Origin of the sequence: Sinorhizobium americanum (genome assembly GCF_001651855.1) — a bacterium.
In the GTDB taxonomy this organism is placed as follows: domain Bacteria; phylum Pseudomonadota; class Alphaproteobacteria; order Rhizobiales; family Rhizobiaceae; genus Sinorhizobium; species Sinorhizobium americanum.
In genome coordinates this window covers 1-48,323 of the sequence record NZ_LNQC01000032.1, presented here as the reverse complement: position 1 = coordinate 48,323, position 48,323 = coordinate 1, and the positions used below count along the sequence as shown (strand labels likewise).

Here is a 48,323-nt window from a genome sequence, read left to right as displayed (position 1 = left end):
CCGATCGCTCCGGAGAGGGGCGGGCCATCCCATAATCTGATTTGCTCAGCCTTGGGAATCCCAAGAGTCCACACGACCTAGCCGGCGGCGGTCGGTCGGATCGAGCGCCTGCTCGAGGAATGTGCCGAAGATCGCCGGCTCGACGTCCCGCCAGTCGTAGCTCGCGGCGGCGGCCAGCTCGCCGATCTCTTGCCTTTCGAGCTTCAGCGCCCGGCGGTTCTTGAAGAACTCGCCGTTGAACTTCTTCACCTTCTCGCGGATCGTCGCGGTGAACCCGCCCTCGTCCATCGCCCGCCAGAGATCTTCCATCATGCCCGGGAAGATTTCCGGCTTCTCGGCGCAGTCCTTCAGCAGCTCCTTGAAGCTCGCCTTCGGCAGCAGTTCGACATCCTCGGCGAACATGGTAAAGAGCACGCGCATCAGGAACATGGCGACCTCTTCGGTCGCGTAGCCGGATTTCTCCAGCGCCTGCGAGACCTTGGCGATGCGCGTTGCGATCTCGCGCGTCACCTTAGCGGCGTGGCGCGACGGATCGAGCGAGAATGGATCGCTCCAGATCGCCTTCAGGCGCGCCCGCACCTCGGGCTGGCGCAGTTCCTCCAGATAGATGCGGTAGGAGCGCCTGTCCGGGAACTGGTCGTAAGCCTTTCCGTCGCGGCGGAAATTGGCGTAGACCTCGATGCAGTGGCCGACGTCGCAGACGAGAACGAAGGGCGGCGGCTCGTGCGAGGCCGGCAGCAGGCGCACGTAGTTCTCCGCCTGCTGGCGGGCATTCATCATCAAGACGTCCCAGGCGCGGCTGGCCCCGCGGCGACCGCGCGGCGCAGCGGCAATGCCGGGCAGGCTCGGCGCATCGGCGGGCTCCGCCAGCTTCTTCTCGCCCGCAAGCCGGCTCTGCTTCGCCTCCAGGATGAAGCAATCGCGCTTGTAGAGATCAATGCGCTTGCTGGAGGCAAGGCCCTCCCGGCCCGCTTCCTTGACCACTCGCTCGAAGACGTAATCGTTGGATTCGCTCGTGGCACCGGCCGGTTCGGCATGCGGCAGGTCGAGGACGTCGCAGAGCTCCGTCAGGAACAGCGCGTAGTTGGCGCGTTCCTGGCCGCCCTCGAGGTCCTGCCAGCGCGCAATGAAAGCCTCAACCGAAAGTTTCAAAGGTGACGATTCCCTCTCTTTTCCTCCTTTTTAGCGAGCCCCGGTCGGCTTGCAATAGGCCTTTGTTGCCAAGCTGAGGGGTTTCCGATCATCCCGCCACACTGGTATCCTCTACTGCATGATTCCTTGGATCGGAATCGATTTACGGAAAAATCATGCAGCAATTCAAAGTGCTACAGCGACCTTTGCGCGTCTGATAAAACGCGCGGCGCTGTAGCCGAGCAGGACGAATCAGGGAGGTGTCGTCATGGCGCTTGCGGCTCAGGCCACGGAAGATGAACTCTACCGGCCCGTTCTCGGCGCCAATCCGGTCCATCCGAGCGGTTGGCAGGTGCGGGTGATCGTGAGCTCGCAGACCGAAGCGCGGCACAACCGTCAGCACTGGGCGCCGACGCATCTCGTCTCGATCCGGGCGCCCGCGACCCGCCTGCTTTCGATGATCGACCTGCCGCCGGAGCGGCATCTTGAGCTCTATTTCGGCGACACGACCGACCCGGATGCGCCGGATGCGGCGCGCGCCGAGGCGGTGGAGTCGACCTTCGCCTTCATCGACAGGCTGCCAAAGGACGCGCATCTGCTGATCCACTGTCTGAGAGGCATCGGCCGCTCGACGGCGCTGACGCTCGGCATCCTGACGCGCTATATGGAACCGGAAAAGGCGGCGGCCGCCCTGCACGCGCTGCGCCCCGAGGCCAGGCCGAACAGGCATGTGGTCGGCCTCTGCGACGCGACGCTCGGGCTCAAGGGCAAGCTTGCCAAGCAGGCACTGCGGTTTCCGACAAAGATCTGGAAAGGCTGAGCAATCACAGTGAGGATGAGACGCATTGTGCGACGCACAAAAATTTGACATGATCCCCTAAAAACAAATGGAGAAGCGGCGCGTTCTTCGCCGCAAGAGCCTTCGCTGCGGGGCACCGATCGGAAAGCGCCGCAGACGAAGGTAGACGGGAGAGTTCGATGTCTCATGCCGCCTATGTCTTCGATGCCTATGGCACGCTTTTCGATGTCCATGCGGCCGTGCGCCGGCATGCCGAGGCGATCGGCCCGGACGGCCAGGCCTTTTCCGAAGTCTGGCGCGCCAAGCAGCTCGAATATTCCTGGGTGCGCTCGCTGATGGGGGCCTATGTCGATTTCTGGCAATTGACCGAGCAATCGCTGGACTACGCCTTCGCCCGCTTTCCCTCCGCCGACCCGAAGCTCAGGAAGCAGCTGCTCGATGCCTATTGGGCGCTCGATTGCTATCCCGAGGTTCCGGCCGTGCTCAAAGGGCTGAAGGAGCGCGGCGCCCGCATCGCCATTCTCTCGAACGGCTCGCCGGCGATGCTTGCATCGGCCGTGAAGAATGCAGCCCTCGACATCATCATCGACGACGTCTTCTCGGTCGATGCGGTCAAGGCCTTCAAGACGGCACCGGCCGTCTACGACCTGGTGACGACGCAATACCGGCTCTATCCGCATGCGGTTTCGTTCCAGTCGTCCAACCGCTTCGACATTGCCGGCGCCACGAAGTTCGGCTTCCGCACGGTGTGGATCAACCGCGCCGACATGCCGGACGAATACCGGGACTATGGCCCGGCACTCATTCTGCCTTCACTGGAAAGCCTGCAAGTCGGCATATGAAGGAGCGGCCCGATGGCCTGGTCGGCAGCGCAATACGTGAAGTTCGAGGATGAGCGGACGCGGCCGGCGCGCGACCTCCTGGCGCAGGTCCCCGATCTGCCGGCCGGCCCGGCCTTCGACCTCGGCTGCGGTCCCGGCAATTCGACGCAACTCATCCTCGAACGCTTCCCCAACAATCCGCTCGTCGGCATCGACAGCGACGAGGACATGCTGGAGGCCGCTCGCAAACGGCTGCTCGGCCTGCGCTTCGAGAGGGTCGATCTTGCCGGCTGGACGCCGCCGCCAGGGGCCGCGCTTTTCTTCGCCAATGCCGTCTTTCAATGGCTGCCGAAACATGTCGATATTCTCGAGCGGCTCGTCGACGCGCTGCTGCCGGGGGGCACGCTTGCGGTGCAGATGCCCGACAACCTCGATGAGCCGTCGCATCTCCTAATGCAGGAGACGGCCGAGGAACGGACTTTCGCAGCGGCTTTTGCCGGCCGGACGATCCGGCGAATGCCGCTTCCCTCCCCGAGGACCTATGTCGAAAGGCTGGCCCCGAAGGCGGCGCGGGTCGAGGTCTGGCATACGGTCTACTATCACCCGCTGGCCAACGCGAATGCCATCGTCGAATGGGTGAAGGGCACCGGCCTGCGCCCCTATCTCGACGTGCTGCCTGCCAACCGGCGCAAGGACTATCTCGCCGCCTATGCCGAGAAGATCCGCAGGGAATATCCGGCCATGGCCGACGGGCGGGTGCTGTTGCGTTTTCCCCGCCTGTTCATCGTCGCTGTCAAGGCGTCCTGATCGACGAAGGACGTGCTGGCCGGCTTGAAGCCGCGACCGGCCGCGACAAGTATAGGGCACATCCATCATTTCTCCGCCCGCGACCAAGGAGCCACCCATGCATGCAGTCAATTCCAACGGCGCCAACATTCCCGCCCTCGGCTTCGGCACTTTCCGCATGCCGGGCGCCGAGGTGCTTCGGATCTTGCCGGAAGCCCTGAAGATCGGCTTCCGCCACGTGGACACCGCGCAGGCCTATGGCAACGAGGCGGAGGTCGGGGAGGCGATCCACCGTTCAGGCATTCCGCGCGCCGACATCTTCCTGACGACCAAGGTCTGGGTCGATCGGTATCGCCATGACGACTTCCTCGCCTCAGTCGACGAGAGCCTCAGAAAGCTGAAGACGGACCATGTCGATCTGCTGCTATTGCACTGGCCCGGCGGCAGCGACGTGCCGATGGCCGAGCGCATCGGGTCGCTGAACGAGGTTCGAGCGGCGGGCAAGGTGCGCCATATCGGCGTCAGCAACTTCAACACGGCGCAAATGGCGGAGGCGGTCCGCCTCAGCGACGCGCCGATTGCGACCAACCAGGTCGAATACCATCCCTATCTCGACCAGACGAAGGTGCTGCAGGCGGCGCGGCAACACGGCATGTCGCTCACCGCCTATTATGCTATGGCCAACGGCAAGGTGCCTTCCGACCAACTGCTGAACGACATCGGCAACCGCCACGGCAAGACAGCCGCGCAAGTGGTGCTCAGATGGCTGGTGCAGCAGCAGGATGTGATTGCCCTGTCGAAAACCGCCACCGAGGCGCGGCTCGAGGAAAATTTCGCGATCTTCGATTTCGCGCTGACGCGGGAAGAAATGGCGGCGATCCGCGGCCTTGCCCGCCCGGACGGGCGGATCGTCAACCCGGCAGGGCTGGCGCCGCTGTGGGACGCTTGAGTTGAGAGCTGCGGCTATCCCCTCTGGCCTGCAGGCCAGAGGGGATTAATCGTGGAATCAGACGAACTGGCTGAGACCCGGAACGGAGGCGACCACCTCGTCCACGACCTCGTCGCCGGCCTTTTCCTTGGCATAGGCGATGGTCTCCCTGGCGAGCCCGGTGATTTCGCCCATGCCGAGTCCCTGGCTCATCAGTTGCTGGCCGAGCGCCATGACGCCGCCGCCGCCGACCGCCGACAGGAGCCCGCCGAGCAGGCCGCCGCCATTGCCGCCCTCGCCGCTGTACTGAGCGACCAGTTCCGGCGCGCCGGGAATAGCTTCGATCATCCGGGCGACCGGGCCTTCGGCCGCTTCGCGCTGGAGGAAGCCGAGGATCATGCCCACCGCCTTCTCGGCCTTCGCGGGCTCGAGACCGACATTTTCCGCTACCCGCGTAACCAGTTCACTCATGGGAATCTCCTCGTACAATTTTGACGTTGACGTCAAGGTAAAATATCGCTTCCGGAATGACAATAGCACCCGAGCACATATCCGTCCTGCATCAACATATCCGGCGTGGCAGGCTGGCGGGAGCCCCGCCTCGCCTACAACCCGTGTTGCCGGGCCGCGGTGCACGGCCTATAACAGAACCGAGCAATATTTCGATGACGGACTTTGCACAATATCCGGCAAATGCCCGGTTCCATTGACAAAATCGATTCGGAGAGGAATGCCATGCTGCAGGAAGGCAAGCTCTATATCGGGACCAGCCGCAAGCCGGACGATGCGATCAACAAGCCCGAATATCTCGAACTGAAGTTCGGCAACCGCCATGGGCTGATCACCGGCGCCACCGGTACCGGCAAGACCGTGACGCTGCAGATCCTCGCAGAAGGATTTTCGAATGCCGGCGTGCCGGTGTTCTGCGCCGACGTCAAGGGCGACCTTTCCGGCATCGGCGCCATCGGCGAGGCCAAGGACTTTCTCCTCAAGCGCGCCGAGCAGATCGGCCTTTCGCCCTATGATTTCCAGGAATTTCCGGTGATCTTCTGGGACCTCTACGGAGAGAAAGGCCACCGCGTCCGCACGACGTTGTCGGAGATGGGGCCGCTTCTCCTGTCGCGGCTGATGAATGCCAGCGATGCCCAGGAGGGCGTGCTGAACATCGCCTTCAAGATCGCCGACGAAGGCGGCCTGCCGCTCCTCGATCTCAAGGACCTGCAGTCGCTGCTGAACTACATGGGCGAGAATGCGAGCGAGCTCTCGAACCAGTTCGGCTTCATCTCGAAGTCGTCGGTCGGCTCGATCCAGCGCGAGCTTCTGATCCTTGAACAGCAGGGTGCCGAACACTTCTTCGGCGAGCCGGCGCTGAAGATCACCGATATCATGCGCACGACGAATGACGGGCGCGGCGCAATCTCGGTGCTTGCCGCCGACAAGCTGATGATGAACCCGCGGCTTTATGCGACCTTCCTGCTGTGGCTGCTGTCGGAGCTTTTCGAGGAACTGCCGGAAGTCGGCGACCCGGACAAGCCGAAACTGGTGTTCTTCTTCGACGAGGCGCATCTGCTCTTCAACGACGCGCCGAAGGTGCTCGTCGAGCGCGTCGAACAGGTGGTGCGGCTGATCCGCTCCAAGGGCGTCGGTGTCTATTTCGTCACCCAGAACCCGCTCGACGTGCCGGAAACCGTGCTCGCCCAGCTCGGCAATCGCGTCCAGCATGCGCTGCGCGCCTATTCGCCGCGCGAGCAGAAGGCGGTGAAGACCGCGGCCGACACGTTCCGCCCCAATCCGGATTTCAATTGCGCCGAGGTGATCACCAATCTCGGCACCGGCGAGGCGCTGGTCTCGACGCTCGAGGGCAAGGGGTCGCCGTCGATGGTCGAGCGGACCTTGATCCGGCCGCCGGCCTCGCGGCTCGGTCCGCTGACGGAGGCCGAGCGGCAGAATGTCATCAATGTCAGCCCGGTGCGTGGGCTCTACGACGAGGACTTCGACCGGGAATCGGCCTATGAGCTCCTCGCCAAACGGGCTGAAAAGGCGGCAGACGCCGCCGAACAGGCCGAAGCGCAGACGACCGAAGAACAGATCGGCCGCAGCCGCTGGACCCTGCCCGGCTTTGGGGATGACGAGAAGGAGACAGCTACCGGCCGGCAGGCCCGGCCGCGCTCCTCCGGCTATCAGCGCGAAACGATCATGGAGGCGGCAATGAAGTCTGTCGCCCGCACGGTCGCAACCCAGGTGGGACGGGCGCTCGTCCGCGGCATTCTCGGCAGCCTGAAGCGATAGTCAGACACACGAAGATCGCTGTGGCACCTTGAATGCTGCGTGATTATGTCGGTCGATTCCGGTTTGAGGAATCATGCGGCGAAAGGGCCACCCATGGACGTCAAGGATTCGAACGGTACGATCCTCAAGGATGGCGACAACGTCACCCTGATCAAGGACCTGAAGGTGAAGGGCACCTCGACCACCCTGAAGCGGGGTACGCTGGTGAAGGGCATTCGGCTGACGGACAATCCGGACGAGGTCGAGTGCCGCGTCGAAAAGGTCAAGGGGCTGGTGCTGCGAACCGAATTTCTCAGGAAGGCCTGAGAAAGCAAGATGAAGCCCACCCTTGCGGGCTTCATCGGATATTCAGGATACCGTCAGGCCACCGACAGTTTCACGTCGACATTGCCCCGGGTTGCATGGCTGTAGGGGCAAACGATATGCGCCTTCTGGACGAGGTCCTCGAGCACCGCCTTGTCGACGCCGGGTGAAGAGATCTCAAGCGCCGCATCGATGAAGAAGCCGGTGCCGTCGTCACGCGGGCCGATGCCGACCGTGCCTGTCACTTTCGTGTCTTCGGCAAGCTTTACCTTTTCCTTGCCGGCCACGAACTTCAGCGCGCCGAGGAAGCAGGCGGAGTAGCCGGCCGCAAAAAGCTGCTCCGGATTGGTGCCGCGTGCCCCATCGCCGCCCAGTTCCTTCGGCACGGTGAGCGTGACGTCGAGAATGCCGTCGGCGCTCTTGGCCTGGCCGGCGCGGCCCCCGGAGGCAGATGCGGTGGTGCGATAAAGAATGGGCATGGCAGTTCTCCTTGCTTGGCTTCGTTGTCGATGAAAAATCAATAGCGCAAAATTAAATTGGACGCAAATTAATTTTGCAAATTGCATTCTGGGCGTGAATTTGCGACAATCCGGCAATGACAACCAAAGCGGTGAAAACTGAAAACCCATTCCCCGACGAGGCGCTGGCGCTCGGCCAGCAACTTTGCTTTGCCGTCTATTCCGCGACGCACGCCTTCAACCGGGCCTACAAGCCGCTCCTCGACCGCTTCGGGCTAACCTATCCGCAGTATCTCGTGCTCTTGGCGCTGTGGCAACGGGACGGCATGACTGTGAAGCGGATCGGCGAGGAACTGGGTCTCGATTCAGGCACTCTCTCGCCCCTGCTCAAGCGGCTGGAGGCAGCAGGCTATGTCGGGCGCATGCGCGACCCGGCCGACGAAAGGCAGGTCATCGTCAGCCTCACGGAAAACGGTCGGCGCCTGAAAACCGAGGCCTTCAAGATCCTCGCGGAGATCGGCAGGGCTACGGGCTGCAGCCTCGAGGAACTCGGAGAGCTGCGTGAGGCGCTGCATCGGCTGACGCAGCGCCTGGTCGACAGCCAGGACGAGGGAAACGCGGCCGATTGAGGCTCGCCGTCGTCAGATGACGAGAATCGGCGCCTTGCCGCGCACGCGGTCATAGAGATCGATGACGTCCTGATTGATCATGCGGACGCAACCGGACGAGACGGCCTTGCCAATCGACTGCCATTCCGGCGTTCCATGGACGCGGTAAAGCGTGTCCTGGCCGTTCTGGAAGATGTAGAGCGCCCGCGAGCCGAGTGGATTGTCGAGACCCGGCGGCATGCCGCCATTGTCGGCCGAATATTTGGCGAGCACCGGCTGGCGGGCGATCATCGAGTTCGGCGGCGTCCATTTCGGCCATTTCTGCTTCCACTGGATGACGCCGCGCCCTGACCAGGCGAAGCCTTCGCGCCCGAGCCCCACGCCGTAGCGCGTGGCGCTGCCGCCGGATCCGATCAGATAGAGATAGCGGTCCGCCGTATCGACAACGATCGTCCCGGGCGCCTCGCCGAACGGGTCGCTGACCTCCTGGCGATAGAAGCGCGGGTCGATTTGCCGATAGGGCACGGCCGGAACGACAAAACCGCCATCCCCCCTTTCCGCGTAGATATCGGCGTAATAGGCGTCCTGCGGAGGCAGGCCAGTCAGCGGCTCTTGGAGCATAGCCGGATCGACCCAGCGGCTTTCGAGGGCAGGATTGCGATAGACGGGCATCGTTTCCTGGCGAAAACGGTCGGTGTTCATCGACGACGTGCAGCCCGCAAGGCCAGCGGAGGCGATTGCGAGTCCGGAACTACGGAGAAACTGGCGGCGGGACAGGACAGGCAGCGATGACATCGAACTCTGATCGGTTTGAGTGCGGCGAGAAAGGAGAGCGGCGCGACGCGCAACGTGCATCGTCCCGCTCTTGCAGCGAAATCGCGATGGCCTTGTGTCGACGCAAAAGCCATCCGGTGATCGATATCGACAAGTCGGAGGAGGACGCAAGCCAAAAACATTCTTGCCCCCTCACTCCAAGCTTGCATTTACGGCTGGAGCCGAACTTGCGCCAGTAAATATCCGATCACGATTGTGGTACCGCACTTTGCAACCGTTAACAGGCGCTGCCTCGGTGCGACCGGGCCGCAGATCGGGTTCGCATCAAAAGATTTCATGCGACACATCAAGGCGGACGGCTTCAGCAGGCCTCGGCAATTGCGTATGCAATGGCGGCATTGCCAACCGAGGAGGCCGAGATGCTGACGATTTATGGTGTTTACCGCTCGCGCGCATCGCGCAACTACTGGATGGCCGGAGAACTCGGCATTCCCTTCAAATCCGTGCCGGTTATCCAGGCGCGTCGCCTTGCCGACCCGCTGGCCGCGGACGCACCGATCAACACGCGCTCGCCGAGCTTTCTCGCCGTCAATCCCATGGGCCTCATTCCGGCGATCGACGACGACGGGCTGGTGCTGACCGAATCGCTTGCCAATAATCTCTATCTTGCCCGCAAGCATGGCGGGCCGCTGGCGCCGGCCGACCTTTCCGAGGAGGGACAGATCGGCAATTGGACCATGTGGGCGGCGACCGAGGTCGAGCCGCATGCGGTCAAGATCGTCCTCGCCTATGACGCCGGCATGGAGAACACGCCCGACGGGCAGGCCCTGATCGCCACCTGCATGCGGGCGCTCGAGAAATCCTTTGCCAGGCTCGAGGCGCATCTCGACGGCCGCGACAACCTGGTCGGCGGCCGCTTTACGGTCGCCGATGTCAACCTCGCCGAGGTGTTCCGTTATACGATGAGCCAGGCGGCGCTTTTCGAGCAGCACCCGCGCGTCAAGGCATGGCTGGCGCGCTGCCAGTCCCGCCCGGCCTTCAAGGCGATGATGGAAGAACGGCTGAAGGAGACGGAATAGCGGAGAGCTGCCGCATCCCCTCCTCCACTTCCTCGCGCACCCAGCGCTTGAAGGCAAGCACTGCCTTGCTTTCACGCCTCGAGGCCGAGGTGACGAAATAGTGCCCGAAGCCGGTTTTGGCGCGGATGCCGAAGGGCGCCACGAGGCTGCCCTTCATCACGGCATAGCCGGCAAGCGTCTGCCAGGCGATCATCACGCCCTGGCCGGCAATGGCGGCATCGAGCGCCAGCGAGGCATCGTTGAAGCTGTGGCGCACGGTCATCTCGGCGCCGGATAGACCGGCCGCCTTCAGCCACACCTCCCAGGAGAACATGGCGTGCTCGTCGATGACGGCCGGCAGCTTCAGGATGTCCCCCGGCTTGTGCAGGTCCGCGGCGAGTGCCGGCGAGCAGACGGGAAAGACCTCCTGCTCCAATAGCAGCTCGGCGCGCACGCCCGGCCAATGCCCCGCACCGACGCGAATGGCGAGATCGACATCCGACGTATCGACGTTCGCAAGCTTGGTGGTCGCATCGATTCGCAATCGGATCTCGGGGTGGCAGTCGGCAAAACGATTGAGCCGGTAGACGAGCCAGCGCGCCGCGAAAACCGGGGCCACCGATACGGTCAGCACCGATTCGTCGCGGCGCCGGGCTTCGCCCACGGCTTGGGCAATCTCCGTAAAGGCGTTTGACAGTCGCCCCAAAAGCACCCGGCCCGCCTCGGTCGGCACCAGCCCCCTCGGCAAGCGCTCGAAAAGGGCTCGCCCGAGCTGCGCCTCGGTCTTGGCAATCTGCTGGCTGACGGCGCCGGGCGTGACGCCGAGTTCCTCCGCCGCGGCCGCAAGCGAACCAAGCCGCCCGGCCGCCTCGACAGCGCGCAACCCATTCAAGTGGATCGTGTTGATCTCTCGCATATAGTTTTTCTAAACTAATGATACGGCAATCTCAATTGCAAAATCACCTTGAGAGGCAGATGCTGATTGCGATGTCTCCGGACTGGCTGAGGATTTTCAGCGGAAGTTCAATACATTGCCGCCGGCTGCGTGTTGATCTTGGCTCATTTCACAAAGCCGCGGCATTCCGAATGGAGGAACCGCATGTTGAAGCTTTTCTCTATTCTAAAACTGTCCCTGAAGCGTGGCGACGAACGAGCCGACGCCTATGGGGATTGGCTGCGTGATCCGCTGCAGCATCCCGATCTTGCTCGGATGGCCGAACGCGAACTCGCGGACCTGCCATTCCCGGACTGGCCATGGCCCCGCGCGAATACGATCAGCACTTGCGATTGCAGCTGATCATCGCCACAGTTCGGAGCAATCCGGTCCGGGCGAACGACGGTCACCGATGGCAGACGAGATCGAAACAGGCTTCGAACGCGTCCGGCGCCTCGCCGAGGCCGCAGGCCTGCCGGAGACGAGCGTCGGCACGTCCTACGGCACGCCGGCGCTGCTCGTCAAAGGCAAGAGCTTCGTCAGAATGAAGGACGCCGAAACGCTCGTGGTGATGTGTGCGCTCGAGGAGAAGGAGATGTTAATGGAACTCGATCCGTCGCTCTTCTTCGAGACCGACCACTACAAGGGCTGGCCGGCAATGCTCGTGCGGCTCTCGAAGATCGACGACGGGTCGCTGACGCAGAGACTGATTGCCGCCTGGCGCGAAAAGGTGCCGAAGCGGCTCGCCGCCCGCTTCGGCACCGCCGGCCCACGCTAACCAGCCTTATGACCGCACGACGTCCAGAACCTTTGCGACGGCTCGCCGCTCGGCCATGCGGTTGCGGTGGTCGAGGATTTTGGGGAACTGCGCCGGATCGACGCCATCGCCTTCGAGCCAGCTTGCGATGGTGAAGAGATAGGGATCGGCAATCGTATAGGTATCGCCCATGGTGAAGGGCCCGGCAAACATCGTCCCCTCGATCAACGCGAAGCAATCGGCCATGTTCTTCGACACCTTCGCCTTCATCGCCTCATGGGCGGCCGGATCGTCCGCCCAGCGGGCGCCACGCCGGGCGTGCGCGTGCGCAACGTGGACCGTCGAACAGAGATAGCTCAGGAACGACTGCAGCCGGGCGAATTCGAAGGGATCGTCGTTCGGCGCGAGCCGGGCACCCGGGAACGTCTGAGCGATATAGGTCAGGATCGCCGGAGTCTCGGTCAGCGTGCCGCGGTCCGTCACCAGGGCTGGTACGCGGCCCTTCGGGTTGACGGCGAGATATTCGGGCTTCGTCTGCTCCGCCTTCGAGAAGTCGACGCGATGCGCCTCATAGGAAGCACCCGCTTCTTCCAGCGCGATATGCGAGGCGAGCGAGCAGGTCGCGGGCGTATAAAACAGCTTCAACATCATCATGCTCCTGTTTCGGAAAGTCCGGGCAGGCGGGACGCCCTCGCATTTGCCTCACCGCGCTTCAACGGGAAACGGCGCTGGGGCACAAGTCGTGCCGCAGAAGAGATGAAATCGCAGCGATTGACAAGGTGCGGAATTCCCCGTTAACAGACGATTGTTATGTTATAACATATGAGGACTTACTGATGAAGAAACTGATTACCCTCGTTACCACCGCGGGGCTCACACTAGCGACGGCAGGTCCCGCCCTGTCGCACGGCGCCTGGGTCGCCGAGCGCTGGGGCGAGTTCGCCGTCATCTACGGTCACGGCGCAGGAGACGATGGCTATGATCCCGTCAAGGTCACCAAGGCGACCGCAATCGATAAGGACGGCAGCGAGATCGCGGTGAAGAAGGAGCCTGCTGCAAACCATGTCCTCCTCAAGCCGGAAAACGAACCGGCACTGATCGCTCTCGAATTCGACAACGGCTATTGGAGCGAGGACGCCGACGGGAAATGGCTGAACAAGCCGAAGAGCGAAGTGCCCGGTGCCCGCCGGGCCACCCGCACCATCAAGAACAGCATTGCCGTGATCCACGCCCACGACAGGCTGCCGGCCTTCCCGTCTCAGCCGCTGCAGATCCTGCCGCTCGACAATCCGATCGGCCTTGAGCCGGGCGAGAAATATCGCATCCGCGTGCTCTTCGAAGGCAAGCCGCTGGCGGGCAAGGAGGTCATGCTCGACTATGTCGGCCTACCCGAACTCGTCTCGGCAAAGACCGATGCCGAGGGCGAGACGGAAGTGACGTTGCGCAATGCCGGGCTGAACGTTCTGGCGGTCAGCCACGACGTGCCGCTCGAAGACAGCCGTGCTGCCGACGAAACCGGCTATACGGCGACGCTGACCTTCGTCGCAGAGCCGCATGTGGATGAATAGTCCGGTGCCGGCGGGAGGACCGCCGGCGCCCCCTCACTTCGTCATGTCGGCGCAGCCCTGCACGCTACGCATGTCTCCTTAAATCATCCTCGATTTAAGGAGAAAGACATGCAGCAATTCAAAGTGCTACAGCGACCTTTGCGCGTCTGATAGACGCGCGGCGCTGTAGTCGTCCGGTCGCGCACAGCCCCGCTGATCATGCGGGCTTCCTCAGGAGGCAAACGCCTCCGTGACGCGCACGTCGCCGACATGGATGCCGTTCCAGTTGCTCATCGAATGGTTGGCGACTGCCATCAACGCCGCCTGGACTTGCTCTTCGCCCGCGAAGAACCGTGCGAGCGTCGCCGCGACCATCGATTCGGCGGCTCGCGTCGTGCCGTCCTCGCACTTGACCGCAATGCCGACGCCCTTTTCCGGGACGGCGGCGCAGAACACCCCTTCGGCACCGGTCTTGGCGAAGATGCGACCGGGTGCCGCCTTCATCAACCGCGTACAGGTGCGATCCGTGCCGGCGACATAGAAGGGCTCGGCCATGCAGGCCTCGATCAGGCGCTTGGAGGCGCGTGCCCGCACCGCGTCCAAGCCCGCGCCCGTCGCCATGCGGGCGAAGCCATGGGCGAGACCCTTCATCGGCACCGCATAGGTCGGTATCGAGCAGCCGTCGACGCCGCAATTATCCTGGGTGAGAAGCGCGCCCGTCAGGCTTTCCATGATGCCGCGGATTTCCTGCTGGATCGGATGGCCGTAGCCGGCATAGCCCTCGACCTCAGTGCCGGAGTGGCAGCAGGCGCAGATAAAACCGGCGTGCTTGCCGGAGCAATTGTTGTGCAGCGCGCTCGGCCTTTCGAGGGTGCGCGCCTGCGCAATGAGGTTCTTCTGGTAGAAGGACCAATGGGCGCCGCATTCAAGCGCAGCAACATCGCGGCCGGCGGCGGACAGCATTCTGGCGGCCAGCGCCACGTGTTCCGGTTCGCCGGAATGCGATGAACAGGCAAGCGCCAGTCCCTTGTCGTCAAAGCCGTAGGCATCCGCGGCGCCGCTTTCTATGAGCGGCAGCGCCTGCATCGCCTTGCAGGCCGAACGGGGAAATACGGCCGCTTCCGTGTCGCCGAGCGCGAACAGCGTCTTGCCGTCGCCGTCCACTGCGATGACCGTGCCGCGGTGGCGGCTTTCGACCAGATTTCCGCGCGTCACTTCGACCAGGACCGGATTCGACATGTCTTGCCCTCAATTTTCCAAGTTTGGGCTATGCATCTATCAGGAATCCATCCGCAGAAAAGACATCGTCGATGAAAATCCTCCGCCGGCTGTTGCTCGCCTTCGCCATCATCTACCTGCTGCCGGCGCTGGCGTCAGCGGGACTGTGGTACTTCAAGGAGCGGCCGCAGAGCTGGCGCGACGCGGACTGGTCGTCGACAGGCATTCTTCCCGAGGCCTCCGTCAGTCCGGGGGCGGCGATCTATGTCTTCTCGGCAACGACCGGTGGCATGAAGGGCGCCGTGGCGAGCCACGCATGGATCGTCACGAAGGAGGAAGGCGCTTCCACATATAACCGGTATGAAAAGGTCGGCTGGGGCCGGCCGATCCGCAAGAACGCCTACCGGGCCGACGGACGCTGGTATTCGAACGAGCCGCGCATCGTTGTGGCCGTGACCGGCGAGGAAGCGAAGCGGCTGATCCCGAAGGTCGAACAGGCGATCGCCGCCTATCCCTATTCCTCGCCCGGCACCTACCGCCTCTGGCCGGGACCGAATTCCAACACCTTCGTCGCCCATGTGCTGCGCTCGGTGCCCGAACTCGACACCGTGCTGCCGCCCGATGCGGTCGGACGCGACTATCTGCCGGAAGGCAAGCTGTTCCACATCGACGCGGACGGCCGCGACCTGCATGCGACGCTCTATGGCGTCGCCGGCATTTCGGCCGGCTGGCGCAGCGGTCTGGAACTGCATTTTATGGGGCTGGTGGCCGGCATCGATATTGCCCGCCCAGGCATCAAGATACCGGCGATCGGCCGGCTCGGGATCTGAGCTGTAAAAAGGAAAAGGGCCGCGTTAGCGACCCTTCCATGAGTTTTGGCCCGTGTAAGGCTTGAGCTTTAGAGCTCGGAGGAAGGTGGCGGATTAAGCCGAGGGCTGCCTCGACTCCTTCACTTCTCCCATGCCTGTCACGAGGTCCGAAATCTCATTAGACATTGGATCACCTTCCTTTCTGTTGTTGCCGATATAGCCAAGGTAGTTCATGTCCGCGGCAATACAAGGGCAACCATCGTCTAATCCCCGGCAATCGTCATCACGATCTTGCCGATATGGTCGCCCTCTTCCATCAGGCGGTGGGCGTCCGCAATCTCTTCAAAGGGCAAGACCGCGTGTATGACCGGCGCGACATCGCCTGCTTCCAAGAGCGGCCAGACCCGCGCGGCAAGTCCGTCGCGGATCGCTCGTTTCTCCTCCGCCGTGCGCGGTCTCAATGCGGACCCCATCACATGCAGCCGTTTGGTCAGGATCGCGGCGATATTGGCGTCCTCGACGCGCGCCCCGCCGAGAAAGCCGATGATCGACAGGCGTCCATTCCTGGCAAGCGAGGCGAGGTTGCGGCCGAAATAGCGACCGCCGACCATGTCGAGGATCACATCGACGCCGCGGCTGCCGGTCGCCTCGAGGACGACCGTCTTGAAATCCTCCTCGCGGTAGTTGATCGCCCGCTTCGCGCCGAGCGTCTCGCAGGCGGTACACTTCGCCGCGCTGCCGGCGGTCGCGAAAACCTCGGCGCCGAGAGCCTTGGCAAGCTGGATCGCGGTCGTGCCGATGCCGCTCGAGCCGCCGTGAACGAGGATGGTCTCGCCAGCCTTCAGGCCCGCCATGTCGAAGACATTGGCCCAGACCGTGAAGAAGGTCTCCGGCAGGGCCGCGGCCTTGACCGCGTCATAGCCCTTCGGCCAGGCAAGCGCCTGCGTCGCCGGCACCGCGCAAAATTCGGCATAGCCGCCGCCATTGGCGAGCGCGCAGACCCTGTCGCCGACCGAAAAACCTGCTGCCCCCTCGCCAAGCTCGACGATCTCGCCGGCGACCTCGAGGCCGAGAATGGGGCTCGCGCCGGGCGGCGGCGGATAGTCGCCCTTGCGCTGCAGCACGTCCGGCCGGTTGACGCCGAAGGCCTCGACGCGGATCAAGATCTCGCCGGGCCTGAGCTGCGGCAGCGGCCCACGCGCCAGAACCATGTTTTCCGTGCCACCCGGGCTCGGCAAATCGACATAGGTCATTCCGGTCGAGATAGTCATAGTGGCATCCTCGCGAAGCGATTGTAGCGCCTATACCTATAGCCGGCCCAGGGCTCAGGAAAGGCCATGCCTCGCCAAGACTCATTCGCGCGTGATCAGTTCCAGCACCAGGCCTGTCTCACTTGCCTTGGCCCGCGCCTTGATCTCCGCGATCCTCTTGCTCACCGTCTGGCTGTCCGAGAGGATGAAACCTTCCGGGAGGACGAGCACCGCGATCGAGCAGCGCATCAGCGGGAAATCCTTCGCTCCGCCGTCGCGACCATATCCGCTGATGCGACCGGCTGCCTGATGCTCGGGGGAATAGAGCTGGCGGACATCCGAACGAAAATCGCCGATGAGGCGCATCAGCTGGCTGCGAAGCTCCGCTTCGGCGAGCCCGCTGACGCCGACGAAGAAGTCGTCGCCACCGACATGGCCGAGGAACTTTTCCTCGCCGATGAAATGGCGCCGCAGGAGCGCGGCGAACAGGGTAATCGCCAGGTCACCCTTCTGGAAACCGTAGCTGTCGTTGAAGGGCTTGAAGTCGTCGAAATCGCAATAGCAGAAATAGCGCGTCTCATCGGCATCGAGAATGGCCTGCTGGACGTGGTCGCGGATCGCCCGATTGCCCGGCAGGCCGGTCAGCGGGTTCTGCTCCTGCGCCAGTTTCAGCTGTTTCTCGTTGATGATCTTCAAGAGCGACGAGGCCGAGAGAATGCCGGCATAGCGCATGTTCTCCGTCAGGATGACGCAGTCGCTGCCGTCCATGCCGGCAAAGATCTTCAGCATCTCGTCGGCCGGCGTATCGAGATCGGCGATCGGCGCCGGCGTGACGAAGTGCGAAATGCGCCGCTGGTAGATGCGGTTTTTCAGAAGATCGCGGCCGAAGGGGTGATAGATCATCTCCTTCACGTGGTACTCGTGCAGGATGCCGCGCGGCTCGCCGTTGGCGTTCAGCACCGGGAAGAAAGCCTGGCGCGGGTTGCGCCGGAAAAGATCGAAGACGGAATCGAGATCGTCGCTTTCCCTGACGGTCGGCAGCTGCTCGATCTCCTTGCGGATCAGGATACTGTCCAGCGTCGACGAAAGCCGGCGGACGCCCGGCTCGAGATGCGGATAGGCCGGCTGCAGCTCGTTCAAGTGCGTCGTCGGACGCGCGACGAAATAGCCTTGTATCAGGTCGCAGCCGAGGTCGCGGCAGACGAGGAACTCCGCTTCCGTCTCGACGCCTTCGGCAATCACCCGGGTACCGAGCACATGCGCCATGTTGACGGTGTGGCGCAGGAGATGGCGTTTGCGCGGGTCTCTCTCTATGCCGGAGACGAAGTGCCGGTCGATCTTCACATAGTCGACCGGCTGGTCGCAGAGCAGTTTCAGCCCATTGAAGCCGGCCCCGAAGTCGTCGATCGCCAGCTTGAAGCCGGCAAGCCGCAATTGCCGGACGAGAGCCGAGAAATCCGGGATCTTGTCGCCGTCGAAGCGTTCCGAGAGTTCGAAGCAGAGCGATGACGGGGCGATATTGGCGCGCTTCAGATGATTGACGAGCCGCTCGACGATGTCCCCCTCGCCGCCGACCAGCCGCGAGTCGAAATTCAGGAAGAGCGTACGCGACGCAAAATCCGGCAGCGTCGCGAAGGCCGCGACGGCGCGGCTGTTGATCAGATGTTCGAGCGCCAGCAATTGCCCGGCGCCCTCCGCTCTGTCGAGCAATTCAAGTGGCGAGGCGAAGCCCAGCCGATCGAAACCGCGTAGGAGCGATTCATAGCCGAACACTGCACCGGTGGTCGCTTCGACGATCGGCTGGAAGGCGTTTTCGATGACGAGCTTGGCGAGCGTTACGATCTGATCGTCGCCGAAGCGGCGAAGCGACAGAAGTTCTGCGGCGGCGGGCATGCCGGACTCCAGGATATGACGGACGGACCGGCCGCCAGCATGGGGGGCAAGCGTCAATGAAAGCTTTCGCCAACGTGAATGTTTTGTGACGGTCGCTTCCGGACAAGTCCTTCCTTCTGCCCAGGCAGCCGGACTAGCTCTTCACGAGAACACCGAAGGCGATCAGCGCCAGGCCCTGCATGACGAGGTCTACCGCAAGAAACAGGCCGAGGATCCAGAGGCTGTCGACCGGCCAGCCGGCGGCGATGACGAGACCGGCAATGAGCGTCACAAGGCCGCCGATGACGATCCAGCCCCAGCCGCCAAGCGGGCTGAGCCGGAAGCCAACCCAGATCCGGAAGGCGCCGGCGACGATCAAGGCGATCGCCATAAGGATGGTCAGGATCGACGAAGCGAGCAGCGGATTGATGAAGGCAAAAAGACCCGCCGCCGCATAGAGGCCGCCACTCAGCACCCAGAAGAGAAAGCCTCCCCAATCCTTGACCTGATAGGCCTGAGCGAGATTGAGCAGACCGCCGATCAGCATGATGAGACCGACGTAATAGACGGAGGCGACCGTCGCCATCAGCAGATTGCCGAAGGCAATGCCCCCGGCCATGATCAGCAGCACGCCGAGCGCGACGAACCATGCCCACTTTCCCGCCACGGTCTGTCTTCCGCTGGGATCGAACGTGTTGGTCATTTCAACCTCCAGTCCTGGCGATCGGCACGAGCGCTACCTGCTGATTGAGCCGGATTTCCAAGCAAAAAGAAAGGGAAAAAGCATGCGGTTTTTTATTGATTGATGCGTCAATCAAAAATAGACTGCCTCGCGAAGGAGCTTTGGAGATGCCAAAAGTCGGGATGGAACCGATGCGCCGCAAGGCGCTGGTGGACGCGGCGCTGCGCGTGATCGGCGATCAGGGGACGCTTGCCGTCACGATGTCCGACATCGCCCGCACGGCCGGCGTCTCGCCGGCGCTGGCGCATCACTATTTCGGCAGCAAGGATCAGTTGCTGATCGCGACGATCCGCAGTCTTCTAACAGAACTACGCCGGGACGCCGCGGCGGCATTGAAGAGAGCGGCGACGCCGCGCGAGAAGGTAAGCTCGCTGATCCGTGTCAGCTTCCGGGCCGATCAGTTCGCCCCCGAGACGGTCGCCGCCTGGCTCGCCTTCTATTCCGAGGCGCAGCGCTCCGAGGACGTGCGACGCCTTCTCGTCATCTATGCGCGGCGGTTGCGCTCCAATCTGCTCGCCAGCCTCAAGCCGCTCTGCCCCGCCGATGACGCGGAGCGTATCGCCGAGGGCGCGGCTGCGATGATCGACGGACTTTACATCCGGCAAAGTTTGAAATCGGCGCCGATCAGCATCGAGGCTTCGATCGCGCTGACGGAAGATTATGTGAATGCACACTTGCGGGCGAGTAAACGGTGAGTTGAAGCCTGCCGGCGCCCCGCTGATGGAGATGGCTGCCCCCTCATCCGACGCAATTCGAACCATCGAGGAACCGACAACGTGACCGCCAGGAAGCCGAATATTCTGATCATCATGGTGGACCAGTTGAATGGGACGTTCTTCCCCGACGGTCCCGCCGACTTCCTGCATGCGCCCAATCTGAAGGCGCTCGCCGCCCGCTCCGCCCGCTTCCGAAACAACTACACGTCCTCGCCGCTCTGTGCCCCGGCGCGCGCGTCCTTCATGGCCGGGCAGTTGCCGAGCCGCACGCGCGTCTACGATAACGCGGCGGAATACCAGTCGTCGATCCCGACCTATGCGCACCACCTGCGGCGGGCCGGCTATTACACCGCGCTTTCCGGCAAGATGCACTTCGTCGGCCCGGACCAGTTGCACGGCTTCGAGGAACGCCTGACGACCGATATCTATCCGGCCGACTTCGGCTGGACGCCGGACTATCGCAAGCCCGGCGAGCGCATCGACTGGTGGTATCACAATCTCGGTTCGGTCACCGGTGCCGGCGTCGCTGAGATCACCAATCAGATGGAATATGACGACGAGGTGGCGTTCCTGGCGAACCAGAAGCTCTACCAGCTTTCGCGGGAGAATGACGATGAGGACCGCCGGCCCTGGTGCCTCACCGTCTCCTTTACGCACCCGCACGACCCCTATGTCGCACGCCGAAAATTCTGGGATCTCTACGAGGAATGCAAGCACCTCGAGCCGGAAGTGGGCGCCATCCCCTTCGAAAAGCAGGATCCGCATTCGCAGCGGATTATGCATTCCTGCGACTACAAGAATTTCGAGCTGACCGAGGAAAACATCCGCCTGTCGCGCCGCGCCTACTTCGCCAATATTTCCTATCTCGACGAGAAGGTCGGCGAGCTCGTCGATACGCTGACGCGGACCAGGATGCTCGACAATACGCTCATCCTTTTCTGTTCCGACCATGGCGACATGCTCGGCGAGCGCGGCCTGTGGTTCAAGATGAATTTCTTCGAAGGCTCGGCACGCGTGCCGCTGATGGTTGCCGGGCCGGACGTCACGCCGGGTCTGCATCTGACGCCGACATCCAATCTCGACGTGACGCCGACGCTTGCTGACCTTGCCGGCATCTCGATGGATGAGGTCCAACCCTGGACGGATGGCGTCAGCCTGGTGCACACGATCAACGGCGCGGAGCGCACCGAGCCGGTGCTGATGGAATATGCGGCCGAGGCTTCCTATGCGCCGCTCGTCGCGATCCGCGAAGGCAAGTGGAAATACGTCCACTGCGCACTCGATCCGGACCAGCTCTATGACCTGGAGGCCGATCCGCTGGAACTCACCAATCTTGCGGAGAAGCCGCGCGGACCGGTCGATCAGGCGACGCTCGCCGCGTTTCGCGATATGCGCGCCGCCCACTGGGACATGGAGGCCTTCGACGCCGCCGTCCGCGAAAGCCAGGCGCGGCGCTGGGTGGTCTACGAGGCGCTCCGCAACGGCGCCTATTACCCTTGGGATCACCAGCCGCTGCAGAAGGCATCCGAGCGCTACATGCGCAACCACATGAACCTCGACAATCTCGAGGAATCCAAACGCTATCCGCGAGGAGAATAAGATGAAAGCCCAACCGAAAGCCTCGCACTTCATCGACGGCGAATATGTCGAGGACACCGCCGGCACGCAAATCGAGAGCATCTATCCGGCCACCGGCGAGGTGATCGCCCGGCTGCACGCAGCAACGCCGGCGATCGTCGAGAAGGCGATCGCAGCGGCCAAGCGGGCGCAGCCGGAATGGGCGGCGATGAGCCCGACGGCGCGCGGCCGCATCCTGAAGCGTGCCGCCGAGATCATGCGCGAACGTAATCGCGAACTCTCCGAACTCGAGACGCTCGATACCGGCAAGCCGATCCAGGAAACGATCGTTGCCGACCCGACCTCGGGCGCCGACAGCTTCGAGTTCTTCGGCGGGGTCGCGGCGGCGGCGCTCAACGGCGACTATATCCCGCTTGGGCAGGACTTCGCCTATACCAAGCGGGTGCCGCTCGGCGTCTGCGTCGGCATCGGTGCCTGGAATTACCCACAGCAGATCGCCTGCTGGAAGGGCGCGCCGGCGCTCGCCGCCGGCAATGCCATGGTCTTCAAGCCGTCGGAGAACACGCCGCTCGGGGCGCTGAAGATCGCCGAGATCCTCGTCGAGGCGGGCCTGCCGAAAGGGCTCTACAATGTCATCCAGGGCGACCGCGCGACCGGCCCGCTGCTCGTCAACCATCCCGACGTCGCCAAGGTGTCGCTGACCGGCTCGGTACCAACTGGCAAAAAGGTGGCGGCGGCCGCCGCAGCCGAACTGAAACACGTCACCATGGAGCTCGGCGGCAAGTCGCCGCTGATCGTCTTCGACGACGCCGACCTCGAAAGCGCCATCGGCGGCGCCATGCTCGGCAATTTCTATTCGACCGGCCAGGTCTGCTCGAACGGCACCCGCGTCTTCGTGCAGCGGAAGATCAAGGAAGCCTTCTTGGCGCGGCTGAAGGAGCGCACCGAAGCGGTCGTCATCGGCGATCCGATGAACGAGGCGACGCAACTCGGGCCGATGGTCTCGAGGGCGCAGCGCGACAAGGTGCTCTCCTATATCGAGACGGGCAAGGCCGAAGGCGCGACGCTTCTGACCGGCGGCGGCATTCCGAATGCGGTCAACAGCGAAGGCACCTATATCCAGCCGACCGTCTTTGCCGATGTCACCGATGAGATGACGATCGCCCGCGAGGAAATCTTCGGGCCGGTGATGTGCGTGCTCGACTTCGACGACGAGGCGGAGGTCGTCGCGCGGGCGAACGCCACCGAATTCGGCCTGTCGGCTGGCGTCTTCACCGCCGACCTCACCCGCGCCCACCGGGTGATAGACCGGCTCGAGGCCGGTACGCTGTGGATTAACGCCTACAATCTCGCACCGGTCGAAATACCATTCGGCGGATCGAAGCAATCCGGCTTCGGGCGCGAAAATTCGGTCGCGGCGCTCAACCACTATACCGAGCTCAAGACCGTTTATGTCGGCATGGGGAAGGTAGAGGCGCCGTACTGAGATTTGCAATTTTGCCCCTCACCCTAACCCTCTCCCCGCTCGCGGGGAGAGGGGACAAGAGGGCCGGCATGTCCCTTACCTCCGTGCGGGGAGAGGCAGCGGAAAGTCGCAGCAAGTCCCTTCTCCCCGCTTGCGGGGAGAAGGTGGCGGCAGCCGGATGAGGGGCTGTTCGACACACAAGAAAGACCACGCTTATGCAGGCAGATTTCGTCATCATCGGTTCCGGTTCGGCAGGCTCGGCGCTCGCCTATCGCCTGTCGGAGGACGGCAAGAATTCCGTCATAGTTCTGGAGTTCGGCGGCTCGGACTTCGGTCCGTTCATCCAGATGCCGGCCGCACTTGCCTGGCCGATGAGCATGAACCGCTACAACTGGGGCTATCTCTCCGAGCCGGAGCCGCACCTCAACAACCGGCGCATCACCGCGCCGCGCGGCAAGGTGATCGGCGGCTCCTCCTCGATCAACGGCATGGTCTATGTGCGCGGCCACGCCGAGGACTTCAATCGCTGGGAGGAACTCGGCGCGCAGGGCTGGGCCTATGCCGACGTGCTTCCCTATTTCAAGCGGATGGAACATTCGCACGGCGGCGAAGACGGCTGGCGCGGCACCGATGGGCCGCTGCATGTCCAGCGCGGCCCGGTCAGGAACCCGCTCTTTCACGCTTTCGTCGAAGCCGGCAAGCAGGCCGGTTTCGAGATGACCGACGATTATAACGGCTCCAAACAGGAAGGCTTCGGGCTGATGGAGCAGACGACCTGGCGCGGCCGGCGCTGGTCGGCCGCTTCCGCCTATCTGAAGCCGGCGCTGAAGCGCCCGAATGTCGAGCTGATCCGCTGCTTCGCCCGCAAGATCGTCATCGAGAATGGCCGCGCCACCGGCGTCGAAATCGAGCGCGGCGGCCGCATCGAGGTGGTCAAGGCCAACCGCGAAGTGATCGTCTCGGCCTCCTCGTTCAACTCGCCGAAGCTCTTGATGCTCTCCGGCATCGGCCCGGCGGCGCATCTGAAGGACATGGGCGTTGACGTCAAGGTCGACCGTCCGGGCGTCGGCCAGAACCTGCAGGACCACATGGAGTTCTATTTCCAGCAGATCAGCACCAAGCCGGTCTCGCTCTATTCCTGGCTGCCATGGTTCTGGCAGGGAGTCGCCGGCGCCCAATGGCTGTTCTTCAAGTCCGGTCTCGGCATTTCCAACCAGTTCGAGGCCTGCGCCTTCCTGCGCTCGGCGGCCGGCGTCAAGCAGCCCGACATCCAGTACCACTTCCTGCCGGTGGCGATCAGCTATGACGGCAAGGCGGCGGCGAACACGCACGGCTTCCAGGTGCATGTCGGCTACAACCTGTCGAAGTCGCGCGGCAGCGTCACGCTCCGCGCCTCCGACCCGAAAGCCGATCCGGTGATCCGCTTCAACTATATGAGCCATCCGGAGGACTGGGAGAAGTTCCGCCACTGCGTGCGCCTGACGCGCGAGATCTTCGGCCAGAAGGCCTTTGACCAATATCGCGGACCGGAGATCCAGCCGGGCGAAAAGGTCCAGACGGACGAGGCGATCGACGCCTTCCTGCGCGAGCACCTGGAGAGCGCCTACCACCCCTGCGGCACCTGCAAGATGGGTTCGAAGGACGATCCTATGGCCGTGGTCGACCCGGAGACGCGGGTGATCGGCGTCGACGGCCTGCGGGTTGCCGACTCCTCGATCTTCCCGCATGTCACCTATGGCAACCTCAACGGTCCCTCGATCATGACCGGAGAGAAGGCCGCCGACCATATCCTCGGCAAGCAGCCGCTCGCCCGCTCCAACCAGGAGCCTTGGCTCAACCCGCGTTGGGCGATCAGCGATCGGTAACCCTACTCCAGGAGAAATCCGATCCACCGGCCGGCGACGACGGCGCCGGTCCAGATCATCAGCGAAAGCACTGCCGAAAGGCGGACCCTCAAGGTAAGCGGGCCGCCCTTGATGGCGGCGCGCCATTGCGGCGTGAGATGCAACAGGCCCGCGTTGACGACGCCGACGGCGAGCAGCGTCATCTTGGTGAGAAACGCGGGATTACTTGCGTATTCGAGCGGGTTGACGCTGAAGAGACAGAAGCCGGTGGCGATCGTCAGCGCAACGCCGACGGCAGCCGCGTGCGAGAGGTACGGCCCGACCACCGCGACCGGGACCGCCCGGGCGAGGCCGAGAAGCCGCAGGTCCAGCGGCAGGATCGCGCCGATGATGATCCCGAACGACAGGATATGGGCGGCGTTGACGAAGATATATAGGGTCGCGGAGCGCCGTATCGCCAGGGCGAAGGGCAGGGTTCCGATCCAGGCCAACACCTCATCCATCAATCAATTCGTCTGTATGCGCTCTGGATAGATGTCATAGACCTTTCCGGCTACGGTGATCCGAACCGCCTTCATCCTCTTCTCGCTGCGATCGAGCGATCGATTGCCGAGTGCGACGATGGGGTCGCCGACTTTCGCAACGCCCTCGACGAAGCCGGAGCGCTCGGTCAGCCGGGGATTGCCGAGTTCGACCAGCCAGATGCCGTCATTCTTCGTTTCGACGTTCAGCGTCGGATGCGGCGGCGCCATCGAAATCTCGCGGATCGTCCCGGTGAGCTCGATCTGGTCGGCCTCCGCCCAGGACCAGCCGTGATGAGCAAAGGCGCCCGTAACCAGAAGCAAACCGAGGACGCTTCCAAGGACGACGCGACTGGATAAGGACTGGATCATCTCCATCTCCCTTCATTCTCCGCATTGATCAATGCACAAGCTGGCGCAGACAACGCGAAAGGATAGGGCCTTCAACAATTCTTGAACAGCCGCTCCCTCGGCGCTGGCGGAGGAATTCATCTTCGCCCCTTCCCTCCAGCCAAAGATAATCTACTAAATTACTAGGTTTTCTTAGAACTTTCTGGATCAGAGAGATATTTGCTCTGATCCTTAAGCAATAGAAATCCGTTTTTCTGTCCTTTGTCACAAACGGCTGCGATATTCCGTCCAAATTGCAACAGGATGCAGCCATGACGACGCAATCCCTCGAAGCCGAAGCCAAGGCCCTGAACGACAAGCTCGAAAGCCTCGATCTTGCCGGGCGCCTGGCGCTCGTCGCCGGCCTTGAAGGCCGGGCGGTCTTCACCACGTCGCTCGGCATCGAGGATCAGGTCATCACCGCCGCGATCGGCACCAACCGGCTCGACATCGAGGTCGCCACGCTGAAGACCGGCCGGCTTTTCAACGAAACCGTCGCCCTGATCGAAGAGACCGAGGAAACCTACGACATTCTGATCAAGCGCTACCATCCCGAAAAGGCCGATATCGAAGCCTATGTGACACAATACGGCATGAATGGCTTCTACGAGAGCGTCGAAGCAAGGCATGCCTGTTGCGGCGTGCGCAAGCTGAAGCCGCTTGCGCGCGCGCTCGAAGGGGCAAGCTACTGGATCACCGGGCTGCGCCGCGGCCAGTCGGGCAACCGTGCCACCACGCCCTTTGCCGAAGCCGACCTCGAGCGCGGCCTCATCAAGATCAATGCGCTGGCGGATTGGGATATCGAGGCGATCCGTGCGCATGTCGCCGCAGAGGCCATCCCCGTCAACCCGCTGCACGGCCGCGGCTATCCGTCGATCGGCTGCGAGCCCTGCACGCGCGCCATCAAGCCGGGCGAGCCCGAGCGGGCCGGCCGCTGGTGGTGGGAGAACGACGAGAAGCGCGAGTGCGGCCTGCACGTTGCGGAAGCGGCCTCCTCCATCATCCCCAATGCCAGCAGCGCCGCCTGAGGGCAGCGCCGCCGCCAAGAGACAAGTATCCTCCCCGGAGTTCGAAATGCCCCACACCCATCCGGAAACGGAATTGCATAACCCGCAGAGCACGAAACCGCCGCTTGATCCGCATCTGAAGGCCCTCGAAAACGAAGCGATCCACATCTTCCGTGAGGTCGCTGCCGAATTCGAGCGCCCGGTGATGCTCTATTCGATCGGCAAGGATTCTTCCGTGCTGCTGCACCTGGCGCGCAAGGCCTTCTATCCCGGCCGCATCCCCTTCCCGCTCCTGCACGTCGATACCGGCTGGAAGTTCCGCGAGATGATCGCCTTCCGCGACGAGATGGTCGAAAAATACGATCTTGATCTCGTCGCCCATACCAATCCGCGCGGTGCAGCCGAGAACGTCACGCCGTTCACGCACGGCTCGGCGCTCTATACCGACATCATGAAGACGGAAGCGCTGCGCCAGGCGCTCGACGCCGGCCAATACGATGCCGCCTTCGGCGGCGCGCGTCGCGACGAGGAAGCGAGCCGCGCCAAGGAGCGCATCTATTCCTTCCGCACGCCGGACCATCGCTGGGACCCGCGCAACCAGCGGCCCGAACTCTGGAATGTCTATAACGGCATGATCCGCAAGGGCGAGAGCGTGCGCGCCTTCCCGCTCTCCAACTGGACCGAGGTCGACATCTGGCGCTACATCCAGGCGGAAGAGATCCCGATCGTGCCGCTCTATTTCGCCAAGAAGCGTCCGATCGTCGAGCGCGACGGCATGATGATCCTTGCGGAGGACCCGCGCCTCGAACTGCTTCCGGGCGAGACGAAGCGCGAGGAAGTCATCCGCTTCCGCACGCTCGGCTGCTTCCCGCTGACAGGCGCGATCCGCTCCAATGCGACGACGCTCGACGACATCATTTCCGAACTTGAAACCGCGACCGTCTCCGAACGCCAGGGCCGCGCCATCGACCGCGACCAGGCCGGCTCGATGGAAAAGAAAAAACGCGAAGGATACTTCTGATGACCGCACCGGCACTAGCGAACGCAGCCCTGGACGAAACGGCCGTCGCCCTTCCCTCGCAGGAACCGGCGCGGGTCGCGCGCGATTCCCGCCCGCTTCGCCTCATCACCTGCGGCAGCGTCGATGACGGCAAGTCGACACTGATCGGCCGGCTGCTCTGGGACACCAAGGCGGTCAAGGAAGACCAGGCCGCGAGCCTTCAGCGCGATTCCAAGGGCAAGCAAAACGATCTCGGCCTGCCCGATTTCGCGCTGCTGCTCGATGGGCTGCAGGCTGAGCGCGAACAGGGCATCACCATCGATGTCGCCTATCGCTACTTCTCGACCGACAAGCGCTCCTTCATCGTCGCCGACACGCCCGGCCACGAGCAGTATACCCGCAACATGGCGACCGGCGCCTCGACCGCCGATCTTGCCGTGCTGCTGGTCGATGCGCGCGTCGGCCTTCTGGAGCAGACCCGCCGGCACGCGACGATCGCGACGCTGATGGGCATCAAGCAGTTCGTGCTGGCCGTCAACAAGATCGACCTGACCAACTACGACCGCAGCCGCTTCGAGCAGATCTCGCACGAGTTCAAGGAACTGGCGCTGTCGCTCGGCGTCCGCCAGGTGACCGCTATCCCGGTCTCGGCGCTGAAGGGCGAGAACGTCGTCTATGACGGCCGCGCCTCGATGCCCTGGTACGAGGGGCCGACGCTGATCGAGGTGCTGGAACTCGCAACCACCCGCTCGGCACAGACCGTCGGCTTCCGCCTGCCGGTGCAGCGCGTCTCGCGCCCGGGCGAAAGTTTCCGGGGTTATCAGGGCACGGTGGCCGGCGGTTCGGTGAAGCCCGGCGATTCCGTCGTCATCCTGCCCTCCGGCATGGTCGCCAACGTCACCAAGATCGTTACCTTCGACCTGGTGCGCAACGCCGCCGTTGCCGGCGACGCGATCACGCTGGTGCTCGACCGCCAGGTGGACGTCTCGCGCGGCGACGTGATCGCGACGATCGACAGCCAGCCGATGACCGGGCTCGCCTTCGACGCCCAGCTCGTGGCGCTTCAAGCCGAAGGCATCCAGCCGGGCAAGCGTTACTGGCTGAAGTCCGGCAGCCGCCGTCAGCGCGTGCAGGTGCAGCCGATCAGCCAGCTTGACCTGAAGTCCGGCAAATGGAACCATGCCGACGAGCTGCCGATGAACGCCATCGGCAAGGTGCACCTCGCCTTCGACGAGCAGGCGATCTTCGACGCCTATGAGCAGAACCGCACGACCGGCGCCTTCATCCTGATCGATCCGGACACCAACAACACGGTTGCCGGCGGGATGATCTCCGCCAAGCGGGCGGCCATCGGCGGCATCCACACCGAGGACAGCCGCGTTATCCTGTCGCTGCCGGCGGACCTTGCCGACCAGCTGATGGCCACCGAAATCTTCGCTGGCCGCCGCGAGGACGCCGAAATCCGCCGCGTCACCGCCGCCAGAGCGATCGAGATCATCGACGTAATCGACGAGTGAGCGGAATATCCCAAGACGTGAAAAGGGGCCTGCGTGGCCCCTTTTTTCATGCGGCGTTCCTGCCGGCAGAATTTTGATGGCCCTTGCCTTATGATCTTCCAGGCCGTCTGGTGCAAATAGAGGTGTTCGCCGGAAGCGCGCCCGAACCGGATGCTGCGGGCCGCAAGGCGCATAGGCCTTCGGAAGAGTGGACGCGTCAAACGCTATCGCGCCCCGATATGCCGGGATCGAAAAAACACTACGCGCTAAGTGATTGATTTGGCTGGTCGGAGTGGTGTGATTCGAACACACGACCCCCACGTCCCGAACGTGGTGCGCTACCAGACTGCGCTACACTCCGTGACCAGCGGCGCCTCTATAGAACAGCATTTTCGTTTTCACAAGCGCCAAACTCAAAAAAGAACGTGGGCTTCTCCAAAAAATTCCGGGCGACGATATGCCCGTCAAATCCTCACCCATGCGTGGCAGTAGGGCGTTTCTGCAACGCTTCGGATTTTCCTCGAGCGCAGGGTCGCGCACCGATTTTCTTTCGTCGCGTTTGGCGCTAGAGCCTCGCCGGAACGCAAGGAATCCGGGGGACTCGGGCCTTCCGCGCAGAAGAATTCGAGCACAGACCAAAGGGACAGAGACATGAATTTCCGCATGATGACGGCGGCCGGCCTTGCGCTGGTGCTGGCCGGCTGCACGACGACGACCGGGGTGGCGCGCAACGAGGTCGAGAAACGCTGGCTCGGCCAGCCGGCCGGCGCCTTCTTCGCCCAGTTCGGCCCGCCGCTTGCCGACGTCGAATCCGGCAGCGACACCGTCTATAGCTGGAAGGGTGGCTACAAGACCCGCAGGATCCCGGCCGAATACGAAAAGAGCGCCGACGGCAAGCGCGGCAAGCGCATCGCGGCCGCCCGCACCGAATATTTGAGCTGCGCCGTCCAGCTCACCGTCTCCTCCGACTATGTCATCCGCTCGATCCGCATCGCCGGTGACCGCAAGCGTGCCAACGGCCCGAGCTGGTGCGAAGAATTTTTGGGCGGCGCCAAGACGGAGTAAGGACGCGCACACCGTTCATCGAGTGGCCCGCTGACGAAAGTCGGCGGGCTGGTTTGAACGACAACCACAAGCGTGGGATGGCGACGAGGATGCCGGAATCTGTTTTTGATGAGTATCGGGCCGCACTAATATCGCAACCAGTTTCGGCAGTTTGGCGAGGATATGGTTCAGCGATTTTTCTGGAGCTTGGCCGGCTGTATCCCCAGGTGAGGCATGATGGCTCGGTCGGAAATCCGCGTGGCGAGTACACAGTGATGATCGAGTGGAGTTGGCGAATTGAAAATGAAACCTCCATCATCTGCGGAAGTTGGAGTGAGGACCAAGACTGGGAGAACGTTTTCAATTCGCTCGTCGGCTGCAAGGTTCACGACGTATCGTTGTCTGGTCGGCTCCCGGAGTTATTGATCCACTTGTCAGGTGGTAACTACGTCGCTTCCTTCATGACCGCCGAGGGGCAGCCTGCATGGACAATATTTGCTAGGACGCCTGAAGATCTCAAATCCCGCTTCATCTCCGTCGAGAACGGCAGAGTGTGTGAAGGCACGGAAAAGACGTAGGGACAGCAATCGCTATTCTGACGTACTCTGTTGGTCCGTCAAAAACAGGCGTGTGTTGACGAGACTTAGCGAACTCGTTTCGCTTACAACTTGACCGCGGTGATCGGAACGCTGGCTGGGGCGCCTGGATTCGAACCAGGGAATGGCGGTACCAAAAACCGCTGCCTTACCGCTTGGCTACGCCCCAACTCAAGTTGACGAGATATCGGCTCGCCAAATCGAGCGCCTGATTAGCAAAGCTCGTGCGCCCTCACAATGCTTAACTTCGCTTTGCGCGTATTTTGTTGGCAATCCGGGCGGACCCGGCGCCTTGCCGTTGGTACAAGGCTAGCCGAACGTGATGAAACCGGCGGCTTCCCCCCGTTTTCTCGCGCCCGGCTTTGGCCTATTGTCGCCGGCAAATGGAGACCTCGATGAGCCAATTTCGCGCCCGCCCGCCTGCCGTCCCTACCGTCCTGCTCGACGACACCGTCGTCCGCGTCATCCGCTGGGACTTCGAACCCGGCGCCGATACCGGGCACCATGTCCACGGGCTCGGCTATGTCGTCGTGCCGATGACCGACTGTGCATTCCTGGTGGAAGAGGACGGCGGCAGCCGCAGGATCGACGTCGCCAAGGGCGCGGCCTACCGACGCGAGGCGGGCGTGGCGCACAATGTCGTCAATGCGGGCAGCGAACCGATGTCCTTCATCGAGATCGAGTACAAGTAAAGGCAATAGCCATGCAGGGACCGGAATTCGACCTCGATTTCAAGCCAGCCCATGGCGAGGCGGTGACGGTGGCAGACGGCGTCGAGCGCATCACCGTCAACAATCCCGGGCCCTTTACCTTTCATGGCACCAACACCTACATCGTCGGCCGCCGCTCGGTCGCGGTGATCGATCCGGGGCCGGAGGACGAGGCGCATTTTCAGGCGCTGATGGCGGCACTCAAAGGGCGCGAGGTGACGCATATTGCCGTCAGCCATACGCATCGCGACCACTCGCCTCTCGTCGGCCGTCTAAAAGAGGCGACGGGCGCCATCGTCGTCGGCGAAGGGCCGCATCGCGCCGCCCGCCCCTTGCACGCCGGCGAGACCAATCCCGTTGCCGAAAGCTCGGACATGGAATTTGTCCCCGATATTGCGCTTAAGGACGGCGCACGGGTTGAGGGCGACAGCTGGAGCCTGACGGCGATCGCCACGCCGGGACACACCGCCAATCACATGGCCTTCGGGCTCGACGGCACCGGCATTCTGTTTTCCGCCGATCACGTGATGGCCTGGGCGACGACCATCGTCGCACCGCCGGACGGTGCCATGGCCGACTACATGGCCTCGCTCGACAAGCTGCTTCTGCGCGACGACCGGCTCTATCTGCCCGGCCATGGTGGCCCGGTCAGCGAGCCCGCCTCCTTCCTGCGGGCACTCAAGGCGCATCGCAAGATGCGCGAACGCGCCGTGCTGGAGCGGCTGCGCGCCGGCGACAGGAATATTCCCGACATGGTGAAGGTGATCTACGCCTCGACCGATCCGCGGCTGCACGGCGCAGCGGCGCTTTCGGTGCTCGCTCATATCGAGGACCTGATCGAACAGGGCCGCATCGAGACCGATGGCGCTCCGTCGCTTCTTGGCGAATACCGGCTGGTCGCCTGAGGGAGGTTAATCGCCCGCAATCCCCAGGAGCTCCGCGTCAAGCGCGCGCAGGAACTCTTCCGCGAAACCGGCGCCCATGCCGAGATCATGCTGGCCGTAGCGCGAGGCGACGCGCACGTCGACGAGCGTAGTTTCCGCCTCTTCGCGAAGCCGGATCAGCACGTCGAACCGGAAGCCGACGATCAGCGTGCGCCATTCGCCCTGCAGCACGATATCGCTGGCTTGGCGTCCCGGTATGCCGATATCGATATCGGGTGCCGGGCGCGTAGCTGGAACAGGAATGGCCTCGGGTTCCCGGTTCGTGTCCGCCCCCTCGCCGGCGCCAACAGCAAGATCCTCGAGATCGGCACGTGCGTTCTCGACGCCGAGTTCCGCGGTCGTGCCGATGCGCGTCGCCTCGACGACCTTGCGGACGCCTTGGAAAACGCGGTCAAGAGCGCCGTCGTAACGCCGTCCCGTGAGACCCGGATAGGCAGCGATCTGCGCTTCACGATCCGCGGGCGTCACGATCGGCCGGCGTTTGATCCAGCTCTCCTCGGCGACGGGCGCCTTGATCCAGGGCGGAGGCGTCGCGGTATCGGTGCTGACATCGTAGATGGCCGGCCGCGTCAGATATTGCGCCGCCCCAAAGAAGAAGAAGCCGAGCGGCAGCGCCGCATAGAAGAGCGCCGAGACGGAGGCGGTGCCGCCGATTGCCGCCACCCGCCACAGGCGCGTGAGACCGACGGCCGCAAGCAGGACGGCCATGAGCGCGAAGGCCACGGCGAAGCCGGCGAGTGCCAGAAAATGCGGCGTGGTCAAGGGGCCGAAGCGGTGCGCGGCAAGCGACAGCACGAAAACGACGAAGCCTATGCGGGCGAAGCGTCGCGCCCAGTGGGCGGCATGGGAATAGGGACGCTCATAGCGGACCATCATGAAACGGAATCAATCCCCGCAGCAAAAGACTTTGCCTTCTTACTGCATGATTCCCTGAATCGGAATCGATTTGGGGACGAATCATGCAGCAATTCAGAGTGCTACAGCGGCCTTTGCGCACGCGTGGCGCCGTAGACCATGGCGCTTCCAACGGGAATCACGAGCCTTCGCACGCATTGAATTCGTCCGAAAAGGGTATGAGCGCAGCGGTTGTACTTCTGCCGCAAATTCGCCATTCTCGTTAACCAGTTATTTCAGTTGAACATTCGACCGGCCTTGCTGGACTACCGGCACCGACCCGCGCCCTGGGGACTTGAGGCGCCGTGACAACGGAGAGAGATCATGACCGCATCGGAGACACGTTCGGAAATCGCCGTTGCCGCCCCTCCGCCGCCCGGCGGAGACGCTGCCCTTCCGATGGCGCTGCTCGAACTTGAACTCTCGCTCGACCGTTTCTCCGGCAACAAGGACGATTTCTCGTCCTTTGTCCGCACGGTGGCCTCCGACATCGGCGGCGAATTCCTTTTCGCCCTGCCGGCGTCCGGCCTTGTCGACAATTGCCTGACCATTGCCGCGCTTCGCCAGGGCACGGCCGATGATCTGGCGGAAACGATCCTGTTCGTCTGCCTCGACGAGGATGGAAGCTCGATCCGCGTCGAGCAACCGAGCGAGCGCACCGCCGGCCTGGCGAGCTTCGCCGAGGCCTTCGTCGGCGTGCTCGAGCGGATCTGACGCAGCCAAGATTGATCGCCACCGAGCGGCGGCGCATGATATTCTTGTTGCCGTTGAATCGCGCCTGCGGACCCGCAACCACGCGTCCTTGCTGCCTACAGCGCCGCGCGGGCCATCAGACGCGCGAAGGCCGCTGTAGCACTTTGAATTGTTGCATGTCTCCTTAAATCGAGGGCGATTTAGGGAGACATGCAACGCAATTTCATCGTGCGGAGGACGAGCCGACACGCCGCCGATCTCAGTTGCGCGAGCGAGCGCCGATCAGGAGGCAGGAATGAACACGATAACAATGAGACTGCTGACTCTCGCTGCAACAGGAATTGTGCTTGCCGGGTGCCAGACGGTAACGCCGCAGGAGCGGCGCGCAAGGGACGAAACGACCTGCGCCTCCTATGGCTTTCGCCGCGGCACGGATGCGTTCGCCACCTGCCTGCAACGCATAGAACTCGACCGCCGCGCCGAAGCGCGCGCCTTCCGCTACGAAAGCGACATCCTGTTGCGAAGACCGTATTGGTATTAAGGCGGACGCAGGCCAGCCGTCAGCTCGCCGCCAGCGCCTCGGCCTTGCCGTTGCCGTTGATCGCCGCCTGTGCCGCCGCCAGCCGGGCGATCGGCACGCGGAAGGGCGAGCAGGAAACATAGTCGAGGCCGGCCTCCTCGCAGAAGCGGATCGACGCCGGATCGCCGCCGTGCTCGCCGCAAATGCCGAGCTTCAGGCCGTTCTTGGTCCGGCGGCCGCGCTCGGCGGCAAGCTGGATCAGTTCGCCTACGCCGTCGAAGTCGAGCGAGACGAACGGATCCTGCTCGATGATGCCCTTCTGCTGGTAGGTGGCGAGGAACTGGGCCGCGTCGTCGCGCGAGATGCCGAAAGTCGTCTGGGTCAGGTCATTGGTGCCGAAGGAGAAGAAATCGGCCGCTTCGGCAATGACGTCGGCGCGCAAGGCGGCGCGCGGCAGTTCGATCATCGTGCCGACCAGATAGTCGATGCCGATCCCCGCCTCACCGATCACTTCCTTGGCAACCGCATCGATCCGTTCCTTGACATAGTCGAGTTCCGCACGCAGCCCGACGAGCGGCACCATGATCTCGGGAACCACTGGCGCGCCCGTGCTGCGCGCCGCCTCGACGGCGGCCTCGAAAATGGCGCGCGCCTGCATTTCGGCGATTTCCGGATGGGAGATAGCGAGGCGGCAGCCGCGATGGCCGAGCATTGGATTGAACTCGTGCAGCGCATCGACCCGCTGGCGCAGATGCGCCGGATCGAGCGCCAGGACGCCGGCGACTTCGGCAATTTCCTCGTCGGTCTTCGGCAGGAATTCATGCAGCGGCGGATCGAGAAGGCGGATCGTCACCGGCAGGCCGTGCATGATCGAGAAGAGCTCGACGAAGTCGGAGCGCTGCATCGGCAAGAGCTTCGCAAGGGCCGCGCGCCGGCCCTCCTCGTCCTCGGCGAGGATCATCTCGCGCATCACATTGATGCGGTCGTCCTCGAAGAACATGTGCTCGGTGCGGCAGAGGCCGATGCCTTCGGCCCCGAAGGAGCGGGCGGCGCGCGCATCCGCGGGCGTCTCGGCATTAGTGCGCACCGTCATCCGGCGGCTCTGGTCGGCCCATTGCATGATCTTGCCGAAATCGCCCGAAAGCTCCGGCTGCAGCATGGCGATCTCGCCCTTCAGCACTTGGCCCGACGATCCGTCGATAGTGATCACCTCGCCCTTCTTCAGGGTGACGCTCGCGGTGATCAACAGTTCGCCACGCTGATCGACGCGGATGCTGCCAGCGCCGGAGACGCAAGGGGTGCCCATGCCGCGGGCGACGACGGCGGCGTGGCTCGTCATGCCGCCGCGTGTCGTCAGGATGCCCTGAGCCGCATGCATGCCGTGAATGTCCTCCGGGCTCGTCTCGACGCGAACCAGGATGACCTTGCGGCCTTCCTTGACGGCCTGCACCGCCTCCTCGGAAGTGAAGACAATCTCGCCCGTCGCCGCCCCCGGCGAGGCCGGCAGCCCCGAGCCGATGATGTCGCGGCGGGCATGCGGATCGATGGTCGGATGCAGAAGCTGGTCAAGCGATGCCGGATCGATGCGCGTGACCGCCTCTTCCTTGGAAATCAGCCCCTCCTCGGCCATGTCGACGGCGATCTTAAGCGCCGCCTTGGCGGTGCGCTTGCCGGAGCGGGTCTGCAGCATCCAGAGCTTACCGCGCTCGATGGTGAATTCGAGGTCCTGCATGTCGCGGTAGTGGCGCTCGAGCGTCTGACAGATCGCCTCGAACTCGGCGAAGCCCTCCGGCATCAGCTTTTCCAGCGACGGCTTGTCGGAGCCGGACGCGATCCGGGCGGCCTCGGTGATGTTCTGCGGCGTGCGGATGCCGGCGACCACGTCCTCCCCTTGCGCATTGACCAGGAACTCGCCGTAGAGCTCCTTGGCGCCGGTCGACGGGTTGCGCGTGAAGGCGACGCCGGTTGCCGACGAATTGCCGAGATTGCCGAACACCATCGCCTGGACGTTGACGGCGGTGCCCCAGGCGGCCGGAATGGCGTGGAGATGGCGGTAGGTGATGGCCCGCGGGTTCATCCAGCTCGAGAAGACGGCACCGATCGCGCCCCAGAGCTGGACCTCCGGATCCTGCGGAAAGGGTTCGCCGAGCACCTCCTCGATCGCTTCCTTGTAGCGCGAGATGACATGCTGCCATTCGACGGCCGAAAGCTCGGGGTCCTGTTCGTGGCCGAGCCGCGCCTTCTCTTCTTCGAGAATCTCTTCGAAGATCTCGTGATCGACGCCCAGCACGACGTCGCCATACATCTGGATGAAGCGGCGGTAGCTGTCCCAGGCGAAGCGCGCGTCGCCGGCATCATGCCCCAGCGCGTGCACCGACTGATCGTTGAGACCGAGGTTGAGGACCGTATCCATCATGCCGGGCATCGAGGCGCGGGCGCCGGAGCGGACTGAGAGAAGCAGGGGATGATCGGTATCGCCGAAAACGCGGCCGGTGATCTCTTCCATCCGGGCAATGCCTTCGCGCACCTGCTCGCGCAGGCCTTCAGGCATCTCCCGGCCGTTGTCGAAATAGCTGTTGCAGGCATCGGTGACGATGGTCAGGCCGGGGGGCACCGGCAGGCCGAGATTGCACATTTCGGCAAGGTTCGCGCCCTTGCCGCCCAGCCTGTTGCGATCCCCCGCACTCCCTTCGGCCTTGCCTCCGCCGAAGGTGTAGACCCATTTCGTCATGCCTGTTCTCCACCCAGAAACAGTTTTGATGGACGATCTACAGTATATGGTTCGGTCTGAAAATGCACTCGGCGAAGATTTTTGCTGCAGTGCATCAAAAATGCAGCAGCGCCTGCGGCGGGTCTCTCGTCGACGGATGGCCGCTGGTTCAGACCGCTTCACGCATGCGCTCGGCCGTCTGCAGGTCGACGGAGACGAGCTGCGAAACGCCCTGCTCGGCCATGGTGACGCCGAACAGGCGGTTCATGCGGGCCATGGTGATCGGGTTATGGGTGATGATGATGAAGCGCGTCTCGGTCGAGGCGGCCATTTCATCCATCAGGTTGCAGTAGCGCTCGACATTGTGGTCGTCGAGCGGTGCATCGACTTCGTCGAGCACGCAGATCGGCGCCGGGTTGGTGAGGAAGACGGCGAAGATCAGCGCCATCGCTGTCAGCGCCTGCTCGCCGCCGGAAAGCAAGGTCATGGTCTGCGGTTTCTTGCCCGGCGGACGGGCGAGGATTTCGAGGCCGGCCTCCAGCGGATCGTCGCTCTCGATGAGTTGCAGTTCGGCCGTGCCGCCGCCGAAGAGATGGGTGAAGAGCCGCTGGAATTGGACATTGACCACGTCGAAGGCGGCAATCAGCCGTTCGCGACCCTCGCGATTGAGGTTCTGGATGGCGCTTCGGAGCTTGCGGATCGCCTCGATGACGTCGTCGCGCTCCTTGAGGAGCGCCGCCAGCCGTTCGGAAAGTTCCTTCTGCTCCTCGTCGGCGCGCAGGTTGACGGCGCCGAGCCGCTCGCGCTCGATCTTCAGCCGTTCGAGTTCCCGCTCGACGGCGCGCATGTCGGGCAAGGCAGCATCGGCGGCCAGTCCCGTGAGGCGCATCGCCTCGTGCGGTGCGCAGGAAAGCGCCTCCAGGATGCGCGCCTCGGTCTCGACGCGCCGCTCGCGGGCCGAGACGAGCCGCTCCTCGGCCCGCCCGCGCTTTTCGCGCGCTTCCGCGAGTTCCGACAGCGCTGTCGCGGCAAGGCGATCGGCTTCACGCTGGCGGGTCTCCGCCTCGGCGAGGATGTCAGCCGCCTGGCGGCGCGCCGTCTCCGCCTTCTGCAACTCGTTCGCCAGGGCGCGGCGCTTGTCGTCGAACTCGTCGGGCGCATCGACGAGCTCTTCGACCTCCTCGCGCGCTTCCGCCTCGCGGTCGCGCAGCGTCGCGATGTGCTCTTCTGCGTTCGACGCGCGCGCCCGCCAGGTCTCGCGCTCCGCGGCGATCGCCGTCAGCCGGCGCAGGCGCGCCTCGTTTTCGCGCGCGAGGCCGTTATGCGCGGCGCGCGCTTCGGCGACCGCTGCGCGGTCTGCCGCAACGTCGGCAGTCTGGCTGCGCAGCCGCAGCTCAAGCTCCGAGAGGTCGGGCGCCGCGGCCAGCGCGTCGTTCGCCGCCTCGATCTGCTCGGCCGCTTCCTCGACCTGGCCCTCAAGCTGAAGTTTCGTCTCTGCGAGCACCGCCCGGCGCCGAACAAGATCACCGGAGGCGCGCTCGGCCGCTGCTAACGCGTCGCGCGCCTCGGCGAGCTGCCGGGACATCATCCGCTGGGCGTCGCGCGACAGCCGCAGCCGCTCGTCCTCGGCGCGGATGCGCGCGCCGGCGGCGTCGAGATCCGCCTCCGCACGACGCAGCACCTCGGCTGCATCCGCGGCCTCCGCCTCGAGCTCGGACAGGCGATTCTTCTGAGCGAGCCTCAAGGCGGCGGCGCTCGGCGCCTCCGAGCCGGTGACATGGCCATCCCAACGCCAGACGGCGCCTTCCTTCGTCACCAGCCGCTGGCCCGACTTCAAGAGCGGCAGCAGGCGTTCCCCCTCGGATTCGCTTTCGACGATACCGATCTGGCGCAGCGTTCGGCCCAGCGCTTCCGGGGCGCTGACATAGTCGCTGAGCGGCAAGGCACCGCCGGGCAAGGCCGGGTCGTCGGCGTGGTCGCCGGGCATGCGCCAGTGGGCGGCGGCCGCCTGCTCCAGCGGCGAATCGAGGTCGTCGCCCAAGGCGGCGCCGAGCGCCGTCTCGAAGCCGCGCTCCACCTTCATATCCTCGACGACCGCCGGATAGGCGCTGGCGCCGGCCGCGTCCAGCATCCGCCGGATCGTGCGGGCCTCGGTTTCGATACCGTTCAGCCCGGCCCGCGCCTGGTCGACGGGCGGGCGGGCGGCCGCTTCTTCGGCCCGCGCTTCGGCAAGGCCTTCTTCAACGGCAACGACCACCGCCTCCGCCTCCTCGAGCGCCGCCTCCGCGGCCTCCACTTGTCCCTGTTTCTCGTGCGGGTCCGGGAGGGCCGCCATCTGGCGGTCGAGGCCTTCGAGCTCGCGCCCCTGGCCGGCGAGCTGGCGGGCAAGCCGCGCCTGCCGCTCGGAGAGATCGCGCAGTGTCCTCTCGAGCTGGTTGCGCGCCGCTTGCGCTTCAGCGCGTTCGGCGGTCAGGCGGGCGAGATCGGCTTCGCTGCCGGAAAGCCTTTCATTGGCTTCCTCCAGCCTTTCGCGGGCCTCCGCGGCACGCTCGTCCGCCTCGGCGAGCACATCGCGCAGCTCTTCTTCCTCCTGGTCGAGGCGAGCAAGTATGCCGGCATTGTCGGCGACGAGCCGCTCCTCGCGGGCGATATCCTCGGCAAGCTGCGAGAGCCGCCGCTGCAATTCGTCGCGCCGGCGCAGGATGCGCCCGGCATCTTCTTCTAGCTGGGCGCGTGCGATTTGCAGGCGCTGCAGCGCTGCAGCAAGCTTCGCCTCGTTCTCGCGCAGCTCCGGTAACTTGAGGCTCGAGATTGCCTGATGCTTGGCCGCTTCCATCTGCGCCTGCGCCCTTTCGGCAACGAGCGCGGTGATCTGGTTCAACTGGCTGGTGGCCTCGGCTTCGGCCTCCTTGGCCTGTACCCAGCGGATGTGGAGCAGCGTCGCCTCGTGCCGGCGGATTTCCGCCGACAGCATCTTGAAGCGATTGGCCTGGCGCGACTGGCGTTTCAGGCTCTCGATCTGGCTTTCGAGCTGCGAGGTGACGTCATCGAGCCGCTCAAGATTGGTCTCGGCCGCCTTCAGCCGCAGCTCGGCCTCGTGACGGCGCGAGTGCAGACCGGAAATGCCGGCCGCCTCTTCGAGCAATTGCCGGCGGGCCTGGGGCTTGGCGGCAATCAGCTCGCCGATCCTGCCTTGCCCGACCATCGACGGCGAGCGGGCGCCGGTCGAGGCGTCGGCGAAGAGCAGCTGGACATCCTTCGCTCGCGCCTCCTTGCCGTTGATCCGGTAGACTGATCCCTGCTCGCGCTCGATCCGGCGCGTCACCTGGATCTCGTCGCTGTCGTTGAAGGCGGTAGGCGCGGTACGGTCGCTATTGTCGAGGTAAAGGCCGACCTCGGCGGTATTGCGCGCCGGTCGGTTGCCCGAACCGGAAAAGATCACGTCGTCCATGCCGGAGGCGCGCATGTTCTTGTAGGAGTTCTCGCCCATCACCCAGCGCAGCGCCTCGACGAGATTCGACTTGCCGCAGCCATTCGGGCCGACGACGCCGGTCAGGCCACGCTCGATGATGAATTCCGTCGGTTCGACGAAAGACTTGAAGCCGAGCAGGCGCAGCTTGTTGAATTTCATGGGGCGCAATACCCCCCTCTGCCCTGCCGAACATAAAAAACGGGCGCACGGCCGCGGCCGTCGCCCGTTGTCAGGAAAAGCGAAGGATCAGAGCTTGCTGTCGATGAGGGCCGACATAACGTCAACCGACATGTCCCCCGAATAGTGCTCGCCATTCACGAAAAAGGTCGGCGTCGATTTCACTCCGAACTCCTTGGCGCCGCGCTGCATGACTGCGTTCACATCATCCAGAAGTTTTTGGTTCGTCAAGCAGGCCTCGAAGCTCTCCTGTGTAAAACCAGCGAGTTTCGACATCTGCAGCAGTGCATCGCGGCCGTTTTCCGCGGCTGCCCATTGTTCCTGCTGCTTGAACAGCATGGAGATCATTGGGAAATACTGTCCCTCGGGGGCGCAGCGCGCCAGCATGAAGGCGGCCGCGGCGCGGGGATCGAAGGGGAATTCGCGGATGACGAAGCGCACCTTGCCGCTGTCGACATATTTCGCCTTGATGGCGTCGAAGGTCTTGTTGTGGAAGTTGGCGCAATGCGGGCAGGTCATCGACATGTATTCGACGATCGTCACGGGCGCATTGGACTCGCCGAGCGCCATATCCGGAAGAGCGCCAGGCTCCATCAGCTTCTGCACGTCGACGCTGCCTTCCGACTGCGGCAGCTCGGCCTTGGCAGCCGAAGTGGAAGCCTGTGCGACCTCGGTGCCGGCGGGCTTCGCCTGACCGGAAGCGGCCGGGGTCGCAGCGGTGGAGCCGGTGATCGTTGCATCCGCTCTGGCCGATGTTTCGGCCGGCGCCTTGGAAGCCGCCTCCTTCTTCTCTTCGCTGCAGGCTGCAAGCACCAGGGCAATCGCCGCGACAGCGGCACCGCCCAGCAGGCGTTTCGGAAGGCTCGTTTCGGAAGCGGACATGGAAAGGACCCGTGTTCTAGGAGGGTAAAATTGAAGTGTGATTTCGATAACTTGCTCAGTGCAAGGCGACAAGGGGTGGTGTTTCAACTGAATTCAAAGAATTGTGACCCCTTGATGGTGAACTACTTGCGGCGCTGAGACAGGACCGCCGTACCGAGGCGCTTCAGCGCGGCCTTCAGCGCCTCGCTCTCGATGCCTTCAACCATGGTGTCGAGCCGGCGTGCCGGTTCGCCAGTCAGCGGCCGCGGCCGCCGGTAGGGCTTGGGCGGCGGCGCGACAGGCTTCTGGACGATCCGAAGCTGGCCGATCGCATGGAAGCCGAAGAAGCCGTTGATGCGCTGGATCAGTTCGCCCTGAGCGTGGGTCAGGAACAGCGCCCTCGCGCCTTCGCAAGCGACCGTCAGCACGCCGGGCTGGTAGCCGCCATCGCTGCCGATCTCCGAGGAGCGCCGCGGCCAGGCGATCTTTTCCGGTCGCGTGCAATCGGCAAAATCCGATCCGGCGATCTCGTCCCAGGAGCCGAGCAGCATCGTGTTGATGCCGGCGCGCTTGGCCAGAACCGGATCGATCAAGCCGTTCGCAATCTCGCTGATCTGCACAACGCCCTTGCGGGACTTCGCTTCACTCACCGGAACGACTTTCTGTTCGCAACTTGGATCAAGCCTTGAAGCCCGGGCGGGCGTCGGCCAAGTATAGGCCGGAAAAGGACTCTCCGGCAAATGACGCTCGACACCCTGAAGGCGACCGAAGCCGCCACCCTGCTGCTCAACTGGTACGATCGCCATCACCGCGATCTGCCCTGGCGTGTGTCGCCGCCGATGGCGGCGCGCGGCGCCGTTGCCGACCCCTACCATGTCTGGCTCTCCGAAGTCATGCTGCAACAGACCACCGTGCAGGCGGTCAAGGCCTATTTCGACAAGTTTCTAAAGCTCTGGCCAACGGTGGAAAACCTGGCCGCCGCCGAAACCGAAGAGGTGATGAAGGCCTGGGCCGGCCTCGGCTACTATGCCCGGGCGCGCAATCTGAAGAAATGCGCCGAGGCGGTGGCGCGCGACCATGGCGGCCGCTTCCCGGAGACGGAGGAAGGACTGAAAGCCCTTCCCGGCATCGGCGACTATACGGCGGCCGCGGTTGCGGCGATCGCCTTCGACCAAAGAAGCGCCGTGCTCGACGGCAATATCGAGCGGGTGATTTCCCGTCTTCATGCAATCGAGACGCCGCTGCCGGCCGCCAAGCCGGCGATGCGCCGGCTCGTCTCCGAACTAACGCCCTCGGACCGGCCGGGCGATTTCGCCCAGGCGATGATGGATCTCGGCGCCACGATCTGTACGCCGAAGCGCCCCGCCTGCGCCCTCTGTCCCTTCCGCTCGAACTGTCGGGCGCTCGCCGTCGCCGATCCTGAGACGTTTCCGCGCAAGGCGGGCAAAAAGGAAAAGCCGTTGCGCCTCGGCGCCGCCTTTGTGGCGATCGACCATGCTGACGCCGTCTACCTGCGCAAGCGCGCCGAGACCGGCCTCCTTGGCGGCATGACGGAAGTGCCGGGCACGGGCTGGACCGCGCGCCGCGACGGCGAGACTTCGGTCGAGGCGCAGCCTTTCGCGGCCGCCTGGGAGGCCTGCGGCACGGTCACCCATGTCTTCACGCATTTCGAACTGCGCCTCTCGGTCTACCGCGCCAAGGTCGCCCAGGCCGTGGCCTGTGCCGAGGGCTGGTGGGAGCCGATCGCGTCTTTGAAGGGCCAGGCGCTGCCGACCGTCATGAAAAAAGCAATCACGCAGGCTATACCGCACGCATTCAAAGCCGTGTAAGGCAAGGTCACGCCGCCCGCCGGCCATCCAGTAGTCATTCAGGAATTCTCATGAGCAGCATCGACATCCGCCACATCGTTTTCGACATCGGCAAGGTGCTGATCCATTACGATCCGCAGATCCCCTACTCGCGGATCATCCCGGACGAGGCGGAGCGCAGCTGGTTCTTCGCCAATGTCTGCACCCACGACTGGAATGTCGAGCAGGACCGGGGGCGTTCCTGGGAAGAGGCCGAGGCGCTGCTGATCGAGGAGCACCCGGAACGGGAAGAGCATATCCGCGCCTTTCGCCGCCACTGGCACGAGATGGTGCCGCATGCCTATGAAGATACGGTCGCGCTGATGGAAAGCCTGATTGCCGAAGGCCGCGACGTGACGATGCTGACCAACTTCGCCTCCGACACGTTTCGCGAGGCGCAGAAACGCTTTCCTTTCCTGACGCTGCCGCGGGGCGTGACGGTTTCCGGCGACGTCGGGCTGATCAAGCCGGATGTCGAAATCTACCGGACCCATGCCCGTACCTTCGGTCTCGACCCCGCGGCGACGATCTTCATCGACGACAGCCCGGCCAACGTCGAAGGCGCCCAGGCGGCGGGCTGGCATGCCGTCCACTTCGTCGATGCCCAAAGGCTGAGGGCCGATCTGGCAGCCTATGGCGTGCAACCGTTGGACGTGCTTGACGGTGTCGGTCCGGCAGTGGCGACCCAGGCCTGACAGCGCGATCCTGACCGCCGAACCCGCCAGCGAATTCACGAAAACGCCGCATTCGGTTCACCCGCCATTCAGCTTTGCTCCTCCATGATCCGCGTTAGATTTCAACGCCTTCGCTGAAAAGGTCGGGCTAATGGTCACGCGCATCTACGGTACGAACTACGCCGATATCCTCAAGCAGAACAGCTATATCGAGGTCGAAATCTATGGCTATGACGGCGACGACGATATCTACCTGAACAGGACCGACAGCTACGGCGGGTACAACTATGTCGATGCAGGCTATGGCAACGATCTCGTGGTGAACTCCTACGAGGGCGGCAACGACATCTATATGGGTGCCGGCAACGACATCTATGTCACCGACATCCGGGCGCGCGACACGAGCTCCTACGACGTCGTCTATGGCGGCAGCGGCAACGACCGCTTCGAGATTGACGGTTATGCCAGCGACTACTATGGCGAGACCGGCAACGACACCTTCCTCTCGGCCGGCTTCAACAACTACTTCAACGGCGGCGCGGGCATCGACTCGATCAGCTACCAGTTCCAGGACGACTGGAGCGCGGAGCGCGGCAAGGGCGTGACGATCGACCTCGGCTACAAATACGCGACCACCGGCAGCGGCCGGCGCGAGGACCTGATCAGCATCGAGAACGCCACCGGCACGAACTACGGCCATGACGATATCACCGGCAGCTCCGTCGCCAACACGCTGCGCGGGCTCGGTGGCCACGACATTCTCGAGGGCCTCGCCGGCGACGACTTCCTCGACGGTGGCAGCGGCGACGACGACCTTTACGGAGGTTCCGGCGCCGACATCCTGCGCGGCGGCAGCGGCTTCGACTACATGGTCGGCGGCACGGGCACCGACAGCTTTGATTTCAACGCGATCAGCGAATCGGTCGTCGGCAGCAGACGCGACGTGATCACCGATTTCCACCGTTCGGAATTTGACGTCATCGATCTTTCGACGATCGATGCCGACACGACCTGGAGCGGCAACCAGAAATTCACCTTCATCGGTAGCGGCGCATTTTCGGGAGACGCCGGCGAACTGAACTTCCGCTCCGGCATTCTTTCCGGCGACGTCAACGGCGACGGCTATGCCGACTTCCAGATCAAGGTGAACGGCGCCACCAGCCTGCGCGTCGACGACTTCTTTCTTTGAGCCGACGGGTATACGATTGCCCCTCACCCTAGCCCTCTCCCCGCAGGCAGGGAGAGGGGACGAGGCGGCGCGGCATGCCCCTTCTCCCCGTCAAAACGGGGAGAAGGTCGCGGCAGCAGGATGAGGGCGTCCCACCTCATACAAACGCCCGGAATCCTCATCGGATTCCGGGCGTTTAAAGCTCTCCTTCCGGGACTGAAGGTACAAGACCGGGCGGAGCGCTTTTCGAAGGACCTGAGCGGAGCTGGTTGATCAGTTCAGTTTTGCCAGGTCATTTCGAATGACGGATCTGAGTTCGTCGATGGGCTTCAGGGTGTTCCCTTCTTCGAAATGCCAGAACGTCCATCCGTTGCAGGCGTCGAGCCCCTGGACCTTGGCGCCGAGGCGGTGGATCGAGCCGGCCTCGCCGCCGGAGGCAAGCGTGCCGTCGGCGCGCACGATGGCGCTGTAGCGGCGTTTGGCGTCGGTCAGCACCGTGCCGGGCTTGATCAAGCCGCTTTCGATGAGCGTGTTGAACGCGACGCGCGGTTCGGCCTTCTTGCCGGTCATCACCGAAAGTGTCGCCTTGCCGAGCGGCTCGACCGCAGCGATGCGTTCGGCGGCGGCGTCGATATAGTCCTGCTCGCGCTCGATGCCGACAAAATGGCGGCCGAGGCGCTTGGCGACGGCGCCGGTGGTGCCGGAGCCGAAGAAGGGATCGAGCACGACGTCGCCGGGCTTGGTCGAGGCCATCAGGATGCGGGCGAGCAGCGCTTCCGGTTTCTGCGTCGGATGCACCTTCTTGCCGTCATTGCCCTTCAGGCGTTCCCCGCCGGAGCAGATCGGAAACAGCCAGTCGGAACGCATCTGCACGTCATCGTTCGCCGCCTTCATGGCCTCGTAATTGAAGGTGTAGCCCTTCGCCTTGGCGTTCGGCGTCGCCCAGATCAGCGTCTCATGGGCGTTCTGGAAGCGGCGGCCCTTGAAGTTCGGCATCGGATTGGTCTTGCGCCAGACGATGTCGTTCAGGATCCAGAAATGCAGATCCTGGAGGATCGCGCCGACCCGGAAGATGTTGTGGTAGGAGCCGATCACCCAGAGTGTGCCGGTCGGCTTCAACACGCGGCGGCAGGCAAGCAGCCAGGCACGGGTGAAGGCGTCATAGACCTCGAAGGAAGCGAATTGGTCCCATTCGTCGTCGACCGCGTCGACCAGCGACTGGTCGGGCCGGTGCAGCATGCCGCCGAGCTGCAGATTATAGGGCGGATCGGCAAAGACGACGTCGACCGAATTGTCGGGGAGCGCGTTCAGCGCGGCCACGCAATCTCCCTTGATGATGCTGTCCAGCCAGCTCAGCGGACGGGCGGCACGGGAGATTTCGGCAAGCGAAAAAACTGAAGACATGGGCAACTCGCAAATACGCTTACTCGGGACTGACTATAGCACTTATGGTTACCGAAGATGGTTACCAAAGCCTGAAGGCCAGCCGGGAAAATTTTGGATTGTCGCCAAGCCAATGAGGGAAGAGTAACTCGGCAAAATGATTGATCATAAGACACTGAGCAACAATGGCGGGGCCAGGTGGTCGCGGCACCTCGGAAAAAGACAAAATGATGAGAAAGATCTCAATTACATCAATGCTACTCGGTGCGGTTCATACTCCCCTTGCTCCTGGCTCCAGATTAGAAGAATTGGGAAAATTCCTGGGAATTCCCGATCGGTGGGATTTCGGCATTGACGAGGAGTTCATGTGCCAACTGGGATATGGCGACTTCGAAATTGCTTTAAGAGCGCGTGCTAATCGTGTCGAAGTAGAATGGGTGTGGCTTGAGCTTTGGCACGCGCGACGCGGCGAGCCGCAACCTAAGGCCGCACCCCTCCGCCTCGTCGATGGAATTGACGTCGATCTCGGCGCTTTTCGACCCGGCATATCGCTGTCGTCCGTCAAAGCACTGCTCGATTCTCTGCAGCTGTCCCTACGAAGAATTCAGTCAAAACGATGCCAGTGAGGTGGTCAGCAGGCTCGTTCTTGAGACGAATTCCGAATTGTACTTCTTTCAAGGCGATCCTGAGCCGCAGCTCATGGAGATACACTTTTTCGCTAGCAAGGGTTAAGTCCGCTCCTACTGATTCTCCACAATGCCGAGACTGCAATCTCCTTCATGACACTGCCGGCTGTCCGGCGGCGCCTCGTGCCGTTCGTTGAGGCCATAGTCGCGGACGACGGCTGCGATCCGCAGCCGGTAGTCAGCGAAAACGCCGTTCCTCCCCTCGGCCTGTGCCGCGCGATGTTCCCCACCGTTGCGCCAGGCCTTCACCGCCGCTTCGTCGCGCCAGAAGGAGAGCGACAGCAGCTTGTTCGAATCGGCTAGGCTCTGGAATCGCTCGATCGAGATGAAACCGTCGATACCGTCGAGCAGCGGCCGCAGGTCGGCGGCAAGGGCTAGATAGGCTTCGCGCCTGCCCTCGGCCGGCAGAACCTCAAAAATCACCGCGATCATCGCATCACTCCTTGCCATGCGGCAGCGAGACGTTCTTCAGGAACATGCGGTCCTCCTTGAGGATGAAACGCTCGCGCCGCGCGAATTCGTAATTCTCGCGGCCGAGCGGATCAGCGGCAAGACGCGCCCGGTACGCTTCATAGGCGGCGAGGCTTTCGATGTTGTAGACGCCATAGGCGGTCGTCGCCGAGCCTTCATGCGGACCGAAATAGCCGATGAGGTCGGCGCCGCAGCGTGGAATGGCCTCGCCCCAGTTGCGGGAATAGGTGGCGAAATCGTCCTTGCGGAACGGGTCGATCTCGTAGCGGATGAAGCAGGTGATCATGATCGTCTCCAATGAAAGAACTCAAGGGGAAAACACCGTTATTCGGCGGCTTTTCCTTGGGTCCGGTTGCTTTTTGAGCGGCATTG

The 48,323-nt window shown here is 63.4% G+C and carries 49 protein-coding genes and 2 tRNA genes; 29 read left to right on the top strand and 22 right to left on the bottom strand.

All coding sequences use genetic code 11. From position 1 onward, the window contains the following. Nucleotides 1–45 precede the first annotated feature (45 nt). Entirely contained in the window at nt 46–1,152 is a 1,107-nt protein-coding gene (locus ATC00_RS01570; protein WP_064251753.1) for a type IIL restriction-modification enzyme MmeI, read from the bottom strand. Between the two features lie 247 nt (nt 1,153–1,399). Between ATC00_RS01570 and ATC00_RS01565 the strand changes: the two genes are divergently transcribed. The 4 genes from ATC00_RS01565 to ATC00_RS01550 all read left to right on the top strand — a co-directional run bounded on the left by ATC00_RS01565 (nt 1,400) and on the right by ATC00_RS01550 (nt 4,486). Continuing rightward, on the top strand, nt 1,400–1,951 hold the full coding sequence (locus ATC00_RS01565) for a hypothetical protein (protein ID WP_064251752.1): 552 nt from the start codon (nt 1,400–1,402) through the stop codon (nt 1,949–1,951). 158 nt (nt 1,952–2,109) lie between these two features. Continuing rightward, nucleotides 2,110–2,772, top strand: coding sequence for a haloacid dehalogenase type II (locus ATC00_RS01560; protein WP_064251751.1), 663 nt, complete (start codon nt 2,110–2,112; stop codon nt 2,770–2,772). A 12-nt stretch (nt 2,773–2,784) separates the two neighbouring features. After that, nucleotides 2,785–3,558 carry a trans-aconitate 2-methyltransferase gene (gene tam, locus ATC00_RS01555; protein ID WP_064251750.1) on the top strand — a complete coding sequence of 258 codons (774 nt, stop codon included), beginning with the start codon at nt 2,785–2,787 and terminating at the stop codon, nt 3,556–3,558. A gap of 97 nt (nt 3,559–3,655) precedes the next feature. Further along, on the top strand, nt 3,656–4,486 hold the full coding sequence (locus ATC00_RS01550; protein ID WP_064251749.1) for an aldo/keto reductase: 831 nt from the start codon (nt 3,656–3,658) through the stop codon (nt 4,484–4,486). 57 nt (nt 4,487–4,543) lie between these two features. Here ATC00_RS01550 and ATC00_RS01545 read toward each other — a convergent pair whose 3' ends face one another. Next, a complete protein-coding gene (locus tag ATC00_RS01545; protein ID WP_064251748.1) occupies nt 4,544–4,936 on the bottom strand; it encodes a DUF2780 domain-containing protein in 393 nt (130 codons plus the stop codon). A 264-nt stretch (nt 4,937–5,200) separates the two neighbouring features. Between ATC00_RS01545 and ATC00_RS01540 the strand changes: the two genes are divergently transcribed. Together ATC00_RS01540 and ATC00_RS01535 are read left to right on the top strand one after the other, a co-directional pair. Next, nucleotides 5,201–6,754, top strand: coding sequence for a helicase HerA-like C-terminal domain-containing protein (locus ATC00_RS01540; RefSeq protein ID WP_064251755.1), 1,554 nt, complete (start codon nt 5,201–5,203; stop codon nt 6,752–6,754). A 93-nt stretch (nt 6,755–6,847) separates the two neighbouring features. After that, entirely contained in the window at nt 6,848–7,060 is a 213-nt protein-coding gene (locus ATC00_RS01535) for an alkylphosphonate utilization protein (protein ID WP_064251747.1), read from the top strand. Nucleotides 7,061–7,113: 53 nt separating this feature from the next. Here ATC00_RS01535 and ATC00_RS01530 read toward each other — a convergent pair whose 3' ends face one another. Then, nucleotides 7,114–7,536, bottom strand: coding sequence for an organic hydroperoxide resistance protein (locus tag ATC00_RS01530; RefSeq protein ID WP_037379444.1), 423 nt, complete (start codon nt 7,534–7,536; stop codon nt 7,114–7,116). A gap of 116 nt (nt 7,537–7,652) precedes the next feature. Between ATC00_RS01530 and ATC00_RS01525 the strand changes: the two genes are divergently transcribed. Beyond that, a complete protein-coding gene (locus tag ATC00_RS01525; protein ID WP_037379442.1) occupies nt 7,653–8,144 on the top strand; it encodes a MarR family winged helix-turn-helix transcriptional regulator in 492 nt (163 codons plus the stop codon). A 12-nt stretch (nt 8,145–8,156) separates the two neighbouring features. Here ATC00_RS01525 and ATC00_RS01520 read toward each other — a convergent pair whose 3' ends face one another. Further along, on the bottom strand, nt 8,157–8,918 hold the full coding sequence (locus ATC00_RS01520) for a L,D-transpeptidase family protein (RefSeq protein ID WP_037379441.1): 762 nt from the start codon (nt 8,916–8,918) through the stop codon (nt 8,157–8,159). A gap of 398 nt (nt 8,919–9,316) precedes the next feature. Here ATC00_RS01520 and ATC00_RS01515 point away from each other — a divergent pair, with 398 nt between their 5' ends. After that, nucleotides 9,317–9,976, top strand: a complete 660-nt coding sequence (locus tag ATC00_RS01515; RefSeq protein WP_064251754.1) for a glutathione S-transferase family protein — start codon at nt 9,317–9,319, stop codon at nt 9,974–9,976. Here the strand turns inward: ATC00_RS01515 and ATC00_RS01510 are convergent. Then, a complete protein-coding gene (locus ATC00_RS01510) occupies nt 9,936–10,871 on the bottom strand; it encodes a LysR substrate-binding domain-containing protein (protein WP_037379439.1) in 936 nt (311 codons plus the stop codon). The two genes, ATC00_RS01515 and ATC00_RS01510, sit on opposite strands and share 41 nt — an antisense overlap. 183 nt (nt 10,872–11,054) lie before the next feature. Between ATC00_RS01510 and ATC00_RS01505 the strand changes: the two genes are divergently transcribed. Next, nucleotides 11,055–11,252 carry a hypothetical protein gene (locus tag ATC00_RS01505; protein ID WP_037379437.1) on the top strand — a complete coding sequence of 66 codons (198 nt, stop codon included), beginning with the start codon at nt 11,055–11,057 and terminating at the stop codon, nt 11,250–11,252. 49 nt (nt 11,253–11,301) lie between these two features. Continuing rightward, complete coding sequence (locus tag ATC00_RS01500; protein WP_064251746.1) at nt 11,302–11,667, top strand: MmcQ/YjbR family DNA-binding protein; 366 nt, start codon at nt 11,302–11,304, stop codon at nt 11,665–11,667. Nucleotides 11,668–11,673: 6 nt separating this feature from the next. Here the strand turns inward: ATC00_RS01500 and ATC00_RS01495 are convergent, their stop codons facing one another. Continuing rightward, entirely contained in the window at nt 11,674–12,294 is a 621-nt protein-coding gene (locus tag ATC00_RS01495) for a glutathione S-transferase family protein (protein WP_037379980.1), read from the bottom strand. A 188-nt stretch (nt 12,295–12,482) separates the two neighbouring features. Here ATC00_RS01495 and ATC00_RS01490 point away from each other — a divergent pair, with 188 nt between their 5' ends. Continuing rightward, on the top strand, nt 12,483–13,214 hold the full coding sequence (locus ATC00_RS01490; protein WP_064251745.1) for a DUF4198 domain-containing protein: 732 nt from the start codon (nt 12,483–12,485) through the stop codon (nt 13,212–13,214). Nucleotides 13,215–13,424: 210 nt separating this feature from the next. Here the strand turns inward: ATC00_RS01490 and ATC00_RS01485 are convergent, their stop codons facing one another. Continuing rightward, on the bottom strand, nt 13,425–14,432 hold the full coding sequence (locus tag ATC00_RS01485) for an asparaginase (RefSeq protein ID WP_037379430.1): 1,008 nt from the start codon (nt 14,430–14,432) through the stop codon (nt 13,425–13,427). Nucleotides 14,433–14,503: 71 nt separating this feature from the next. On the opposite strand from ATC00_RS01485, the gene ATC00_RS01480 reads away from it, so the two are divergent. Beyond that, nucleotides 14,504–15,241: a DUF3750 domain-containing protein gene (locus ATC00_RS01480; RefSeq protein WP_037379428.1), complete on the top strand. Its 738-nt coding sequence runs from the start codon at nt 14,504–14,506 to the stop codon at nt 15,239–15,241. 242 nt (nt 15,242–15,483) lie between these two features. On the opposite strand, the gene ATC00_RS01475 is transcribed toward ATC00_RS01480, so the two are convergent. The 3 genes from ATC00_RS01475 to ATC00_RS01465 all read right to left on the bottom strand — a co-directional run bounded on the left by ATC00_RS01475 (nt 15,484) and on the right by ATC00_RS01465 (nt 19,045). Beyond that, the gene (locus ATC00_RS01475; RefSeq protein WP_064251744.1) at nt 15,484–16,491 is read right to left on the bottom strand and encodes an NAD(P)H-quinone oxidoreductase; all 1,008 of its coding nucleotides are present in this window, start codon (nt 16,489–16,491) and stop codon (nt 15,484–15,486) included. An 81-nt stretch (nt 16,492–16,572) separates the two neighbouring features. Beyond that, a complete protein-coding gene (locus ATC00_RS01470) occupies nt 16,573–18,363 on the bottom strand; it encodes a bifunctional diguanylate cyclase/phosphodiesterase (RefSeq protein WP_064251743.1) in 1,791 nt (596 codons plus the stop codon). Between the two features lie 133 nt (nt 18,364–18,496). Then, nucleotides 18,497–19,045 (bottom strand): HdeD family acid-resistance protein, encoded by a 549-nt coding sequence (locus ATC00_RS01465; protein ID WP_064251742.1) that lies wholly within the window; start codon nt 19,043–19,045, stop codon nt 18,497–18,499. A 146-nt stretch (nt 19,046–19,191) separates the two neighbouring features. Between ATC00_RS01465 and betI the strand changes: the two genes are divergently transcribed. The 4 genes from betI (at nt 19,192) to betA (ending at nt 24,708) form a co-directional block, all read left to right on the top strand. After that, nucleotides 19,192–19,779, top strand: coding sequence for a transcriptional regulator BetI (gene betI / locus ATC00_RS01460; protein ID WP_064251741.1), 588 nt, complete (start codon nt 19,192–19,194; stop codon nt 19,777–19,779). A gap of 81 nt (nt 19,780–19,860) precedes the next feature. Continuing rightward, nucleotides 19,861–21,399, top strand: a complete 1,539-nt coding sequence (gene betC / locus ATC00_RS01455) for a choline-sulfatase (RefSeq protein WP_037379415.1) — start codon at nt 19,861–19,863, stop codon at nt 21,397–21,399. 1 nt (nt 21,400) lies between these two features. After that, complete coding sequence (gene betB / locus ATC00_RS01450) at nt 21,401–22,864, top strand: betaine-aldehyde dehydrogenase (RefSeq protein ID WP_037379413.1); 1,464 nt, start codon at nt 21,401–21,403, stop codon at nt 22,862–22,864. A 194-nt stretch (nt 22,865–23,058) separates the two neighbouring features. Beyond that, a complete protein-coding gene (gene betA / locus ATC00_RS01445) occupies nt 23,059–24,708 on the top strand; it encodes a choline dehydrogenase (RefSeq protein ID WP_064251740.1) in 1,650 nt (549 codons plus the stop codon). Nucleotides 24,709–24,710: 2 nt separating this feature from the next. Here betA and ATC00_RS01440 read toward each other — a convergent pair whose 3' ends face one another. Continuing rightward, complete coding sequence (locus tag ATC00_RS01440; protein WP_064251739.1) at nt 24,711–25,190, bottom strand: DUF6644 family protein; 480 nt, start codon at nt 25,188–25,190, stop codon at nt 24,711–24,713. 3 nt (nt 25,191–25,193) lie between these two features. Further along, entirely contained in the window at nt 25,194–25,580 is a 387-nt protein-coding gene (locus ATC00_RS01435) for a DUF6152 family protein (protein WP_037379977.1), read from the bottom strand. A gap of 233 nt (nt 25,581–25,813) precedes the next feature. Here ATC00_RS01435 and ATC00_RS01430 point away from each other — a divergent pair, with 233 nt between their 5' ends. From ATC00_RS01430 to cysN, 3 genes are read left to right on the top strand one after another with little or no spacing between them, the layout of a single operon-like run. Then, nucleotides 25,814–26,626: a phosphoadenylyl-sulfate reductase gene (locus ATC00_RS01430; protein WP_412458374.1), complete on the top strand. Its 813-nt coding sequence runs from the start codon at nt 25,814–25,816 to the stop codon at nt 26,624–26,626. A gap of 46 nt (nt 26,627–26,672) precedes the next feature. Next, nucleotides 26,673–27,626, top strand: a complete 954-nt coding sequence (cysD, locus tag ATC00_RS01425; protein ID WP_037379407.1) for a sulfate adenylyltransferase subunit CysD — start codon at nt 26,673–26,675, stop codon at nt 27,624–27,626. Beyond that, complete coding sequence (cysN, locus tag ATC00_RS01420; RefSeq protein WP_037379405.1) at nt 27,626–29,122, top strand: sulfate adenylyltransferase subunit CysN; 1,497 nt, start codon at nt 27,626–27,628, stop codon at nt 29,120–29,122. Before cysD ends, cysN begins: the two co-directional genes overlap by 1 nt. Nucleotides 29,123–29,385: 263 nt before the next feature. Here the strand turns inward: cysN and ATC00_RS01415 are convergent. Further along, nucleotides 29,386–29,462, bottom strand: a tRNA-Pro gene (locus ATC00_RS01415). A gap of 290 nt (nt 29,463–29,752) precedes the next feature. On the opposite strand from ATC00_RS01415, the gene ATC00_RS01410 reads away from it, so the two are divergent. Continuing rightward, on the top strand, nt 29,753–30,166 hold the full coding sequence (locus tag ATC00_RS01410; protein ID WP_037379401.1) for a hypothetical protein: 414 nt from the start codon (nt 29,753–29,755) through the stop codon (nt 30,164–30,166). Nucleotides 30,167–30,219: 53 nt separating this feature from the next. After that, nucleotides 30,220–30,723: a hypothetical protein gene (locus ATC00_RS33315; RefSeq protein WP_234782233.1), complete on the top strand. Its 504-nt coding sequence runs from the start codon at nt 30,220–30,222 to the stop codon at nt 30,721–30,723. A gap of 112 nt (nt 30,724–30,835) precedes the next feature. On the opposite strand, the gene ATC00_RS01400 is transcribed toward ATC00_RS33315, so the two are convergent. Continuing rightward, nucleotides 30,836–30,910, bottom strand: a tRNA-Gln gene (locus tag ATC00_RS01400). Between the two features lie 226 nt (nt 30,911–31,136). On the opposite strand from ATC00_RS01400, the gene ATC00_RS01395 reads away from it, so the two are divergent. Beyond that, nucleotides 31,137–31,433 (top strand): cupin domain-containing protein, encoded by a 297-nt coding sequence (locus ATC00_RS01395; RefSeq protein ID WP_037379399.1) that lies wholly within the window; start codon nt 31,137–31,139, stop codon nt 31,431–31,433. An 11-nt stretch (nt 31,434–31,444) separates the two neighbouring features. Then, the gene (locus ATC00_RS01390) at nt 31,445–32,356 is read left to right on the top strand and encodes an MBL fold metallo-hydrolase (RefSeq protein WP_064251737.1); all 912 of its coding nucleotides are present in this window, start codon (nt 31,445–31,447) and stop codon (nt 32,354–32,356) included. Between the two features lie 6 nt (nt 32,357–32,362). On the opposite strand, the gene ATC00_RS01385 is transcribed toward ATC00_RS01390, so the two are convergent. Then, nucleotides 32,363–33,271 carry a DUF1499 domain-containing protein gene (locus ATC00_RS01385; RefSeq protein ID WP_064251736.1) on the bottom strand — a complete coding sequence of 303 codons (909 nt, stop codon included), beginning with the start codon at nt 33,269–33,271 and terminating at the stop codon, nt 32,363–32,365. Nucleotides 33,272–33,613: 342 nt separating this feature from the next. Here ATC00_RS01385 and ATC00_RS01380 point away from each other — a divergent pair, with 342 nt between their 5' ends. Next, nucleotides 33,614–34,003: a hypothetical protein gene (locus ATC00_RS01380; protein ID WP_064251735.1), complete on the top strand. Its 390-nt coding sequence runs from the start codon at nt 33,614–33,616 to the stop codon at nt 34,001–34,003. A 274-nt stretch (nt 34,004–34,277) separates the two neighbouring features. Continuing rightward, a complete protein-coding gene (locus tag ATC00_RS01375) occupies nt 34,278–34,523 on the top strand; it encodes a hypothetical protein (RefSeq protein WP_064251734.1) in 246 nt (81 codons plus the stop codon). Nucleotides 34,524–34,542: 19 nt separating this feature from the next. Here ATC00_RS01375 and ppdK read toward each other — a convergent pair whose 3' ends face one another. The 4 genes from ppdK to ATC00_RS01355 all read right to left on the bottom strand — a co-directional run bounded on the left by ppdK (nt 34,543) and on the right by ATC00_RS01355 (nt 42,372). After that, nucleotides 34,543–37,233, bottom strand: a complete 2,691-nt coding sequence (ppdK, locus tag ATC00_RS01370) for a pyruvate, phosphate dikinase (RefSeq protein WP_037379390.1) — start codon at nt 37,231–37,233, stop codon at nt 34,543–34,545. A gap of 148 nt (nt 37,234–37,381) precedes the next feature. Then, entirely contained in the window at nt 37,382–40,843 is a 3,462-nt protein-coding gene (gene smc, locus ATC00_RS01365) for a chromosome segregation protein SMC (protein ID WP_064251733.1), read from the bottom strand. Between the two features lie 87 nt (nt 40,844–40,930). Next, a complete protein-coding gene (locus ATC00_RS01360) occupies nt 40,931–41,743 on the bottom strand; it encodes a DsbA family protein (protein WP_064251732.1) in 813 nt (270 codons plus the stop codon). A gap of 122 nt (nt 41,744–41,865) precedes the next feature. Next, nucleotides 41,866–42,372, bottom strand: a complete 507-nt coding sequence (locus tag ATC00_RS01355) for a DUF721 domain-containing protein (RefSeq protein WP_037379383.1) — start codon at nt 42,370–42,372, stop codon at nt 41,866–41,868. 90 nt (nt 42,373–42,462) lie between these two features. Between ATC00_RS01355 and mutY the strand changes: the two genes are divergently transcribed. The 3 genes from mutY to ATC00_RS01340 all read left to right on the top strand — a co-directional run bounded on the left by mutY (nt 42,463) and on the right by ATC00_RS01340 (nt 45,432). Next, complete coding sequence (gene mutY, locus ATC00_RS01350; RefSeq protein WP_064251731.1) at nt 42,463–43,551, top strand: A/G-specific adenine glycosylase; 1,089 nt, start codon at nt 42,463–42,465, stop codon at nt 43,549–43,551. Between the two features lie 50 nt (nt 43,552–43,601). Next, nucleotides 43,602–44,264 carry an HAD family hydrolase gene (locus ATC00_RS01345; protein WP_064251730.1) on the top strand — a complete coding sequence of 221 codons (663 nt, stop codon included), beginning with the start codon at nt 43,602–43,604 and terminating at the stop codon, nt 44,262–44,264. Between the two features lie 130 nt (nt 44,265–44,394). After that, the gene (locus ATC00_RS01340) at nt 44,395–45,432 is read left to right on the top strand and encodes a calcium-binding protein (RefSeq protein WP_037379378.1); all 1,038 of its coding nucleotides are present in this window, start codon (nt 44,395–44,397) and stop codon (nt 45,430–45,432) included. Nucleotides 45,433–45,684: 252 nt separating this feature from the next. Here ATC00_RS01340 and ATC00_RS01335 read toward each other — a convergent pair whose 3' ends face one another. Beyond that, a complete protein-coding gene (locus ATC00_RS01335) occupies nt 45,685–46,815 on the bottom strand; it encodes a site-specific DNA-methyltransferase (RefSeq protein WP_064251729.1) in 1,131 nt (376 codons plus the stop codon). 206 nt (nt 46,816–47,021) lie between these two features. Between ATC00_RS01335 and ATC00_RS01330 the strand changes: the two genes are divergently transcribed. Then, the gene (locus ATC00_RS01330; RefSeq protein ID WP_037379375.1) at nt 47,022–47,420 is read left to right on the top strand and encodes a hypothetical protein; all 399 of its coding nucleotides are present in this window, start codon (nt 47,022–47,024) and stop codon (nt 47,418–47,420) included. 114 nt (nt 47,421–47,534) lie between these two features. Here ATC00_RS01330 and ATC00_RS01325 read toward each other — a convergent pair whose 3' ends face one another. Next, nucleotides 47,535–47,912 carry an antibiotic biosynthesis monooxygenase family protein gene (locus ATC00_RS01325; RefSeq protein ID WP_037379372.1) on the bottom strand — a complete coding sequence of 126 codons (378 nt, stop codon included), beginning with the start codon at nt 47,910–47,912 and terminating at the stop codon, nt 47,535–47,537. A 4-nt stretch (nt 47,913–47,916) separates the two neighbouring features. Beyond that, a complete protein-coding gene (locus tag ATC00_RS01320) occupies nt 47,917–48,237 on the bottom strand; it encodes an NIPSNAP family protein (protein ID WP_037379975.1) in 321 nt (106 codons plus the stop codon). Nucleotides 48,238–48,323 lie beyond the last annotated feature (86 nt).

Bases quoted from the DNA above. Each gene is read 5' to 3' on its own strand.
- ATC00_RS01565 (WP_064251752.1), top strand. From the start codon at position 1,400: ATGGCGCTTGCGGCTCAGGCCACGGAAGATGAACTCTACCGGCCCGTT.
- ATC00_RS01560 (WP_064251751.1), top strand. From the start codon at position 2,110: ATGTCTCATGCCGCCTATGTCTTCGATGCCTATGGCACGCTTTTCGAT.
- tam (WP_064251750.1), top strand. From the start codon at position 2,785: ATGGCCTGGTCGGCAGCGCAATACGTGAAGTTCGAGGATGAGCGGACG.
- ATC00_RS01550 (WP_064251749.1), top strand. From the start codon at position 3,656: ATGCATGCAGTCAATTCCAACGGCGCCAACATTCCCGCCCTCGGCTTC.
- ATC00_RS01545 (WP_064251748.1), bottom strand. From the start codon at position 4,936: ATGAGTGAACTGGTTACGCGGGTAGCGGAAAATGTCGGTCTCGAGCCC.
- ATC00_RS01540 (WP_064251755.1), top strand. From the start codon at position 5,201: ATGCTGCAGGAAGGCAAGCTCTATATCGGGACCAGCCGCAAGCCGGAC.
- ATC00_RS01535 (WP_064251747.1), top strand. From the start codon at position 6,848: ATGGACGTCAAGGATTCGAACGGTACGATCCTCAAGGATGGCGACAAC.
- ATC00_RS01530 (WP_037379444.1), bottom strand. From the start codon at position 7,536: ATGCCCATTCTTTATCGCACCACCGCATCTGCCTCCGGGGGCCGCGCC.
- ATC00_RS01525 (WP_037379442.1), top strand. From the start codon at position 7,653: ATGACAACCAAAGCGGTGAAAACTGAAAACCCATTCCCCGACGAGGCG.
- ATC00_RS01520 (WP_037379441.1), bottom strand. From the start codon at position 8,918: ATGTCATCGCTGCCTGTCCTGTCCCGCCGCCAGTTTCTCCGTAGTTCC.
- ATC00_RS01515 (WP_064251754.1), top strand. From the start codon at position 9,317: ATGCTGACGATTTATGGTGTTTACCGCTCGCGCGCATCGCGCAACTAC.
- ATC00_RS01510 (WP_037379439.1), bottom strand. From the start codon at position 10,871: ATGCGAGAGATCAACACGATCCACTTGAATGGGTTGCGCGCTGTCGAG.
- ATC00_RS01505 (WP_037379437.1), top strand. From the start codon at position 11,055: ATGTTGAAGCTTTTCTCTATTCTAAAACTGTCCCTGAAGCGTGGCGAC.
- ATC00_RS01500 (WP_064251746.1), top strand. From the start codon at position 11,302: ATGGCAGACGAGATCGAAACAGGCTTCGAACGCGTCCGGCGCCTCGCC.
- ATC00_RS01495 (WP_037379980.1), bottom strand. From the start codon at position 12,294: ATGTTGAAGCTGTTTTATACGCCCGCGACCTGCTCGCTCGCCTCGCAT.
- ATC00_RS01490 (WP_064251745.1), top strand. From the start codon at position 12,483: ATGAAGAAACTGATTACCCTCGTTACCACCGCGGGGCTCACACTAGCG.
- ATC00_RS01485 (WP_037379430.1), bottom strand. From the start codon at position 14,432: ATGTCGAATCCGGTCCTGGTCGAAGTGACGCGCGGAAATCTGGTCGAA.
- ATC00_RS01480 (WP_037379428.1), top strand. From the start codon at position 14,504: ATGAAAATCCTCCGCCGGCTGTTGCTCGCCTTCGCCATCATCTACCTG.
- ATC00_RS01475 (WP_064251744.1), bottom strand. From the start codon at position 16,491: ATGACTATCTCGACCGGAATGACCTATGTCGATTTGCCGAGCCCGGGT.
- ATC00_RS01470 (WP_064251743.1), bottom strand. From the start codon at position 18,363: ATGCCCGCCGCCGCAGAACTTCTGTCGCTTCGCCGCTTCGGCGACGAT.
- ATC00_RS01465 (WP_064251742.1), bottom strand. From the start codon at position 19,045: ATGACCAACACGTTCGATCCCAGCGGAAGACAGACCGTGGCGGGAAAG.
- betI (WP_064251741.1), top strand. From the start codon at position 19,192: ATGCCAAAAGTCGGGATGGAACCGATGCGCCGCAAGGCGCTGGTGGAC.
- betB (WP_037379413.1), top strand. From the start codon at position 21,401: ATGAAAGCCCAACCGAAAGCCTCGCACTTCATCGACGGCGAATATGTC.
- betA (WP_064251740.1), top strand. From the start codon at position 23,059: ATGCAGGCAGATTTCGTCATCATCGGTTCCGGTTCGGCAGGCTCGGCG.
- ATC00_RS01440 (WP_064251739.1), bottom strand. From the start codon at position 25,190: ATGGATGAGGTGTTGGCCTGGATCGGAACCCTGCCCTTCGCCCTGGCG.
- ATC00_RS01435 (WP_037379977.1), bottom strand. From the start codon at position 25,580: ATGATCCAGTCCTTATCCAGTCGCGTCGTCCTTGGAAGCGTCCTCGGT.
- cysD (WP_037379407.1), top strand. From the start codon at position 26,673: ATGCCCCACACCCATCCGGAAACGGAATTGCATAACCCGCAGAGCACG.
- cysN (WP_037379405.1), top strand. From the start codon at position 27,626: ATGACCGCACCGGCACTAGCGAACGCAGCCCTGGACGAAACGGCCGTC.
- ATC00_RS01410 (WP_037379401.1), top strand. From the start codon at position 29,753: ATGAATTTCCGCATGATGACGGCGGCCGGCCTTGCGCTGGTGCTGGCC.
- ATC00_RS01395 (WP_037379399.1), top strand. From the start codon at position 31,137: ATGAGCCAATTTCGCGCCCGCCCGCCTGCCGTCCCTACCGTCCTGCTC.
- ATC00_RS01390 (WP_064251737.1), top strand. From the start codon at position 31,445: ATGCAGGGACCGGAATTCGACCTCGATTTCAAGCCAGCCCATGGCGAG.
- ATC00_RS01385 (WP_064251736.1), bottom strand. From the start codon at position 33,271: ATGATGGTCCGCTATGAGCGTCCCTATTCCCATGCCGCCCACTGGGCG.
- ATC00_RS01380 (WP_064251735.1), top strand. From the start codon at position 33,614: ATGACCGCATCGGAGACACGTTCGGAAATCGCCGTTGCCGCCCCTCCG.
- ATC00_RS01375 (WP_064251734.1), top strand. From the start codon at position 34,278: ATGAACACGATAACAATGAGACTGCTGACTCTCGCTGCAACAGGAATT.
- ppdK (WP_037379390.1), bottom strand. From the start codon at position 37,233: ATGACGAAATGGGTCTACACCTTCGGCGGAGGCAAGGCCGAAGGGAGT.
- smc (WP_064251733.1), bottom strand. From the start codon at position 40,843: ATGAAATTCAACAAGCTGCGCCTGCTCGGCTTCAAGTCTTTCGTCGAA.
- ATC00_RS01360 (WP_064251732.1), bottom strand. From the start codon at position 41,743: ATGTCCGCTTCCGAAACGAGCCTTCCGAAACGCCTGCTGGGCGGTGCC.
- mutY (WP_064251731.1), top strand. From the start codon at position 42,463: ATGACGCTCGACACCCTGAAGGCGACCGAAGCCGCCACCCTGCTGCTC.
- ATC00_RS01345 (WP_064251730.1), top strand. From the start codon at position 43,602: ATGAGCAGCATCGACATCCGCCACATCGTTTTCGACATCGGCAAGGTG.
- ATC00_RS01340 (WP_037379378.1), top strand. From the start codon at position 44,395: ATGGTCACGCGCATCTACGGTACGAACTACGCCGATATCCTCAAGCAG.
- ATC00_RS01335 (WP_064251729.1), bottom strand. From the start codon at position 46,815: ATGTCTTCAGTTTTTTCGCTTGCCGAAATCTCCCGTGCCGCCCGTCCG.
- ATC00_RS01330 (WP_037379375.1), top strand. From the start codon at position 47,022: ATGATGAGAAAGATCTCAATTACATCAATGCTACTCGGTGCGGTTCAT.
- ATC00_RS01325 (WP_037379372.1), bottom strand. From the start codon at position 47,912: ATGATCGCGGTGATTTTTGAGGTTCTGCCGGCCGAGGGCAGGCGCGAA.
- ATC00_RS01320 (WP_037379975.1), bottom strand. From the start codon at position 48,237: ATGATCACCTGCTTCATCCGCTACGAGATCGACCCGTTCCGCAAGGAC.